This is a genomic window from Lysinibacillus sp. NPDC096382, from assembly GCF_044762845.1.
Taxonomy (GTDB): domain Bacteria; phylum Bacillota; class Bacilli; order Bacillales_A; family Planococcaceae; genus Lysinibacillus.
Genome location: NZ_JBIWFC010000003.1, coordinates 227,914 through 285,584 on the forward strand (window position 1 = coordinate 227,914; position 57,671 = coordinate 285,584).

The 57,671-nt window shown below is 36.9% G+C and carries 60 protein-coding genes, 2 pseudogenes, 1 riboswitch and 1 other annotated feature (2 of these 64 only partly in view); of the genes and pseudogenes, 56 read left to right on the forward strand and 6 right to left on the reverse strand.

Annotated elements, in window-relative coordinates:
• Together ACIQZA_RS07380 and ACIQZA_RS07385 are read left to right on the forward strand one after the other, a co-directional pair.
• A protein-coding gene (locus ACIQZA_RS07380; protein WP_402880867.1) for a peptidoglycan D,D-transpeptidase FtsI family protein crosses the window boundary here: on the forward strand, positions 1-236 show its 3' portion. The gene continues 1,966 nt to the left of window position 1, outside the view; the window shows 236 of its 2,202 coding nt (coding positions 1,967-2,202); its start codon lies beyond the left edge, outside the window; its stop codon occupies positions 234-236.
• 463 nt (positions 237-699) lie between these two features.
• Complete coding sequence (locus tag ACIQZA_RS07385) at positions 700-2,904, forward strand: peptidoglycan D,D-transpeptidase FtsI family protein (protein ID WP_400936319.1); 2,205 nt, start codon at positions 700-702, stop codon at positions 2,902-2,904.
• Between the two features lie 135 nt (positions 2,905-3,039).
• Here ACIQZA_RS07385 and ACIQZA_RS07390 read toward each other — a convergent pair whose 3' ends face one another.
• On the reverse strand, positions 3,040-3,237 hold the full coding sequence (locus ACIQZA_RS07390) for a hypothetical protein (protein ID WP_248716499.1): 198 nt from the start codon (positions 3,235-3,237) through the stop codon (positions 3,040-3,042).
• Positions 3,238-3,588: 351 nt separating this feature from the next.
• Between ACIQZA_RS07390 and ACIQZA_RS07395 the strand changes: the two genes are divergently transcribed.
• The 9 genes from ACIQZA_RS07395 (at position 3,589) to ACIQZA_RS07435 (ending at position 13,085) form a co-directional block, all read left to right on the forward strand.
• Complete coding sequence (locus tag ACIQZA_RS07395; RefSeq protein ID WP_400936502.1) at positions 3,589-4,563, forward strand: PstS family phosphate ABC transporter substrate-binding protein; 975 nt, start codon at positions 3,589-3,591, stop codon at positions 4,561-4,563.
• Positions 4,564-4,627: 64 nt separating this feature from the next.
• Complete coding sequence (gene pstC, locus ACIQZA_RS07400) at positions 4,628-5,575, forward strand: phosphate ABC transporter permease subunit PstC (protein WP_400936317.1); 948 nt, start codon at positions 4,628-4,630, stop codon at positions 5,573-5,575.
• 1 nt (position 5,576) lies between these two features.
• Entirely contained in the window at positions 5,577-6,455 is an 879-nt protein-coding gene (gene pstA / locus ACIQZA_RS07405) for a phosphate ABC transporter permease PstA (protein ID WP_142507268.1), read from the forward strand.
• 12 nt (positions 6,456-6,467) lie between these two features.
• On the forward strand, positions 6,468-7,301 hold the full coding sequence (pstB, locus tag ACIQZA_RS07410; protein WP_142507267.1) for a phosphate ABC transporter ATP-binding protein PstB: 834 nt from the start codon (positions 6,468-6,470) through the stop codon (positions 7,299-7,301).
• A 12-nt stretch (positions 7,302-7,313) separates the two neighbouring features.
• The gene (phoU, locus tag ACIQZA_RS07415) at positions 7,314-7,973 is read left to right on the forward strand and encodes a phosphate signaling complex protein PhoU (RefSeq protein WP_142507266.1); all 660 of its coding nucleotides are present in this window, start codon (positions 7,314-7,316) and stop codon (positions 7,971-7,973) included.
• Between the two features lie 657 nt (positions 7,974-8,630).
• The gene (locus ACIQZA_RS07420) at positions 8,631-9,503 is read left to right on the forward strand and encodes a vWA domain-containing protein (protein ID WP_402880864.1); all 873 of its coding nucleotides are present in this window, start codon (positions 8,631-8,633) and stop codon (positions 9,501-9,503) included.
• A gap of 73 nt (positions 9,504-9,576) precedes the next feature.
• Positions 9,577-10,647, forward strand: a complete 1,071-nt coding sequence (locus ACIQZA_RS07425; protein ID WP_402880863.1) for a mechanosensitive ion channel family protein — start codon at positions 9,577-9,579, stop codon at positions 10,645-10,647.
• 39 nt (positions 10,648-10,686) lie between these two features.
• Positions 10,687-10,952 (forward strand) — a binding site (T-box leader).
• Between the two features lie 178 nt (positions 10,953-11,130).
• Positions 11,131-12,516, forward strand: a complete 1,386-nt coding sequence (gene trpE, locus ACIQZA_RS07430; RefSeq protein ID WP_402880861.1) for an anthranilate synthase component I — start codon at positions 11,131-11,133, stop codon at positions 12,514-12,516.
• On the forward strand, positions 12,513-13,085 hold the full coding sequence (locus ACIQZA_RS07435; RefSeq protein WP_402880859.1) for an aminodeoxychorismate/anthranilate synthase component II: 573 nt from the start codon (positions 12,513-12,515) through the stop codon (positions 13,083-13,085). The genes trpE and ACIQZA_RS07435 overlap by 4 nt, the downstream gene beginning before the upstream one ends.
• An 80-nt stretch (positions 13,086-13,165) precedes the next feature.
• Here ACIQZA_RS07435 and ACIQZA_RS07440 read toward each other — a convergent pair whose 3' ends face one another.
• Both ACIQZA_RS07440 and ACIQZA_RS07445 read right to left on the reverse strand, forming a co-directional pair.
• A complete protein-coding gene (locus ACIQZA_RS07440; RefSeq protein WP_402880858.1) occupies positions 13,166-13,663 on the reverse strand; it encodes a hypothetical protein in 498 nt (165 codons plus the stop codon).
• A gap of 3 nt (positions 13,664-13,666) precedes the next feature.
• Positions 13,667-14,119, reverse strand: coding sequence for a hypothetical protein (locus ACIQZA_RS07445; RefSeq protein WP_402880856.1), 453 nt, complete (start codon positions 14,117-14,119; stop codon positions 13,667-13,669).
• 150 nt (positions 14,120-14,269) lie between these two features.
• On the opposite strand from ACIQZA_RS07445, the gene rpmG reads away from it, so the two are divergent.
• The 5 genes from rpmG to ACIQZA_RS07470 all read left to right on the forward strand — a co-directional run bounded on the left by rpmG (position 14,270) and on the right by ACIQZA_RS07470 (position 17,963).
• Positions 14,270-14,419: a 50S ribosomal protein L33 gene (rpmG, locus tag ACIQZA_RS07450; RefSeq protein ID WP_008408521.1), complete on the forward strand. Its 150-nt coding sequence runs from the start codon at positions 14,270-14,272 to the stop codon at positions 14,417-14,419.
• Between the two features lie 62 nt (positions 14,420-14,481).
• Complete coding sequence (locus ACIQZA_RS07455; RefSeq protein WP_402880854.1) at positions 14,482-15,075, forward strand: 5-formyltetrahydrofolate cyclo-ligase; 594 nt, start codon at positions 14,482-14,484, stop codon at positions 15,073-15,075.
• Positions 15,068-15,277 (forward strand): YqgQ family protein, encoded by a 210-nt coding sequence (locus tag ACIQZA_RS07460; protein WP_142507258.1) that lies wholly within the window; start codon positions 15,068-15,070, stop codon positions 15,275-15,277. The genes ACIQZA_RS07455 and ACIQZA_RS07460 overlap by 8 nt, the downstream gene beginning before the upstream one ends.
• 280 nt (positions 15,278-15,557) lie before the next feature.
• A complete protein-coding gene (locus ACIQZA_RS07465; RefSeq protein ID WP_402880853.1) occupies positions 15,558-17,453 on the forward strand; it encodes an LTA synthase family protein in 1,896 nt (631 codons plus the stop codon).
• A gap of 363 nt (positions 17,454-17,816) precedes the next feature.
• Positions 17,817-17,963: a hypothetical protein gene (locus ACIQZA_RS07470; protein WP_400936297.1), complete on the forward strand. Its 147-nt coding sequence runs from the start codon at positions 17,817-17,819 to the stop codon at positions 17,961-17,963.
• Between the two features lie 3 nt (positions 17,964-17,966).
• Here the strand turns inward: ACIQZA_RS07470 and ACIQZA_RS07475 are convergent, their stop codons facing one another.
• Positions 17,967-18,146: a DUF2759 domain-containing protein gene (locus ACIQZA_RS07475; RefSeq protein WP_142507256.1), complete on the reverse strand. Its 180-nt coding sequence runs from the start codon at positions 18,144-18,146 to the stop codon at positions 17,967-17,969.
• Between the two features lie 168 nt (positions 18,147-18,314).
• On the opposite strand from ACIQZA_RS07475, the gene ACIQZA_RS07480 reads away from it, so the two are divergent.
• Complete coding sequence (locus tag ACIQZA_RS07480; protein ID WP_400936294.1) at positions 18,315-18,959, forward strand: MBL fold metallo-hydrolase; 645 nt, start codon at positions 18,315-18,317, stop codon at positions 18,957-18,959.
• Positions 18,960-19,553: 594 nt separating this feature from the next.
• On the forward strand, positions 19,554-20,204 hold the full coding sequence (locus tag ACIQZA_RS07485) for a YidC/Oxa1 family membrane protein insertase (protein WP_402880851.1): 651 nt from the start codon (positions 19,554-19,556) through the stop codon (positions 20,202-20,204).
• Positions 20,205-20,388: 184 nt separating this feature from the next.
• On the opposite strand, the gene ACIQZA_RS07490 is transcribed toward ACIQZA_RS07485, so the two are convergent.
• Both ACIQZA_RS07490 and ACIQZA_RS07495 read right to left on the reverse strand, forming a co-directional pair.
• Positions 20,389-20,631 (reverse strand): DUF2626 family protein, encoded by a 243-nt coding sequence (locus tag ACIQZA_RS07490; protein ID WP_024361272.1) that lies wholly within the window; start codon positions 20,629-20,631, stop codon positions 20,389-20,391.
• 120 nt (positions 20,632-20,751) lie between these two features.
• A complete protein-coding gene (locus ACIQZA_RS07495) occupies positions 20,752-21,462 on the reverse strand; it encodes a helix-turn-helix transcriptional regulator (protein WP_400936292.1) in 711 nt (236 codons plus the stop codon).
• A 325-nt stretch (positions 21,463-21,787) separates the two neighbouring features.
• Here ACIQZA_RS07495 and comGA point away from each other — a divergent pair, with 325 nt between their 5' ends.
• From comGA to ACIQZA_RS07685, 38 genes and pseudogenes are all read left to right on the forward strand, one after another.
• The gene (comGA, locus tag ACIQZA_RS07500; protein WP_400936290.1) at positions 21,788-22,807 is read left to right on the forward strand and encodes a competence type IV pilus ATPase ComGA; all 1,020 of its coding nucleotides are present in this window, start codon (positions 21,788-21,790) and stop codon (positions 22,805-22,807) included.
• Positions 22,785-23,858 carry a competence type IV pilus assembly protein ComGB gene (gene comGB, locus ACIQZA_RS07505; RefSeq protein ID WP_402880849.1) on the forward strand — a complete coding sequence of 358 codons (1,074 nt, stop codon included), beginning with the start codon at positions 22,785-22,787 and terminating at the stop codon, positions 23,856-23,858. The genes comGA and comGB overlap by 23 nt, the downstream gene beginning before the upstream one ends.
• A 10-nt stretch (positions 23,859-23,868) precedes the next feature.
• Positions 23,869-24,207, forward strand: coding sequence for a competence type IV pilus major pilin ComGC (comGC, locus tag ACIQZA_RS07510; RefSeq protein ID WP_402880847.1), 339 nt, complete (start codon positions 23,869-23,871; stop codon positions 24,205-24,207).
• The gene (gene comGD, locus ACIQZA_RS07515; protein WP_400936286.1) at positions 24,207-24,647 is read left to right on the forward strand and encodes a competence type IV pilus minor pilin ComGD; all 441 of its coding nucleotides are present in this window, start codon (positions 24,207-24,209) and stop codon (positions 24,645-24,647) included. The genes comGC and comGD overlap by 1 nt, the downstream gene beginning before the upstream one ends.
• Positions 24,640-24,957: a hypothetical protein gene (locus ACIQZA_RS07520; protein WP_402880845.1), complete on the forward strand. Its 318-nt coding sequence runs from the start codon at positions 24,640-24,642 to the stop codon at positions 24,955-24,957. Before comGD ends, ACIQZA_RS07520 begins: the two co-directional genes overlap by 8 nt.
• Positions 24,950-25,375, forward strand: coding sequence for a competence type IV pilus minor pilin ComGF (gene comGF, locus ACIQZA_RS07525; RefSeq protein WP_400936283.1), 426 nt, complete (start codon positions 24,950-24,952; stop codon positions 25,373-25,375). The genes ACIQZA_RS07520 and comGF overlap by 8 nt, the downstream gene beginning before the upstream one ends.
• 197 nt (positions 25,376-25,572) lie before the next feature.
• Complete coding sequence (locus ACIQZA_RS07530) at positions 25,573-26,088, forward strand: shikimate kinase (RefSeq protein WP_142507246.1); 516 nt, start codon at positions 25,573-25,575, stop codon at positions 26,086-26,088.
• Positions 26,089-26,232: 144 nt separating this feature from the next.
• Positions 26,233-26,325, forward strand: a riboswitch (glycine riboswitch).
• A gap of 282 nt (positions 26,326-26,607) precedes the next feature.
• On the forward strand, positions 26,608-27,711 hold the full coding sequence (gene gcvT / locus ACIQZA_RS07535) for a glycine cleavage system aminomethyltransferase GcvT (protein WP_402880843.1): 1,104 nt from the start codon (positions 26,608-26,610) through the stop codon (positions 27,709-27,711).
• Positions 27,712-27,735: 24 nt separating this feature from the next.
• Entirely contained in the window at positions 27,736-29,082 is a 1,347-nt protein-coding gene (gcvPA, locus tag ACIQZA_RS07540; RefSeq protein WP_142507244.1) for an aminomethyl-transferring glycine dehydrogenase subunit GcvPA, read from the forward strand.
• Positions 29,075-30,538 (forward strand): aminomethyl-transferring glycine dehydrogenase subunit GcvPB, encoded by a 1,464-nt coding sequence (gene gcvPB, locus ACIQZA_RS07545; protein WP_402880841.1) that lies wholly within the window; start codon positions 29,075-29,077, stop codon positions 30,536-30,538. Before gcvPA ends, gcvPB begins: the two co-directional genes overlap by 8 nt.
• 1,335 nt (positions 30,539-31,873) lie before the next feature.
• Positions 31,874-32,797, forward strand: a complete 924-nt coding sequence (locus ACIQZA_RS07550) for a serine/threonine-protein kinase (RefSeq protein ID WP_402880840.1) — start codon at positions 31,874-31,876, stop codon at positions 32,795-32,797.
• 457 nt (positions 32,798-33,254) lie between these two features.
• Positions 33,255-35,423 (forward strand): transcriptional regulator, encoded by a 2,169-nt coding sequence (locus tag ACIQZA_RS07555; protein WP_402880838.1) that lies wholly within the window; start codon positions 33,255-33,257, stop codon positions 35,421-35,423.
• Between the two features lie 228 nt (positions 35,424-35,651).
• Entirely contained in the window at positions 35,652-36,077 is a 426-nt protein-coding gene (locus ACIQZA_RS07560) for a membrane-associated protease 1 (RefSeq protein ID WP_142507239.1), read from the forward strand.
• 92 nt (positions 36,078-36,169) lie between these two features.
• Positions 36,170-36,604, forward strand: coding sequence for a J domain-containing protein (locus tag ACIQZA_RS07565; protein ID WP_402880836.1), 435 nt, complete (start codon positions 36,170-36,172; stop codon positions 36,602-36,604).
• Between the two features lie 36 nt (positions 36,605-36,640).
• The gene (locus tag ACIQZA_RS07570) at positions 36,641-37,216 is read left to right on the forward strand and encodes an FHA domain-containing protein (RefSeq protein WP_402880834.1); all 576 of its coding nucleotides are present in this window, start codon (positions 36,641-36,643) and stop codon (positions 37,214-37,216) included.
• A 39-nt stretch (positions 37,217-37,255) separates the two neighbouring features.
• Positions 37,256-37,783, forward strand: a complete 528-nt coding sequence (locus tag ACIQZA_RS07575) for an FHA domain-containing protein (protein WP_142507236.1) — start codon at positions 37,256-37,258, stop codon at positions 37,781-37,783.
• A gap of 6 nt (positions 37,784-37,789) precedes the next feature.
• The gene (locus ACIQZA_RS07580; protein WP_402880832.1) at positions 37,790-38,629 is read left to right on the forward strand and encodes a PP2C family protein-serine/threonine phosphatase; all 840 of its coding nucleotides are present in this window, start codon (positions 37,790-37,792) and stop codon (positions 38,627-38,629) included.
• 50 nt (positions 38,630-38,679) lie between these two features.
• Entirely contained in the window at positions 38,680-40,311 is a 1,632-nt protein-coding gene (locus ACIQZA_RS07585) for a serine/threonine protein phosphatase (protein WP_402880830.1), read from the forward strand.
• A gap of 4 nt (positions 40,312-40,315) precedes the next feature.
• Positions 40,316-41,590, forward strand: coding sequence for a normocyte-binding protein (locus ACIQZA_RS07590; RefSeq protein ID WP_402881193.1), 1,275 nt, complete (start codon positions 40,316-40,318; stop codon positions 41,588-41,590).
• Positions 41,581-42,276 (forward strand): iron-dependent peroxidase, encoded by a 696-nt coding sequence (locus ACIQZA_RS07595; RefSeq protein ID WP_402880828.1) that lies wholly within the window; start codon positions 41,581-41,583, stop codon positions 42,274-42,276. Before ACIQZA_RS07590 ends, ACIQZA_RS07595 begins: the two co-directional genes overlap by 10 nt.
• A 22-nt stretch (positions 42,277-42,298) precedes the next feature.
• Positions 42,299-44,947, forward strand: coding sequence for an acetate and sugar kinases/Hsc70/actin family protein (locus ACIQZA_RS07600; RefSeq protein ID WP_248716463.1), 2,649 nt, complete (start codon positions 42,299-42,301; stop codon positions 44,945-44,947).
• Between the two features lie 34 nt (positions 44,948-44,981).
• Entirely contained in the window at positions 44,982-45,755 is a 774-nt protein-coding gene (locus tag ACIQZA_RS07605; RefSeq protein WP_402880826.1) for a DNA and RNA helicase, read from the forward strand.
• Between the two features lie 40 nt (positions 45,756-45,795).
• Positions 45,796-46,494 carry a hypothetical protein gene (locus ACIQZA_RS07610; RefSeq protein ID WP_402880824.1) on the forward strand — a complete coding sequence of 233 codons (699 nt, stop codon included), beginning with the start codon at positions 45,796-45,798 and terminating at the stop codon, positions 46,492-46,494.
• Positions 46,491-47,915 carry a hypothetical protein gene (locus ACIQZA_RS07615; protein WP_402880822.1) on the forward strand — a complete coding sequence of 475 codons (1,425 nt, stop codon included), beginning with the start codon at positions 46,491-46,493 and terminating at the stop codon, positions 47,913-47,915. The genes ACIQZA_RS07610 and ACIQZA_RS07615 overlap by 4 nt, the downstream gene beginning before the upstream one ends.
• A gap of 16 nt (positions 47,916-47,931) precedes the next feature.
• Entirely contained in the window at positions 47,932-49,062 is a 1,131-nt protein-coding gene (locus ACIQZA_RS07620; RefSeq protein ID WP_402880820.1) for a pentapeptide repeat-containing protein, read from the forward strand.
• A gap of 24 nt (positions 49,063-49,086) precedes the next feature.
• Positions 49,087-49,638 carry a serine protease gene (locus ACIQZA_RS07625; RefSeq protein WP_402880818.1) on the forward strand — a complete coding sequence of 184 codons (552 nt, stop codon included), beginning with the start codon at positions 49,087-49,089 and terminating at the stop codon, positions 49,636-49,638.
• Positions 49,639-49,684: 46 nt separating this feature from the next.
• Complete coding sequence (locus ACIQZA_RS07630; RefSeq protein WP_402880816.1) at positions 49,685-49,924, forward strand: hypothetical protein; 240 nt, start codon at positions 49,685-49,687, stop codon at positions 49,922-49,924.
• 79 nt (positions 49,925-50,003) lie between these two features.
• The gene (locus ACIQZA_RS07635) at positions 50,004-50,354 is read left to right on the forward strand and encodes a hypothetical protein (protein WP_402880814.1); all 351 of its coding nucleotides are present in this window, start codon (positions 50,004-50,006) and stop codon (positions 50,352-50,354) included.
• A 139-nt stretch (positions 50,355-50,493) separates the two neighbouring features.
• The gene (locus tag ACIQZA_RS07640) at positions 50,494-50,901 is read left to right on the forward strand and encodes a DUF4280 domain-containing protein (protein WP_402880812.1); all 408 of its coding nucleotides are present in this window, start codon (positions 50,494-50,496) and stop codon (positions 50,899-50,901) included.
• 33 nt (positions 50,902-50,934) lie between these two features.
• Complete coding sequence (locus ACIQZA_RS07645) at positions 50,935-52,467, forward strand: contractile injection system protein, VgrG/Pvc8 family (RefSeq protein WP_400936246.1); 1,533 nt, start codon at positions 50,935-50,937, stop codon at positions 52,465-52,467.
• Complete coding sequence (locus ACIQZA_RS07650; RefSeq protein ID WP_402880810.1) at positions 52,467-53,789, forward strand: pre-toxin TG domain-containing protein; 1,323 nt, start codon at positions 52,467-52,469, stop codon at positions 53,787-53,789. The genes ACIQZA_RS07645 and ACIQZA_RS07650 overlap by 1 nt, the downstream gene beginning before the upstream one ends.
• A 14-nt stretch (positions 53,790-53,803) precedes the next feature.
• Positions 53,804-54,127: a hypothetical protein gene (locus ACIQZA_RS07655; protein WP_402880808.1), complete on the forward strand. Its 324-nt coding sequence runs from the start codon at positions 53,804-53,806 to the stop codon at positions 54,125-54,127.
• Positions 54,128-54,321: 194 nt separating this feature from the next.
• A pseudogene (locus ACIQZA_RS07660) lies at positions 54,322-54,423 on the forward strand (recombinase family protein); the annotation flags it as partial.
• A 72-nt stretch (positions 54,424-54,495) separates the two neighbouring features.
• Positions 54,496-54,644: pseudogene (locus ACIQZA_RS07665) on the forward strand (IS110 family RNA-guided transposase); the annotation flags it as partial.
• A 355-nt stretch (positions 54,645-54,999) separates the two neighbouring features.
• On the forward strand, positions 55,000-55,230 hold the full coding sequence (locus tag ACIQZA_RS07670; RefSeq protein WP_402880806.1) for a hypothetical protein: 231 nt from the start codon (positions 55,000-55,002) through the stop codon (positions 55,228-55,230).
• Between the two features lie 536 nt (positions 55,231-55,766).
• On the forward strand, positions 55,767-56,180 hold the full coding sequence (locus ACIQZA_RS07675; protein WP_402880804.1) for a hypothetical protein: 414 nt from the start codon (positions 55,767-55,769) through the stop codon (positions 56,178-56,180).
• 117 nt (positions 56,181-56,297) lie between these two features.
• Complete coding sequence (locus tag ACIQZA_RS07680; RefSeq protein WP_402880802.1) at positions 56,298-56,744, forward strand: hypothetical protein; 447 nt, start codon at positions 56,298-56,300, stop codon at positions 56,742-56,744.
• Positions 56,744-57,671 carry the 5' portion of a deaminase domain-containing protein gene (locus ACIQZA_RS07685; protein ID WP_402880800.1) on the forward strand. The gene runs 161 nt beyond the window's last position, so the window shows 928 of its 1,089 coding nt (coding positions 1-928); it begins with the start codon at positions 56,744-56,746; its stop codon lies off the right edge, out of view. The genes ACIQZA_RS07680 and ACIQZA_RS07685 overlap by 1 nt, the downstream gene beginning before the upstream one ends.

A 57,671-nucleotide genomic window follows, 5' to 3' on the forward strand; every position in this document is an offset into this window, starting at 1 on the left:
ATGTTGGTTTTGCTCCTTATGAAAATCCTGAAATTGCCTATGCTGTTGTCATTCCATGGGCAACAACTGGTCGTGAGCATTTGCCGAATAATAACATTATCGCTCGCGATGCTTTAGACAAATATTTTGAGTTAAAAGCAAAATATCAAGCTGAAAAAGTGACTGATAGTAATGTAAAACAACCAATTTTACCAGCTATTTCAAAAGACAAAATTGGTGAAGATGAGCAAAAATAAGAGAAATCGCTAGTGCATTTACATGCCTAGCGGTTTTTTTGTATCTTTTGAAAACCCCTTGCTATGCGAGGGGTTCCAAATGGATAATAAAAGTTTAGTAAACGTGTGTCAGTTTAACAAAACTGTCGATTGGTAAAAGGGGATATTTTTGTTCATACAATGTTAACAAAAGCTAATATTTATTTAGAATGTAAACTGAAAAATGGTTATGAAAACTTCTGTATACAGATACCTAATACCTAAAGATACATAGTTAAAATTATCGTTCTTACATGTATCGTTTATGTTTTTACTATATTTTAAATAATTGATAATGGAATAGAAACTTTTCAATTTAAGGTGCCGTCAAATAAATGATGTTTTCAATCATTAATTCTCAAGTGCATGCTTTCCTGTCGTACCTTCGAATGATATACTAAATATCGTGTATTTAAATTGTAATTAGATGAGGAGGGGAATACATATGCGCAAAGCACCGGGAAAAAATCGCGCGACGAGTGTTAAAGCAAAACATCACTCTAATTTAACATTTCGTATGAATGTCCTTTTCTTTGCTATATTTCTCGTATTTTCAATGCTAATTTTTAGACTTGGCTATATGCAAATTGTAAAAGGGGAAGATTATGTACGCGATTTAGAGCGTAAAGAGGAGGTAGCTGTCAATACAAGTGTGCCAAGGGGACGAATGTATGATCGATACGGGCGTATTTTAGTGGATAACCAACCAGAAAACGCTATTACGTATACAAAAATGTCGACGACAAAAACAAAGGACATGGTAGACATAGCCGAAAAGCTGGCACAATTGATTGAGCAGCCAACGAAACGTGTTACATTACGTGACAAACAAGATTTTTGGATGATAAAAAATCATGACGCTGCCTATGCAAAAGTAACAGATAAAGAAAAAAAGAAAATTAGGGCACAGGAAAATGTAACGGAAAGTCAAATCAATGCACAAATAGATAAACTTGTTCGTGAACGAATTACAAACGAAGAATTATTACAATTGACAGATAAGGACTTAGAAGTACTAGCAATCTATCGAGAGATGGCATCAGGATACAATTTATCACCGCAAATTATTAAGAGTGAAAATGTATCTGCCGATGAATTTGCGCGTGTCTCTGAGCGTTTGACTCAATTACCGGGCGTTAACACAACAACTGACTGGAAGCGTTTGAAATTATCTTCACTCGCTATTTTAGGACGCACAACAGTACCAGCAAAAGGGATTCCAAAAGAAAAGCTGAATTATTATTTAGCTCGTGATTATTCACGAAATGACCGCGTTGGTGAAAGTTATATTGAAGCGCAATATGAAGATTTACTGCAAGGGCAAAAATCAGTTGTTAAAAATATTACGAATAAAAAAGGGCAGGTAGTCGATACCATTACAACTTATGAAGGCGAGCCTGGTAAAGATTTAGTCTTAACACTAGATAGCGAGTTAACGGCTGCAACTGAAAAAATTGTTGAGGAAGAGTTGCTAAAATTAAAATCACAGGGGGGTTCCCGTTTACTTGATCGTGCCTTTTTAGTAATGATGGACCCAAATACAGGTGATATTTTATCAATGGTTGGTAAGAAAATCGAAAAAAATCCTGAAACAGGGAAAAATGAAGTCGTCGATTTTTCTTATGGAACCTTCACAACAGCTTATGAGTCTGGATCAGCAGTTAAAGCAGCAACATTACTAACTGGGTATAAATTGGGAGTCATTCAGCCAAGTACTATATTTGGGGATGAACCGATTCAATTACTGAATACTAAAAAGAAATCTTCTATTTTTAACCGTAGTGGCTATATTACAATGGATGGTTTAAGAGCATTGGAGCAATCTTCTAACGTTTATATGTTTAAAACAGCTTTGCTTATTAATGGAACACCATATAGCTATGGGATGCCACTTCGATTAAAAGACGATACATTCCCTAAAATGCGTAATTCTTATGCACAATTCGGGTTAGGTGTAAATACAGGGATTGATTTACCAAATGAATTTAATGGGGTACAAGGTCCGACTGGTCCAACCTATGGGGGTAAAGCACTCGACTTAGCGATTGGGCAGTATGATACGTATACACCGTTACAATTGGCGCAATATATCTCGACAATCGCAAATGGTGGCTATCGCATTCAGCCACATGTTGTGAAAGAGGTACATGAGCCATCAAAAGATGGGCAATCGCTAGGCCAATTAGTAACAGAAATAGGACCAACAATTTTAAATCATATTGAGAATTCATCAGATGAAATTAACTATGTAAAACAAGGGCTACGACGTGTTTATACGGGCGCAAATGGTACAGCAAAAAGACAATTTGCAAATGCACCGTATACAGCAGCGGGGAAAACGGGGACAGCAGAGGTAGTTTATTATGGACCATTACGTGATTATTATGGTACAAGTACGATTAACTTAACACATGTTGGCTTTGCACCGTTTGATAATCCTGAAATTGCCTACGCAGTTGTTATTCCATGGGCAACGACCTACACGACTCAGCATTTATCAAATAATAATGAGATAGCTCGTCGTGCTGTCGATAAATATTTTGAGTTAAAAGCAAAATATAACACTGAAAAAGTGACTGATAGTAATGTAAAACAACCAATTTTACCGGCTATTTCAAAAGACAAGATTGGTGAAGATGAGCAAAAATAAGAGAAACCGCTAGTGCATTTACATGCCTAGCGGTTTTTTTACAGTTTTAGAGTATTATTGACTACCCGCGAAAAAAACACGGTATGAAAGACCACCATTTTCATACCGTGTTTTATTTATTTTTATATAAAAGGCTTATTGTACAGATAATTGTTGAATAGCTAATTCAAATTGTTGTTTCGGCTTTAATCCATAAAGCTCTATATTATTACAGAAATAAGTCTCTACCATAAAATCAACAGCTTCCTGTAGAGTATATTCACGATGTTCCATAATAAGTGTTAAATACGTTTTAAAGTAATCGGTATTTTGTACTTTTGTATGTTTAATCACAAAGTCAAACTCCTCTTAGATTATTTCCTGACACAATTGCTTATTATAGCATCTTTCCAAAAGGAAGCAAGTTTATCTGATGATTAAAGGAAAACGGCTATCTGACCTGCATCGGTAAAAACGCCATGGCGTGGGGCATTATCGAAATGGCCTAGGCACAATTCAAAATCTGGACGCATTGTTAACTTGGCAACAGCTACAATTGTAAATGCATATTTACAATCATTTACAAAGCATTACATTCCTTTACGTCTCTTTTACGAACTGTTTATACGACTTCAACATTTAGTCATTATAGTAAAGATTGTAAGACAAATAACTATAAAAATGTTAGTGACGGAGGCAAATGAGATGAAAAAGTGGAAGTACTTAACGATGACAGCGGTAATGGGGTCAGCATTAATGCTTGGGGCGTGTGGTAATGACTCTGCACAAAATGGTAACAATGCAGAAACAAACGCACCAGCGAGCTCAGGACAAGACGCTGCAGACAAAAAACTGCAAGGGGCTGTAGCTGGGGATGGTTCATCAACAGTCGCACCAATTATTGAAGCAGTTGTTGAAGAATATGCAGGGACTCAACCGAATGTCAAAGTATCGGTAGGTGTTTCTGGTACTGGTGGTGGCTTTGAAAAATTCATCGCAGGTGAGACAGACTTTTCAAATGCATCTCGTCATGTAAAGGATGAAGAGAAAGCAAAACTAGAGAAAGCAGGAATTGCTTTTACAGAGCTTCCTTTAGCATATGATGGCATATCAATTGTCGTGAATCCTGAAAATGATTGGGCGAAGGATTTAACTGTTGAGCAATTAAAGAAAATCTGGGTGGAAGATGGTAAAGCTAAAAAATGGTCTGATATAGATCCATCTTGGCCAGATGAAAAGATCGTGTACTATTCACCAGGCACTGATTCAGGAACGTACGATTACTTTGATGAAACGATTTTAGACGGTGCTGATCTAGCAAAATCAGCAACATTATCAGAGGATGATAACATGCTAGTTCAAGGTGTAGCGGGTGACAAAAACGCAATCGGCTTCTTTGGCTACGCTTATTACCTAGAAAATAAAGATAAATTAGGGCTTATAAAAGTAAATGGCGTCGAGCCAACAAATAAAACAATTGAATCTGGTGAATACGCACCGCTTTCACGACCACTATTTGTATATGTGAAAAATAGTGCTATGAAAGAAAGCGAAGCGGCATATGACTTTATCAGATATACACTTGAACACGCAGGAGATATGGCAGAAGCAGTAGGTTATGTCAGTCTACCAGAAGATAAATATAGTGAGGCTTTAAAAACTTTAGAAGGCTTAAAATAAGTAGACATGCATAGAGGGAAAGAGATGTATGCTCTTTCCCTCTCTTATTTGAAAGGAGCACCCAATGGTTTCTCAAAAAGAAAACAAGACATCATCTGTGCAGCAATTAATTGCAAATTCGCGCAATAAAAAAACAAAGAAAATAGTGGAAAAAGCAATGCCAGCCCTATTATTTTCTGCGGCACTTATCTCTATATTGACGACATTTGGCATTGTTTTCACCCTTATTTTTGAAACGTTTGAATTCTTTAAACGTGTTTCGATTACGGATTTCCTATTTGGTACACAGTGGCTACCGTTTTCAGGGAAGGAACCATTATTTGGGGTTTTACCTTTAATAGCTGGAACATTGAAAGTCACACTTATTGCAGTTGTTGTAGCAGTACCATTTGGCATTGCTTCTGCAATCTATTTAAGTGAATATGCAAGCGAAAAAGTAAGACGTACGGTTAAGCCTATTTTAGAGGTGTTAGCAGGTGTACCAACGATTGTTTATGGCTTTTTTGCATTAACATTTGTAACGCCGATGTTACAGCAAATCATTCCAGGGCTGAAACTTTTTAATGCACTTAGTCCGGGGATTGTTGTAGGCATTATGATTCTACCAATGATAACGTCACTTTCTGAGGATGCGATGTCATCTGTCCCGAACAGTATGCGTGAAGGAGCGCTAGCTCTTGGAGCAACAAAGTTTGAAGTAGCTATAAAAGTAGTATTACCAGCTGCATTATCAGGCATTATTGCTTCAGTTGTCCTCGCTATTTCCCGGGCAATTGGTGAAACGATGATCGTATCACTTGCGGGTGGATCTACACCTAAATTCGATTTAGATGTGACAGACTCGATTCAAACGATGACTGCGTATATAGTACAAGTTGCAACAGGTGATGCTGGCTATGGTACGACAATTTATTATTCGATTTATTCAGTAGGATTCACATTATTTATCTTTACTTTAGTGATGAATTTACTTGCTCAATATATTTCGAAACGTTTTAGGGAGGTTTACTAGCATGCGCTATATTGATGACACGGTCGTCATGAAACGAATGACAAAGCGTATTACATTCAATAAAGTTTGGAAGTTCTTCTTCTTCTTAGCAACGACCTTTGCATTAGTGACACTAGCTATTTTGCTTTATCGTATAGTAACACAAGGTGTCGACTATTTATCAATTGATTTTTTAACAAATTTTGCTTCGCGTTTTGCAGACAAAGCGGGCATTAAGGCAGCTTTAATTGGTTCACTTTGGCTGATGGCAGTTGTTGCGCCAGTGTCGATTATTATAGGTGTAGGAACTGCGATCTATTTAGAGGAATATGCAAAGAAAAATAGACTAAACGACTTTATTCGTATGAATATTTCCAACTTAGCAGGTGTACCGTCCATTGTTTTTGGTTTACTTGGGTTAACGATTTTTGTTCGAATGTTGGGACTAGGGAAAAGTGTGTTAGCAGCCGGTTTAACAATGAGTTTATTAATTTTACCAGTGATTATTGTTGCGGCGCAGGAGGCTATTCGTGCAGTACCGAATGAACAGCGCGAAGCTTCTTACGGTATGGGCGCGACAAAATGGCAAACGATATTGCATGTTGTGCTACCAGCAGCTATTCCTGGAATTTTAACAGGAAGTATATTAGCAATGTCTCGTGCGATTGGTGAAACAGCACCGCTTGTTGTTATTGGAATCCCTGTTATTTTACAGTTTTTACCTAATGGTTTGTTAAGCCAATTCACAGCTTTACCAATGCAAATTTACGATTGGGCAAAACGTCCGCAAGAGGCATTTCAATATGTAGCGGCAGCGGGTATTTTAGTTCTTATGACAGTGCTTTTACTGATGAACTCTATTGCCATCTTTATTCGAAATAAATTCCAAAAACGTTATTAATGAGGTGACCTTATGGTACTGGAAATAAAAGAGGAAAATTCAATTGTAAAATCGATTCATACGGCGATAAAGCCATCGACTGATGTTGCTAAAAAAGTAGTATATGATACACGGAATTTAAATTTATGGTACGGTGATCATCATGGTTTAAAAGACATCAATTTAAGCATCTACGAAAATGAAGTAACAGCTATAATTGGCCCTTCAGGCTGTGGTAAATCTACTTATTTAAAAACTCTAAATAGAATGGTAGAGCTTGTACCGAGTGTTCGAACATCAGGTGAAATAGTATATCGTGAGCGCAATATTTTAGATAAAAGCTATACTGTTGAGGAATTACGCACTCGTGTAGGTATGGTATTCCAAAAGCCAAACCCATTCCCGAAGTCAATTTACGATAATATTGCATATGGCCCACGTATCCACGGCATAAAAAACAAAAAAATTCTTGATGAAATCGTTGAAAAATCATTACGCGGTGCGGCAATATGGGATGAAGTAAAAGATCGCTTAAATCAAAATGCATATGGTTTATCAGGTGGTCAGCAACAACGAATTTGTATGGCGCGTTGTTTAGCGATTGAACCAGATGTTATTTTAATGGATGAGCCAACATCTGCACTTGATCCGATTTCTACATTAAAAGTTGAGGAACTTGTACAAGAGCTGAAAAAAGATTATTCAATTATTATCGTGACACATAATATGCAACAAGCGGCACGAATTTCTGATCGAACAGCATTTTTCCTAAATGGAGAGGTCGTTGAGTACGATAAAACAGACGTTATCTTCCAAACACCAGCAGATCAACGTACTGAAGATTATATTTCAGGTCGTTTCGGTTAAGGAGGAGATTAGATGGTAGTGCGTGAACGTTTCGAACAGGAATTAAAAGAAGTCCAAGAACAATTTATCGAGATAGCCAATAGTAGCATCAACGCTCTTAAAATAGCATTTGAAGCATTATTAAAGCAAGATTTAGAGACATCTTTGAAGATTCTTGAGGACGATTTAATCATCAATCGTCTTGAAGAAGAAATCAATGACCGTGTTATTTTAATGATTGCTAAGCAGCAGCCTGTAGCTACTGATTTACGTCGTCTCATGGTGCTAATCAAAGCAGCATCTGATATGGAGAGAGTAGGGGACTATGCAGTGAATATTGCAAAAGAGACGATTCGTATTGGCAAAGAGCCGCTTATCTTTCCTACAACAAATTTGCAAACGATGTGTAATAAGACTGTAGAAATGCTAGAAAGTATTATTAAAGCTTTTACAGAAGAAGATACTGTTCATGCCAAGGAAATTGCTGAACTAGATGATTACGTCGATGATTTATATGGAGCAACAATCACGCTATTGCTACGCGCCGGAGCTGAAAATCCAGCACATATTTCTCAAATCACACATTTAACCTTTGTTTGCCGATATTTAGAGCGCTCAGCTGATCATGCAACAAATATTGCAGAACACTTATTTTATTTAGTCAAAGGTAAACATTATGAATTAAATAATTAGTAACAGAAGAGCCAATTATAGGCTCTTTTTAGTTTGTCGACATAAGAATAAAGTGTATCAATAAACAAAGGTTGATTTTCACTCCGAGTTGGCGCTTTCCGCTGGCTTGGCCTCAATCTCCTCGTCACTTCGTTCCTGTGGGGCTTTCAGCTCAAGCTCATGCCACTCTCCGTGAAAAATCAACAGTTCCAATCGACAGTATGAGTAAATATAAAACTTTATTCATTAGGAGTAACGTTTGTTTTGCAGTCTGATAAGAGCCAATTATAGGCTCGTTTTTTCATAGTGTTGAAAAACAAACGCTTAAGGATTTGTAAATATGGCATAGGGTGATTCCGTGCTACTAATTCTCCTGTGAGTCAGTGTCGAACCCTTTGTTAACACTCCACTTTTGCACATGTCTTTTGATGCTTCATTTTCGCACATAAAAAGACCCTGGAACGAGCGTAGCGAGTGAAGCGCCCCAGGAAAGCGCTTAGTCGGAACGTAAATCAACCCCTCGCCTTGCTGAAAAGCCGTATTGTAATAATACTAAGTAACAGCAACATTTTATTAAAAATAGCGTCAAAATATTGCAAGCGTTATTGTATTGTCAAAAAATTATTTTGGTTATACTATAGACATTATCCGAAAAATTGTGCTGAGGAGGTGCTGCTTGTGAAAGACGCTGTAGAATCACTCTTAGAGAAATTTGATCTGGAATTCACGTCAGAACAATGTGACTTTTTTCGTTTTCTATATGAAAACTTACATCTTGAGGAATTAAGTAACATCGAACAACATTTTTTTATAGATTTTTTTTACAAGAGTGAAACATTGCGAAATATGGCAGCATTTGCACTTGGATTGGCAGATATCATGCATGAAATTTATGAAAATATACCAGCTGTTGAGCAAGCCGAACGATTGGCCAATGGAAAAGAGCAGCGCTTGTATTATGAGCGAAAGTGGCAGATAGCTAGGCGTCGAAAGCTTCATCGTCAAACAATAAAAAAAGGAAATATTCTATATGTTCCGTTTGATGAATATAAAAAAGAAACAGGTCCAATTATTATCTGCCTTGAGCAAACAACTGGTATGGCGGCATATTCTGAGCTTTGTAAAAGCATAATTTTACCGTTATTTATGAGCGCGCATCGTGAACGTCGAGATTTATATATCGTTCCATATGACTGTCAAGTTCATGTACATTTTCGATTTGAAGACGGGCATTTAAATTTATCCGATTTTAAGGATTTTATTGATTATAGGGCAAAGGGAGAAGCGGAGGTACTGCCTGTGCTCCATTTTGTAAAGGGCTTGCTCCAAGAAAATCAACATTGTACAGAAGCAGATATTATTATTTTTACAGAAGGTACTCCTATTGATGGGCAGCATCTTGTTGGGAAGCAAGCAAAGGCTGTACTTGAGGAAATGAAGCGTAAGTACCATGCTGAATTTTCGGTCATCGTTATGCATGAACATAATTTTAATGAGCAGCAATTTTGGTTTGCTAATAAGGCTTTTTTTGCGGATGATGCAATTCAATAAAAACGGAGCTGATCGTCATTGTTGATCGGCTCCTTTTCTGTGAATATACATAGTAGTTAGAGGAGAATGAAATTTGAATTCATTGAAATGGTTATTACCTAATATTTCAACCCCAACGTGGATGGAAATTATTATTGCCGTTGCACTTTGTGTAATTGGTTGGCTTTTTCAACAGTTTGTTATAAAGAAAATTATTAATCGTACTGTTACATTTTTGAGAAATCGTCAGCGTTACTTTCAGGGAACAGTACTCGCACAATTTAATAAAGCAATTCGCTATGCTTTTATGTCTGTCGTTATTGTACTCAGCTTATCAATTTTATTAGACATCTTTTTATTTACACATGTAGCAACTAAAAACTTTGTATGGTCTATTATGGTCTTTTTTGCGTTCAAAGGCGTATACGATGTTTTAAATTATTATACAAAGCAGCCACTACCGTTGAATAACGATGAGGAACCAAATGTTCTGTTACCTTTTTTTCTTCGTATAGGAAAAGTGCTCATTATGATATTGGCAATGTTTACGATTGCTTCTTTCTGGGATTTTAATTTGAATGGCTTTTTTACCGGGATTGGCTTAACTGGTGTCGCGATTGCTTTTGGTATTCGAGATACACTAGCACATGTTTTTGGTGGGATGTCAGTCGCATTAGATAACCCATTTCAAATTGGCGATTGGATAGCAACGGAGGACCAAAAAATTGAAGGAACTATCGAAGATATTAATCTTCGGAGTACTTTAATTCAAACGGGGGATAAAGGTCTAGTTTATGTACCTAACTCTTATTTGGTAAATCGACCAATCTATAATTTATCGAGACGAGAAAAACGAAAATGTGAGCAATTTTTATTTGTAGCTGCTGAAAATGAAGAGGAAAAACTACGAAGTGCTTTAAGTACCATTCAAAAGGAAATTTATTTGCATGCTCAAACAGAAAAAGAAATGATTCATGTATTTATAGATGAGTTTTATCCAACCTCGTATCGCGTCCTTGTACGTTTCTATGTAACAACAAATGATACGGCGGAGATGCTAAACGTGCGACAAGATATTTTATTTGCTATACGTCAAATCTTTCAAGAACTAAATATTATACTAGCAAATCCAGCTGAAGATGAATGGCTTCGTAATAAAAAATAAATTGAATTGTTAGTTTTTTTATTTTACAATGAATACATGTTATCAGCTTTGATGAAGAGTAGTAACTATTATTATTTGTTATAGAGAGCTAGTGCATGGTGGAAACTAGTACAAATAAATAGTGAATGGACTTCGGAGCTCTAATCCTGAATAAAGTATGGATTAGCGTCTGCCTACGTTACAGGGTATAGAGTGGGTCTTTTAACTCTTTCAGCGAGTATTGAAACGTCAGCTGAATATAATTATGCTGGGGCATAATTGATGAAGACCAATGAAGGTGGCACCACGGCTTTTCCGTCCTTTTGTGATGGGAAGGCCTTTTTATATGTTTTGGCGGAATGACTAGTGTTTTACACAGTTTCAAATTCCGGACGCAATGTTTATAGAAGCGAAAGCTAACGAAGCGGTAGCGTCCATTACGCCGAAGCATAATTGATCATTTTTGGTGTAGAAGAGCAGAGCAAAGAAGAGGAGAGAAAGAGTATGACAGTTGAGCTTAGAAAGTTTGCCATGAAGGTATTACAGGGTGATATGATGACGCCAATTTCCGTTTATCAATCACTTGAAGGGGAGCATAAGATGCTTTTCGAATCGTCTGCCAAGCATGAAGAAAGTGGGCGTTACTCATTTATTGCCGTCAACCCAATTGCAGAACTGATTGGAGATAAGAATGGTTATTCTTTTTCCAAAGGTGGAGAAACAGAAAAATCGAGTGCCAATGTATTAGTAAAATTACAGCGAGTTATGCCATTTCATAAGGCGCAGTACCCGTTTGCCTTCTTCGGGGGAGCAATCGGTTTCTTTGGTTACGAAACAGCATTTTATACAGAGAAAATAGGCGAATACTTACAGGATGATTTAGAAATGCCGGATGTCCATATCTTTTTCTATGATACATTCATTGTTTTTGATCATTTAAAGCAAGAGATTACACTAGCAGCAATCGATTTATTTGATGAAGGGCGTTCTCTTGAAGCGATGGAATTGGCTATTTCTATGATGAAGGAGCAGCTTTATGCTGGAACAACATTTGACGACACGACGTTTGGAAAGCTAGATTTCAGACCAATGATCGCCAAGGAAAATTTTGTAGCACTGGTTGAACGTGCAAAACAGCATATTCGTAAGGGTGATATTTTTCAGATTGTTTTATCACAACGCTTCACTTCACCATATACAGGTAATCCTTTTGCTTTATATCGTCAATTACGTACTTCTAACCCTTCACCATATATGTTCTATATGGATTTCGGTACGTATACCATTTTAGGAACATCTCCCGAAAGTCTCGTTAAGGTGAATGATCGAAAGGTAACGACCAATCCTATTGCTGGTACGAAGCCAAGGGGTAAAACAGTGGTGCAGGATAACGCGATTGCGGAAGGTCTCTTAAATGATGAAAAAGAAATCGCTGAACATCGTATGCTGGTAGATTTAGGGCGAAATGATCTTGGACGTATTACCAAAGTGGGTTCAGTGAAGTTGATGAAATATATGAATGTTGAGCGATATAAACATGTTATGCATATTGTATCAGAGGTTATCGGAGAATTACATGATGATGTACATGTTTTGGATGTTCTTCGAGCTTGCTTACCTGCTGGTACAGTATCAGGTGCGCCGAAAATCCGCGCTATGCAACTTATCAATGAGCTCGAGCCTGTGAAGCGTGGTGTCTATGCAGGTGCAGTAGGCTATATTTCTGCTACAGGTGATATGGATTTAGCTCTAGCTATTCGAACAATGATCATAAAGGATCATCGTGCCCATGTGCAGGCAGGTGCTGGTATTGTTTACGATTCAGTGCCGTTGTCTGAATACGAGGAAACGTTAAATAAAGCTCGAGCGTTATTGGAGGTGAAAAAATGATTTTACTGATCGATAACTATGATTCATTCACATATAATTTATTTCAGCAAATACGAATGCTTGGGAAAAATGTAAAAGTAGTACGGAATGATGAAATAACAATTGAAGACATTCAGAAAATACAACCTGAAGCCATTATTTTATCGCCCGGTCCAGGTACGCCAATTGATGCAGGAATAACAGTGGATGTTATCAAAGAGCTTTATACGAAGTTTCCGATTTTGGGCATTTGTCTTGGACACCAATCGATAGGGCAAGCATTTGGAGGAAACATTGTTCAAGCTAAAACTATAATGCATGGAAAATTATCGACTATTCAATATGAAAAAACAGGTTTATTTGCTCAGTTAGACGGTAAAATCGAAGTAATGCGATATCATTCTCTCGTCATTGAGCAAAGCACGTTACATGAGGATTTTAATATTTTAGCAAAGTCCAGTGATGATAGTGAAATTATGGCAATTCAACATAAGGAGTACCCACTCTTTGGGCTGCAATTTCATCCAGAATCCATTGGGACAAAAGAGGGCAGTATCATGATGCGAGCTTTCATCGAACATATTTCATAAACGAAACAAAAGAGGCTGTCATCGAAAATCAGTAGTTGTGATTTTTGATGACAGCCATCTTTACTAATGGAATCGTACTATTATTGCTTTTTCCCTGTAATTAATTTTGCAATTTCCTCTAAAGACATCGAAGAATTGACTTCGTAAGAGCCAATTTGTAAGCTTCGCGCGTATTTAGGGTTAGCAAGTAGCAGTTCCATTTCAACACTATTGTCGATAATGCCACCATCTTCAAGCTTTTGCGCCACGATATATGGTGTAATACCACTGTAAATTTGGAGTGACATAGTTGTATCTTTTGCCGGTGCATCTGCCGATTTATGATTTTCTTTAGTCGTTGTTTTAGGAGTATCTGTCTTCTGATTAGTTTCCTTTGAAGCTTGCTTAGCTTGTTCCTTTAATAATGCAATTTCTTTATTTGCCTGGTCGAGCTTTTTTTGTAACTCCTCAACATTTTCTGTATTTGGGGAAGCTTTAGTTGGAAGACCGATATTGAGATCGAAACGCGCCGCTAAAGCTAGCAAAGCTCCGACAAGAAAAAGCGCAATACCAAATGCACGGATAGCGGACATTTTCATGAATTACCGACCTCCGTTTGCAATTACTTGGCGGACTTGCTCTTCAGTTAAATTTGAACGAATACTGATATCTGCTACAGAAAGACCCTGCTTATTTAGTTCAAGCACCTGACTTACAATGATTTGATGTATAGGTTTCGTTTTTGGAGCAGCTTGTCCTGTTTTCGATGCTTGAGCAGCCTGTTGAACAGCTTGCATAACTTGTTGAACCTTTGGGTTTGGTATCGCGTTATTTTGCACTGACGGTGACTTAACCTGGAACTCTGGCTCTAATAACAGTTCTTCCTCAACAACTTTCAGACGACGTTTTAAATTATTTGTTTCTTGAAAAATAGAGATGGATAGCTCCTCTACATCTTGTTCGATCTTTTTCGCGCTATTTTTGAAAAAGAACGAAGTAATAATTAGGAGAATCCCTGCAATCATAAGTATGATGGATAAATCCAATAGTTTCACCTCATTAAGTATGTAATTATAAGGTATTTTACCATATGCAAACTTAATATGAAATGAAGCTAGATTTTTTTTTATTTTATGTTATAATAGGTTAGTCGTATAAATCATGCTCAAAATTTAAATTCTTGATATAGAGTGGGAGGGTTAATAATGCGCGTAAACATTACTTTAGCTTGCACAGATTGCGGCGAACGTAACTACATTTCTAAAAAGAACAAGCGTAACAATCCAGAGCGTCTTGAACTTAAAAAATATTGCTCTCGCGAGAAGAAATACACTCTTCACCGTGAAACTAAGTAATCGCTCATTAAGCCAAAACCACTTGTGGTTTTGGCTTTCTACATTTTAGGAGGTAGCTTAGCATGGATAAAACAACTTTGCGGAACGAGGTAAAGGAAGCACTTGCAAAAATTAGCGAAGTAGCTTACCACGATCAATCAAATGCTGTAGTTAAAAAAGTGCTACAGGAACCATATATAATAGAAGCAACTACAATTGGCATTACTATTTCCAATAAGCCAGAAGTCGACACAATTCAATTAATTGAAGAACTATGGCAACTTGGTAAAAAAGTCGCTGTGCCTAAATGCAACTCAAAAACAAGAGAAATGTTATTTTACGCCATTGACTCGTTTGCCCAGCTAGAAACTGTGTATATGCATTTGCGTGAGCCAATTCCAGAGAAGTGTGAGTTTGTTGACGCAAATGAAATGGACGTCATACTTGTTCCAGGAGTTGTTTTTGATAAGTTCGGCTATCGTATAGGCTATGGCGGTGGTTATTATGATCGCTATGTATTAAACTATACAAAGGGTAAGCTCATGTCTTTGTTATTTAATGAGCAGCTATATGAACGTGTACCTACAGAAGCACACGATTGCCCAGTAGATATCATTGTGACACCGACAAAACGTCTTGACTGTGTAACACAACGAGGAGCGAACGAAAATGGATAAAATGTTAGATATTTATGAATTATTAAAAACATATGGTACTTATATTTACACACGAGATCCCATTGGTGATTTGATGTTAATGGAGGATGAAATTCGTGAGTTGTATAAAGCGAATGTACTAGATATTAAAGATTACCAAATGGCATTATTACTAATTCGACAAGAAACAACAAAGCTTCGCATGAAAGAAAAAAATAAGTAATGTTTTAAATATAATTCATTTGTGGTATTGTAAAGATAATGTAACATGTATGTAATATTCTTAAAAAACAGTGGTTTTCCACTGTTTTTATGATTTACGAAACTTTTTACAAACGAAAACGTATATATTACTATCCGGCCCATTTACGAACAAGGGGCACAGTTTTTCCCAAAATATATCTATTGATTATCTGTAAAAAATGGATTAAGATATATTTTGTTTCAGTAACAAATTGTTAAAAATATTATTTTTTTGTAAGAAAGTAGGGAGGATGTTAGGGATGAAATCAATAAAGTGGCCTAAACATTCATTTATGATACTAGCAATTGTAGCAACTTGGATAAAAACGGTCATTGTTTATCACACAAGCTTTGAGATGAAAATCGAAAATGCGATGCAACAATTTATTTTGTCTATTAATCCATTAAGCTTCGTGCTATTTGCTTATGGTATATCGTTATTCTTTAAATCGCCAAAAGTTAAAAGTCGTTATATAATAACTATCAGTGTTATTTTGTCGATCGTCTTATACGGGAATGTTGCGTTCTATCGCTTCTACAACGACTTTATTACGTTACCGGTATTATTCCAAACAAATAATTTTGGTGATTTAGGAACTTCAGTAGCAGCGATTGTTAGCCCTTGGGATTTATTATATTTCGTTGACGTACTTATTCTTATTTTAGCTAATAAATATTTGCCTATGATGAAAGATGCAGTAAAGGTAAACGTAGAATTCCGTCGCGCGTACTTCGTATTAGCGATTGCTGTGTCGTTCTTAAACTTAGGATTAGCTGAAACAGAGCGTCCACAATTGTTAACACGTAGCTTTGATCGTGAATTACTTGTAAAAAACATCGGTACTTATAACTACCATTTATATGACATTTATATTCAATCAAAATCTTCTGCTCAACGTGCATTAGCGGATGGCAGTGAATTAGTAGAAGTGAACAACTATATTCGTTCTAATCAAGCAGCAGTCAACCCTGAAATGTTTGGTAAATACAAGGGTCGTAATTTGATTGTTGTATCAATGGAGTCTTTACAGAACTTTGTGATTAATAACCAAATGGATGGTCATGAAATTACACCATTCTTAAACTCTTTAACAAAAGATAAAGATACGTATTATTTCAGTAATTTCTATCACCAAACTGGATTAGGGAAAACTTCTGACTCAGAGTTTATTGTAGAAAACTCATTGTTCGGCTTAGGTCGTGGTGCGGTATTCTTCACACATGGTGGAAATACGTATAACTCAATGGCTGAGCGTCTTGGTGATAATGGCTACTTTACAAATGTCATGCATCCGAATAATAAATCATTCTGGAACCGTGACATAATGTATCAATCATTACACATTAATAAATTCTATGACATAGATTCATATAAGATTGGTGAAGGGCAAGCTGTTAACTGGGGTATGAAAGATATCCCATTCGTAGAGCAATCTGCAGCATTAATGAAAGATATGCCACAGCCGTTTTATTCTCGACTAATTACTTTAACGAACCATTATCCATTCACATTGGATCCAGAAGACGTAATGATTCCTGAATACACTTCAAACTCAGGTACATTAAATCGTTATTTCCAAACAGTTCGTTATATGGATGAAGCACTTAAAGACTTCTTCCAAAGTTTAAAAGATCAAGGTGTATATGATAACTCTATTATTGTAATGTATGGTGACCATTACGGTATTTCAGAAAACCACAACAAAGCGATGGCTCAATATTTAGGAAAAGATAGCATTACACCATTTGATAATGCAATGCTACAAGAAGTACCTTTATTTATCCATATTCCTGAATCAGGTGATGGTAAAGAAATGACAGAGATTGCTGGACAAATGGATTTACGTCCAACAATTCTACACCTTCTTGGCGTTGAAACTTCAAAAGATATGCAACTTGGTGCAGACCTATTCTCACCAGAACATGAAGACTTCATTGTTTTCCGCGATGGTCGTTTTGTAACAGATAAATATTTATATGCTGGTGAAGCTTGTTATGACAAAGCAACTGGTGAAGAAATTGATGGTGAGCCATGTCAGCCATACGCTGATCGAGCTACGAAAGAACTTGAAAATTCGGATGCCATCATTAACGGTGATTTACTCCGCTTCTATGACCAAAAGACAGGTAATTTGAAGCAAGGTGCAGCCAAGTAACAACAATTGAGATCTCATTTAATGAGATCTCTTTTTTTGCTTTATATCAAATGCTGAGGTGAGGCATAATGGTCAATTTTTATTAGCAGAAGTGATGAGGTATTTACATCCATATTATAGGTGTTGCAACAAGTGGTAACCCATTACCATAGCGTGAGGTTGATTTCCGTTCCGACTGGGTGTTTTCCTGCGTCCGTTGAGACGTCTTCCTTTAGGGTCTCTGGTTATGCAAAAGCGCAGTAGCGGTAGCGACACGCTAGTGGTTACGAAGACGTTATCACAGGACTTGATGCACAATCTTTGTTGATGAGCGCAAATGGTAAAACCCTTTTTGTACATAAATAGGGGAATGTAACTATTTTTATGTATACTATCAAATTGAAATATAACGTTCAGGCAGCCGAAATAAACAACTTGGAGGAAAGTGGTTATTATCGTTTAAGGGAGGCTGAAGTAAAAACGATAGAAAAAGAGCAGCCTCGAATGGAGGCTGCTCTTTTTTCTGTCTAAATTTTAGTGTAATTTTGGTGGGTATCCGCTATTAATAAGAGTCATAATTACGAACCAACCGAATACTGCAGCACTTAATAAGTTGAAAACAACACTTAAAAGATTCTTTTCTTTAAGTGCTTGGAATGTACCAACTACAGCTAAAATAGCAACTAGACCAAAAATAACCATTAATAAGTTCATTAGAAATTGACACTCCTTTCGACATCAGAAAATGAATGTCGTAAACAATATTCCTCCTTAATTGTAAACGTTCTACCTGTTTTTGTCGAGAACTAATATAGACTAAACTATGAACATTTATCGTCAAATTGTGGCAAAGGCTGTATAATTGAAATAGAGGTGATAACAATGATAAACGTACGAAGTTATTCTCTTGGACCTGTCCAAACGAATTGTTATATCGTATCGAATAAAAATAAGGAATGCTTAATATTTGACCCAGGAGAAGAAGCAGATCGAATCATCAAGGCTATTCGCAGTAACAATCTTAAACCACTAGCCATCTTTTTAACACATGCACATTTCGACCATATCGGTGCAGTGGACGCTGTCCGCGAGGCTTTTAATGTTCCAGTATGGATTCATGAAAAAGAAGTAAACTGGTTAGGAGATCCAACAAAAAATGGTTCTAGTAAATACGCAGCATTACCAGAGTATATTGTCGGTGCCCCAGCTGAAGAAAATATTATTAAAAAAGAACAGCTATTTGAAATAAGTGATTTTTATTTTAAAGCAACTTTTACACCAGGACATTCACCAGGTAGTATTTCATATATATTTGAAAATGATGGCTTCGCTATTGTTGGTGATACACTATTTGAACAAGGTGTAGGTCGTACAGATTTACTTGGAGGCTCGACAAAAGTATTACTTACATCCATTCATGATAAGCTATTGACACTTCCTGAGGATACTATTATCTATCCTGGTCATGGGAACTATACAACGGTCGGTGCAGAAATGGAGACAAATCCTTTCTTGAATGGTTTTTAAGGTTTGGCGATAATTAAAAATGGTTCATCACCATAGCGAGGGTTGATTTCCCGTTCCGGCTGGGGCTTAGTTGCTGACGCTACGCTTTCGCACAGAGCAAAGCTTCCTAGGGGGCGTCCGATGAGCCGCTTCACTCGCGTTGCTCGATCCAGGGTCTCATCTGTTCTCAAGGAGTCGCCCAGCCTCTACTCCAATCAACTTATATATGGCATAAAACTACATCCTAAGACATTTGGTGATGGACTTAGAAAATTTATACAGTTATACTCATTTATGATAAAATAAAAATAGGTGATGTAAATGGAATTATTATTGCTATTATCGCTTATTACTGATTTTAGTTATTTAGTACAACATAGTCCATTTATTAAAATATACATTTATACTATTTTTGATAAAATTGCTGTCATTGACGCGAATCTTGACGTATCAATTGATTTAACTGTCAATGTCAATTTCGAAAGTAGAATTTATCCTTCTCACATGTTTCTTAATAAATGGTTGAGAAAAGTAATTTACAGTAAATCAGATAATGACGAAGAATTAGTGTCCCTTTTATAAGAAAAATTATTATAAAAGGGGAGAAATTAATTAATGTTTGAATTTATAACACAACCACTGACAAATTTGCTAGATACTTTCTTTAATTTTACGGGGAGCTATGTAATTGCCTTAGTAATTTTAACAGTGCTAATACGCTTAATTTTGATGTATCCAAATTATAAATCTTTTAAATCCCAACTAACGGTTACACAAAAGTCGCTAGGTAATAAGGAAAAATTAAGAGAGCTACAATCAAACTTAAGCAAGGCTAAAACAGACGAAGAACGTAAAGAATATCAGTTGCAAATCTCTCAAATAATGATGGAAAACTTTTCAGGTATGAAAACAGGTTGTTTAACAGCGTTGATTCAATTTCCAATTTTAAGCGGACTGTATTATACCATTACAAAAAGTAATGCTATCCAGCATGAGAATTTCTTCTGGTTTAATCTAGGGTCTGCAGATATTTTTATGACAATTATCGTAGGTTTAACGATGATGATTCAAATTTATATGTCAGTTAAGCTATCTGATAATAGCCATCCGCAAATGAAAATAATGATTTTTATGATGCCGTTGATAATTGTCATTTCTTCAATTTTCATGCCATCAGCCATCCCATTTTATTGGACTATTTCATCTTTGTGGGTGATTTTACAGAGCTTTGTGTTTAATAAATTAAAGCCTAAATTAACTTTATAAATGGAAAAAATCCCCCTAGTATTTTGTAGGATAGATAGAAAAACCATAATCTATCCTATTTAATGCAAAGGGGGATTTTACTATGTTTTCATAAATGATTCATCTATAATTTCTGCATCTGATGAATAAATTTACATAAAAAAAGCATGTCTCATACTCAATGAGACACGCGTTTTTCTTTGTATTAATGACCGCCACCAGGTACGTGAATAAATGTTGTATAGTACGTGAAGCCAGCAAAGAATACAGTTAAATATGCTCCGAAAATGTACATGTACATACGTTCTGAAAGGTTTAAGAAGCCTAATAATAAGAATAAACCTGTATTACCTACGAATAATAGCGATACTTCGTTCATACCACCAAGGTAGAACATGACTGCAAAAATACCTGTCCAGAATGCCATAACTTTATACATATTATCCATGAAGATTTCCCCTCCTTTTGCCCACGACACAATAATCTCATACTCATTATAAATGATATGAAAGGTATCTGTAAACTGGAACTTCTTCTTCTTTGTGACAAACAATTGGATATTTAAAAATTAACTATCAATTTCTGTCACGTTTATTTCATACTTACATAAATCACAATTATGTATCATGCTATCAATTTGTACAAATTCATTGCTTGCATATAACGCATCAACCTGTCCCTTTAAATAGGATTCATGTAAAGAACAAACAATTTCTGAATGACTAGAAAGCTGCTCATGGAATGGACAATTAAAAATGGAGAAAGTCACACTTTTACCATGCTCTGTTTGTTGTACATGAGGAGTATAGCCAATTAATGCTGCATTGTCAGTTAATAGTTGGAGCTTTTGTTCGAAGGAAAGGGTATTATTTAGTTGTAACTCAGCATTTACATAATTTTTCATTTGTTGGTAGCCGTCTTGGTAGCTTATTTCCTGGCATTTTTCTAATGCAGATGGTCCAAATTCTTGAATTAATTGGATTGTCCATTTTAATAATCGATCTTCATCACGTCTCGGGAACGTTAATGATACACCTTTATCTGAGGCCTTATAAACACGCCCGGGTCTACCACCTTTCCCAGTTTTGGCAAAATCAGCTGTAATTATATTTATTTCTGAGAGTTTTGTTAAATGTAGCCGCGCAACATTTGGATGGATGCCAAATTTATCAGCGATATTTTGGACCGTTACAGTTTTCTTCTCTTGCAGTATGTACTCATAAATAGAATATCTAGTTTCATCGGCCAATGTACTAGTAATTTTTAATGGATTGATCATTTGCTTCACCTCTATGTATTTTTTGAATTTTTAGCTGTTCTACCAAGTGTAGGAAAAAAATCATGTTAATTCTATTATATTGCATTATTGAAAAAGATACAGTTCCTTTAGTCATAAATATTAACTTTTTCATAAGATTATGTTCATAGTTAGTGGAAATTTGTATGTTATCCACATTTTTATAGCAAAAAACATGTTTGACAGGAAAATTTATATCAAATTTTTATTTTAAGAAAAGGGCTTTTCACTTAACAGCTTCCTATCTATACTAGGGAATAACGAATAGAGCGGTCATATTCGAGTGAACCAGAAGAGGGGTGCGAATATGCAAAATTTTGAAACGGTTGTTGAGCAAAAATGTGAGCAACTTTTATTAAAGGCCTATCATTTCGGTGCATCAGATTTATTATTAGTTCCAGAACGTGAACAATATCGTATATATTTTCGAAAATATGATAAGCTGCTCCAAGCTGGTGAATTACCGAACGAGCTTGCAGAGCGAATGATTTCCTATTATAAATTTTTAGCGGCATTAGATATTAGCGAGCGACGCAAACCCCAAAGCGGCTCCTTCCAAAAAGCTATGGAACAAGATCAATATGCCTTTCGTGTTTCTACACTTCCCTCAGTATTTTTAAAAGAAAGCTTAATTGTCCGATTGTTTCTACAAAATCATGCATTCCCACTTACTTCCTTATCCTATTCCAAATATGTAGCAGAAATGTTAATGGAACTAGTGAAACATCAACAAGGACTTTTATGTTTCACAGGTGCAACGGGCTCTGGTAAATCAACATCCTTATATTCTTTAATCCATTACTGTTCGACAGAACTAAATCGACATGTCATTTCATTGGAGGACCCTGTAGAAAATAACCAAGCTAACCTTTTGCAGATTCAAGTAAACGAACGAGCTGGCGTTACATACGCTACAGGACTAAAGGCTATTTTACGCCACTCACCTGACGTCATTATGATAGGTGAAATACGTGATAAAGAGACTGCGAAAATCGCAATCGAGGCAGCTTTAACAGGTCATTTAGTGGTTTCGACAATTCATGCGAAAGATTCGATAAACTGCCTTTATCGATTTATTGACTTAGGCGTTTCAGTGGAAGAACTTCGTCAAACTGTGGTGGGTATTGTTGCTCAAACACTTTTCCAATCACCAATAGTTCAGGAAGAACGCCGTGCATTGTTTGAAATATTAAGCGATGTTCATCTTCAAATGGCTATCAAAGCAATTATGCAAAAAACTAGCTTTGAGTTACCGCATGATTTAACACTTACAGGGCAAAAAGAACTGATGGAGAATCAAATCTATGCGAATACAAAAGTTTTTTGAAGGAATTCGATTAGATTACAAAAAGGCGACAAAATGGCGAGTAAGGGAGCAAGCTCATTTTTTTAGCCGATTAAGCGTGTTAATGCAGGAAGGTTATTTATTCCCACAAGCTATATCTATTCTATTACCCCATCATATTGAAGCGCATGAAGAAATACAAAAGCTAGTCAATGAAAAACTGAGGCAGGGTGCCGGTGTTTTAGGAGTTTTTGAAGCGTTGCAAATTCCAAAGCAGCATTTAGTAGCTATTACAGTTGCCGAAAACAATGGACATATGATTGAGACCTTAAAAGGTGTGGCAAAGCAAATGGCTTTAAGTGAATCGACGAAGAGAAAATTAATGAAGTTACTCTTATATCCAGTAGTGCTCATTATATTTTTGATGCTGTTGTTTTTAGTGTTTCGCATCATATTCTTTCCTAATATAGAAAAAATGGTGACAAGTCGAACTACTGGTACAGAGGAGACAAGCATTGCTTTGTCAAAAGTATTATTGCATTTTCCTGATGCTTTAATTGTCGTAGGAATAGCAGTAATTTGTAGTATTTTCTTTTTTCACCTTTATCTCAAACGCCGTCCGATTGCTCACCGGCTAAATATTATCCTGAAAACGCCATTGATTCGGATATATATACGAATGTCTTTGACGAGACAATTTGCTGCTTATTTAGGAAGTCTACTCCAAAGTGGATTTTCTTTACAGGCAAGTCTACAAATTTTAGAGCAACAGCAACTTCAACCGTTTCTACAATATCTGGCACGATGTATAAAGGAGCGTGTTGTTTTTGGTGATACGCTGACACAAGCTGTTCATTTGATGACGGTTTGGCAGATGGATTTCTCAACATTTGTTGAACATGGAGAGCAAAGTGGCTATCTAGGAAAAGAGCTAGTACTGTACAGCGAATTATTGACAGAAAAGCAAGAGCAACTATTGCATAAAATCCTTGCGTTTGTGCAACCTACCTTCTTTATCATTATTGCAATGTGCATAGTTGCTGCATATGTAAGTTTATTATTACCAATATATCATATGATTGAACTAGTATAGGAGGATAATAATGAAACGGATAAAGCAGCAAGCTGGATTTACGTTGATAGAAATGCTCATCGTTTTGCTAATTATTTCCATATTAATTTTAATAACAATCCCTAATGTTACGAAACATTTTGCCACCGTCGATGAGAAGGGCTGTAAAGCGTATATCTCTATGGTGCAGGGGCAGGTAGAGGCGTATCGCGTAGATTTTATGGCTTATCCAACAATTGAAAATCTGGTAGAAAAAGGCTATTTAAAGAAGGATGAAACGACCTGTCCTAATAAAGAAGAGATAATGATCACTAATGATGGAGAGGTACGATTGGCGAAGATTTCTTCTAATAATGGCTCTAGTAACTGATGGATACTATAAAAAGTGAGCGTGGTGTTACATTTGTTGAAATGCTCATTGTATTGTTTATCGTTATGTGTTTGTCGGCGATTGTCATAAAGTACTCGGTTAAAGCAGAGGAAACTAGAGAGATTGAGCGATTTTTCACACAAATTCAATTAGATATACAATATATACAAACGTATAGTATGCACAAAAGAGAATACATTTCGATAAAATTTGAGAGCTCATCAAAAAGATATATCATTAAAAAGGATTTTTATACAGAATTATTTGAACGACCTTTCCCAAAAGGGGTTGAGGTCGTACTTTCTTCAGGTTCAATTAACACGATTATATACAATTACAATGGAAACGTCATGACCCCAGGGACTGTTTATTTTAAAACGCCTCAGGGTACTAAAAAGGTTGTGATTACGTTAGGACGAGGGAGATCGAGAGTTGAATGAATCTGGCTATTCATTTGTAGAAACGATTTTATCAATAGTCATTGTTATGTTATTATGCACGACATTAATACCGATCAGCTACATGATGAAGTCGACTCTTTATAACAAGAAGTTAGAAGTTATCGCAGCTGAAACCGCCTATGAAGGCTTAAAGCGTTATCGCTATTTACAGCAAACTGAAGGCACTAATACCGTTGAAAATGTAAATTTCCAATGGTCTATGAATGGACAGGGAATTTGTGTAAGTTTTCAAAATACACGGGAATTACGTAAAAAATGTATACAACTGACAGGTGAAGTCGATGAATGAACGTGGCTATACATTATTAGAAGCCTTATTTCAATTAGTTGTTTTTGTGCTTATTGCACACCTTGTTGTGTTCATTATGCTTTGGTTTGTAGAAATGAAAACAACAGTACTATCTGATGAACAATCGAAGTGGGAGGTTTTTGTTTATGATTTGAATATGTATTTAAATGATATTTCTTCATTTACGATTCGACAAGACCAAAAGAGAATAACCTTCCAGAAAGGAGATACTATTCATAATATTGATTGTTATAGCAATTTAATTCGTGAACAAGTAAATGGTGGTCATGTACCAATGCTAATTGATATTAACAAATGTCAGTTCCAATTTGAAAAAAATATGTTAACAGTAGCTGTAGAACTTCCAAGTGGTATCAAAAAGGAGCGAACTTTCTATGTTCCAGTTATTGAAAAGTGACAGAGGGGCTATATTTTTAATCGCAATTGCATTATTATTTTTTGTAACTACTTTTGTTCTTACGTATTGTATGTCTTATGAGATTCAGTTTCGAACATATAATGACCTAGAAAAGCTGAATATTCGAGCTACGATAAATTTATTAGGACAAATTTTGTCAGACAGTGTAGAATCGTAGTTATAAGAAGGTGATTCGAATGCGAAAAATATATTTAGTTGGTTTTATGGGCTCCGGCAAAAGTGCGTTAGGAAGACGTTTAAGCTATTTGTTAAAGATGCCTTATTATGATATGGATCATGAGATCGTTCGGCAGCAGGGAATGACAATTCCACAGATATTTGAAAAATATGGAGAAGTACGTTTTCGAGAAATAGAAACAGAATTTTTGAAAAATTTCCGAGACGAAGCTTGTATTATTTCAACAGGTGGTGGAGTTGCAATCAATGCTGAAAATCGAAAAATAATGAGACGCAGTGGGCTCGTGTTTTTTTTAGATGCGACATTCGAAGATATATACAAACGAATACAGCATGATCCGAACAGACCAATTGTACAGAGTTCAACGAAAGAGGAGCTAGAGAAGCTGTATCATTACAGAAGAAGATTCTATCGTGAAACTGGACATATACAAGTGTTAACAGAGGGCAGAACACTCCGCCAAATTCTTGAGTATTTAGTATTCCAAGTTAAAAGGTTAAAAGGCGAACGTTGATTAAAATAAATGAATCAAACGTTCGTGTTTTGATATAAATTAAAAAATGATTGCCTTTTCAATGCAATTAATGTTAGGATATAGACAAATAAGTAACTAAATGTTCATTGAATACTAAATAGTACCAAGATGAATCTTGGGCGGATGATTGTGCGGGGAGAGCACGTGTAGACGTCACCGAAGGAGCAAATAACAAAATGTTATGAATCTCTCAGGTAAAAGGACTCGTACAAGACGCAACTCTGGAGAGAGCTGTAGTACTACAGCCACCAAAGGGGAAAGCCGGCTGTTTGGCATTGTAGGTATGCGAGCCAGTCTGGTGTAACTTTCAGGTTTAAGGACAGAGAATCCCGAAAAGGGGTTCGTCTGTCTTTTTTTATGTCTAAATGTTTTGCCTAATGTTGTTAGTTTCTATTCCTTAATTGAATGAACAAACAGGGGAAGCATGATTGCACTTATAAAAAGCAGACGAACTACTACCAGTAAAAAATGTAACTACCATTTAAGGGGGCAAAAATAATGACGAATGAATTAAAGCGTACACCTCTATTTGAAGAATATGCAAAGTATGGTGGTAAAACAATCGACTTTGGCGGATGGGAATTACCAGTACAATTCTCTTCTATTAAAGAAGAGCATGATGCAGTTCGTAATCGTGCTGGCTTATTTGATGTATCACATATGGGTGAAATTTTAGTAACTGGACCTAATTCACTAGATTTTTTACAAAATCTTTTGACAAATGATATTTCAAAAATTGCAGTAGGTCAAGCGCAATATAATGCAATGTGCTATGAAGATGGTGGCGTTGTTGATGATTTATTAACGTATAAATTAGCAGACAATCATTATTTATTGTGCGTAAATGCGGCAAATATTGAAAAAGATTATGATTGGATGATGGAAAACCAACATCAATATGATGTAACGATCGACAATCAATCAGATGCTTATGCACAAATTGCCCTTCAAGGTCCATTAGCAGAAGAAGTTCTTCAAACATTAACAGACACTGATTTAAAAACGATTAAATACTTCCGTTTCCAAGCAGACGTTGAAGTTGCTGGTCATAAAGCATTAGTATCCCGTAGCGGTTACACGGGGGAAGATGGTTTTGAATTATACGGCTCTCCAGAAGATATTAAAGCTTTATGGAACGAAATTTTAGAGGCTGGAAAAGACAAAGGCGTTATACCAGCAGGTCTAGGATGCCGTGATACACTTCGTTTCGAAGCAGGTCTTCCATTATACGGTCAAGAGCTATCAACAACAATTTCACCTCTAGAGGCTGGTATTGGTTTTGCTGTGAAGTTAAATAAAGAGGGCTTTAATGGCCATGATGCATTAGCGGCACAAAAAGAAAATGGACTGTCACGTAAAATTGTTGGCATTGAAATGATTGATAAAGGAATTCCTCGTCATGGCTACAAAGTGTTTAAGGATGGTCAGGAAATCGGTGAAGTGACAACAGGTACACAGCTTCCTTCTTCTAAACGTAATGTTGGTCACGCATTAATTGACAGCCAATTCGCAACTATCGGAACTGAATTGGAAATCGAAATTCGTGGTAAGCACTTAAAAGTAGTAACAGTTGAAACACCGTTTTACAAGCGTTCAAAATAATATTGAAAAGAGGGACCTACATTTATGAAACATCGTTATTTACCAATGACGGAGCAAGATAAACAAGAAATGTTAGACGTAATCGGTGTATCCTCAGTTGATGAGTTATTTGGGGATATTCCAGAAAAAGTACGTTTTAAAGGCCTATATGATATTAAAGAAGCAAAATCTGAATCAGCTTTATTAAAAGAATTAACGGCAATGGCTGCGAAAAATAAAGATACAAATGCTAACGTATCGTTTTTAGGTGCTGGCGTATACAACCACTATAAACCGGTTATCGTGGATCATGTTATTTCTCGTTCAGAGTTTTACACAGCGTATACTCCATATCAACCTGAAATTTCACAAGGGGAATTACAAGCAATTTTTGAATTCCAAACGATGATTGCAGAGCTTACAGGTATGGATCTTGCAAACTCTTCTATGTACGATGGAGGAACAGCATTAGCGGAAGCAGGTATGCTTGCAGCTGGACATACGCGCCGTAAGAAAATTTTAGTATCGGAAACGGTTCACCCTGAGTATCGTGATGTCGTTGCTACATATGCATACGGTCAATCCATTGAAATTGTTACTGTTCCACAAAAAGATGGTGTGACAGATGTAGAAGCTTTAAAGGAATTAATGGATGACAATACGGCAGCTGTTATTGCACAATATCCAAACTTCTTTGGTCAAATAGAGGACTTACAAGTAATTGGCGATATTGCACATGAGGCAAAAAGTTTATTTGTTGTATCTTCAAACCCACTTGCACTAGGAATTTTAACACCACCTGGTAAACTTGGGGCTGATATTTGTGTAGGGGACGCACAGGTCTTCGGTATTTCTGAAGCATTCGGTGGTCCACACTGTGGTTTCTTTGCAGTAACAACGAAGCTAATGCGTAAAGTTCCTGGTCGTCTTGTTGGTGAAACAGTAGACGGTGAAGGACGTCGTGGTTATGTTTTAACATTACAAGCACGCGAACAACATATTCGTCGTGATAAAGCAACATCTAATATTTGTTCGAACCAAGCGCTTCTTGCACTTGCCGCTTCTGTAGCAATGACTGCTCTTGGCAAGCAAGGTGTTCGTGAAATGGCTATGCAAAATATTGCGAAAACTCGCTATGCTAAAAATGCCTTTGAAGCTGCAGGCTTCACAGTAGCATTCCAAGGTGCACACTTTAACGAAATCGTTGTAAAGACAAATAAATGTGTGAAAGAAATTAATAAAGGCTTAATTGAAAAAGGTATCATCGGTGGTTATCCTTTAGGTCAAACATATGACTCTCTTAAAAATCACGTGCTAATCGCTGTAACAGAATTACGCACGAAAGAAGAAATTGATGCACTTGTTGCGGAAATGGGGGCTCTTAATGCATAACGAAAATCAATCACTCATTTTTGAAATTTCCAAAGAAGGTCGCGTAGGTTACAGCTTAGAAGCACTTGATGTACCAGAGGCTGATCTCGCAGATTTACTGCCAGCAAACTTAGTACGCGCAGAAGCAGCGGAATTACCAGAAGTATCTGAGCTTGATATTATGCGTCACTATACAGCACTTTCTCGTCGAAACCACGGTGTGGACTCTGGCTTCTACCCTCTTGGTTCTTGTACGATGAAATATAATCCTAAAATTAACGAGGCAGTTGCCCGAATTTCTGGTTTTGCAAATGTTCACCCATTACAGGATGAGTCAACAGTTCAAGGTGCGATGGAGCTTCTTTACGATCTACAAACCTCATTAGTTGAAATTACAGGTATGGATGAAGTGACATTACAACCAGCGGCGGGTGCACATGGTGAATGGACAGCATTAATGATGATCCGTGCCTTCCATGAAGCAAACGATGAAGGTCATCGTAATAAAGTTATCGTTCCTGACTCTGCTCACGGTACAAATCCAGCGTCGGCAACTGTTGCAGGCTTTGAAACTATCACTGTTAAATCAGATGAAAATGGTTTAGTAGATATTGAAGATTTACGCAAAGTAGTTGGTTCTGATACAGCTGCATTAATGCTAACAAATCCAAATACACTTGGTCTATTTGAAGAAAACATTATCGAAATGGCAGAACTGATCCACTCTGTTGGCGGTAAAGTATACTATGACGGTGCAAACTTAAATGCAGTTATGAGTAAGGCACGTCCTGGTGATATGGGCTTTGACTGCGTACACTTAAATTTACACAAAACATTTACAGGTCCTCACGGTGGCGGTGGCCCAGGTTCAGGTCCAGTAGGTGTAAAAGCAGATTTAATTCCATTCCTTCCAAAACCAGTTTTAGTAAGAACAGCGGAAGGAACATATCACTTAGATTACGACCGTCCACAATCAATCGGTCGTGTTAAACCTTACTACGGTAACTTTGGTATCAACGTACGTGCATACACTTATATCCGTACAATGGGTCCAGATGGCTTAAAAGCTGTAACAGAATACGCTGTACTAAACGCAAACTACATGATGCGTCGCTTAGAGCCATTCTACGATCTACCATATAACCGTCATTGTAAACATGAATTTGTATTATCAGGTCGTCGTCAAAAGAAACTTGGCGTTCGTACTTTAGATATCGCAAAACGTCTGTTAGACTTTGGCTACCATCCGCCAACAACTTACTTCCCGTTAAATGTGGAAGAGGCGTTAATGATCGAGCCAACAGAAACAGAATCAAAAGAAACATTAGATGCATTCTGCGATATAATGATCCAAATTGCAAAAGAAACAGAAGAAAATCCATCTATCGTACAAGAAGCACCACATACAACAGTCGTTTCTCGCTTAGACGAAACACGCGCTGCTCGTACACCTGTGCTTCGCTACCAAAAAGCATAATTAACTGCCTTAAGGCGTCCAATGAGTATTTAAGTACTTGTTGGACGTTTTTTCTATTCTTTTTTTGATAGTAAAGTGACGGGTAGGAGACAGAGCGATGGAAAGAAGTGCCGAAGAGAGGAAAAGAAAGTCGAGAGCGACGGGAAGCTGGACCAATGTGACGGAAAGAAATTAGAGCGACGGAAAGAAGAGCCGAAGAGACGGAAAGAAAGTCGAGAGCGACGGAAAGAAGGGCCAAGACGACGGAAAGAAATTAGAGTGACGGAAAGAATGGTCCAAGTGACGGAAAGAAAGTCGAGAGCGACGGAAAGAAGGGCCAAAGCGACGGAAAGAAATTAGAGCAACGGAAAGAAGAGCCGAAGAGACGGAAAGAATGATCCAAGCGACGGAAAGAAAATCGAGAGTGACGGAAAGAAGAGCCAATGTGACGGAAAGAAGTTAGAGCGACGGAAAGAATGGTCCAAGTGACGGAAAGAAAGTCGAGAGCGACGGAAAGAAGGTCCAAAGCGACGGAAAGAAATTAGAGCAACGGAAAGAAGAGCCGAAGAGACGGAAAGAATGGTCCAAGCGACGGAAAGAAAGTCGAGAGCGACGGAAAGAAATTAGAGTGACGGAAAGAAGGGCCGAAGAGACGGAAAGAATGGTCCAAGCGACGGAAAGAAAATCGAGAGCAACGGATAGAACCATCAAAAAGATGGATAGAACCAGCAAAGTGGCAGGAAAAAAGAACGCAACGGCTTCACATTGTGCCTACCCCCACTATTCGATGTAAATCTACTAAAAGATAACTATTTAATAAAAGGGTGTATATTGATATACTTACATTAATTTGTATTTTAGTTAAAATAACGGATTGTCATCAAACGTTGTGGATGCCTTCGTGACCAACTTCGTGCTGTTGCGCTGCTGCGTCGCAATCGCGCAGAAAAACCCTGTAGCCACAGCCGCGTCGCAATCGCACAGAAAAACCCTGTAGCCACAGCCGCGTCGCAATCGCGCAGAAAAACCCTGTAGCCACAGCCACGCCGCAATCGCACAGAAAAACCCTGAAGCCGAAGCCGCGTCGCAATCGCGCAGAAAAACCCTGTAGCCACTGCCGCGTCGCTATAGCGCGGATAAAACCTTTGCGGGTCGCTACGTTAGCACTACGCTTTCGTGCAAAAAACATCTGTTGGTCCGAGACCTTGCAGTGAAGCGAAGTGGTATATCGGAAGCCCCTAGTCGGAACAGAAATCAACCACACGTTATGATGATAAGGCTAAAACAATATATTTCGTATTAAAAATGTAATAAATTGTTCATAATTCAAATGTTGAAAGGGATGATTGAACGAAAATGCAAGCGACTGAAGTTGAATTGGGCTTACCGGCAAATAGCGTTTTGAACGATACATATAAAATAAAAGAAGTTATTGCTAGTAGTAAATTGTCCTTTGTTTATAGTGCAGAAAATACTTATGAAGGGAATCAGGTAATTATTAAGGAGTTCTTCCCGAATGACATTGCTTTACGGGATTTGGATAATAAAACAGTCGTTAATCGTTTGCCTTCAACAAAGGAGAAATTCGGGAGTTTAAAAGCTATTTTTCTAAATGAAGCGTTAATTATGCAGCAAATAAATCATCGTAATTTGGTCAAATATATTGACCACTTTGAAGAAAATGAATCGATTTATATCATTATGGAATATTATGAAGGAATGTTATTGGATCAATATTTAAAGGATTATCCCATTAATGATAGAGTTCATTTATACACTAATATTTTTCTCCCTCTTATTGATGCTTTAAGCTATTTACATAAAAAAGGGATACTCCATCGTGACATTAAACCAAATAATATTTTGATCGATTCTGAAGGTAATCCATATTTACTAGATTTTGGTTCAGCGACTTTTTATAAAACAGGCGACAATTATCAAATATTTACTAGTTCAGGATTTTCTCCTCTTGAGCAATATTCGACTATATCTGAGCAAGGTGTATATACAGATATTTATAGTTTAGCAGCAACATTTTACTATTCTCTGACAAATGTTATTCCACCTAATATATCGCAGCGGTTGATAGAGGATAATATTAAGAATGTAAGAAAATACAATAATAAGGTGAGTACTCTTTTATCTCAAACTATAATGTGGGGGCTGGCCGTGCAAGCGAGGAAGCGATGTTCTTCATTAAAATATATGAAGTTAGTCATTACTATTGAAGATATTGTCAATAGGATAATGAACCATTTTAGGGAAAATAATTCAAATTGACCAATGATTTGGGTGATTTGATTCTATGTTATCATTTTACAGTTAAAGGTAGGTGCTTACGAAGCAGTTTATGGAGTATAAAAAATACGCTATAAGCTGTTTTTTAGTAAAAAAAAACGAATACATACACTGTCTTCGTTAAAATATCATAAATTTCTCAATGCTTATTTTTTACCATACACCCAATTAAATACATTTATTTTACATAATATTCAAATGTAAATATTGACAATAAAATTAGATATTGTATAGTTACTTTGTGATACATAATGTCATCAGTGATGTAGAAGTCGGAGGTAAGAATACAATTCTAGTTTTACTAACTGTAAATTCTTTATCTTTAGTTACCATTTTGTGACTAAAAAGTTAATTTTTATTTGATGCTTACTGATGATTATGCTTACTCGAAATTCGTTACAAAAAGGAGGGATGGCTGTATAATCATACGGCCGACTGAATGGAGATTATTAGTCAAACAAACAGAACCATGCTCTTTGAGGAAATTAATCCTGAAAAAATGGATTTAATTACGCTTGTTGGAGATGTAAAAGGGATTGACAGCCTAAGTGATGAAAAAATCAAAGAAATGAATGAATACCTTCTTGTCAAAAGCTTCGATGAATTTTTAGACAAGTTTTCTCCAACGGTTTACTCATTCTACAATGCTGCGAACCAAAAGGTTATGTATGCATTAAAAAAACCTGAAGGAATTCAAGATGACTGTATTTCTGAAATAGCCATTGACCAAAATAATGATTTTTTAAAAATGCTATTTACACTTATCGATACGAAAAGAAGTCAGGGCATTGCGAACGTTGATTTTAAGTTTGAAAATTTGCTCGATATGATCTCTCCTAAAAAGGTTATGGACGATATTCGACAAGTCCGAAAAGAAATCCATTACCTATATGGTGAATATGACAAATTAGATGAAGACGATCCAAAAAAATTGGATACAGGGGACAAGCTAAACTTGATGTTTGAAGTGGCGAGTCGAAATTACAACAATGTCATGGCGATGCTTCCTTTAGCAATTGAAGATATTAAAACAAGGCTGTTGTTAGGTGTTAATCAAGATGAAGATGAATCTGAAAAATTACAAATTGGGACACTATCTATCGGTGATAATGGTGAATTAAAAATCATTGAGGCACCTCAAAATAATAGCTCAGAACTAATGGTTATTGAAGAAAATAGTAACTATGGTTTGAGCACAGTTTTTGAAGAGGATTATGAGGCGATTACAGAATCACCATCCTCCTATGTTAAAGATTTAGTCGTAAGAACTTTCTCTCCTTTGCCAGCTGTGAAGGCAGAATTTGATGTAGAGACAGAAGTACAAAATTACAATACATACTTAGAATTCTATAAGGATGCTAAGGATGAATTTGTAAAAACAGTGAAGCCATTAGTGGAAAAGCTATTGGGCGTAAAAATGTACTTTGATCAGTATACAACTAAAAACAAAGGTATGCAGCCTTCGTTACTTGTAACGAACACAAAGTTAGATATGCTCGTTAAAAGTAATAACGTACCACGATTACGCACGTATTTAAACACAGTTAACGCCAAAAATGACTTTACAGATACGGTCTGGTATGGAATTGTTCCTGCTCTGGAACTAGAGGCATCTGGAAAAATGAAAGTAAGCAGAGCTAGATTTAAAGGGAACGATAAAGTGGCTAAGCAAGAAGGCAATACAATGGAGTCGTTATCTATTCTTTTAGATACTGTGAAAGATTATAAAGTACAGATCTTCTTCAACTTCATGGCGGAAGAAGAAACGACATTCAGTGGAATTGCTACTGCAGGTATTGATCGCCTAATCGATAAATGCTCAGTGCTTGTTCGAAAAGATTATAGTGAGTTTGCGATACCATGTTTACCGAACTTCACGATTATTCCTAAAGATAAATCAGGTGTAATCATTGATACAAGAATGCAGACAACAGAAAATGGAGCACGATTATCTAAAGAGAAAGAGGATATTTTAAAGCTTTGGATAGAGGGCGTCTATGTTGGTGCTAGCTATGTAGCAGCAGGTATCGTTTCCGCTTATCAATGTCCAGAATATTTGAAAGACTCATTCAGAAATGTTCAAAGAAATTATCCTGGTGTACGCTTCGATATCGAAGCGGGTGATAACTCACTTAAAACCGTTACAACAATGGCAAAAGAAATCTCAGGATTTACTAATAACATAAAAGATGCTATTAACAGCAGAAGCTTTGGCTTTGTATTCTCTTCTGAAAATGCGCAGCTGCAAGATAAAGATATTAAACGTATTACTGTGTATAAAGCTAGAAGTCTAGCGATGGAAGAAGATGGATTTGATTCAATCTACAAAACACAAGTTAGTACGTATATTGAGAGAATTTTACGATTCCAATCAGGTGACTTTAAGCACGAAAATATCGTTCGATTCTTTAGTAATAATCCAAGTAGCCAAAAAAGCAAATGGCTTCAAGAGAAAGGCTTTGTAAACTCCATTATTCACGATGGAGATGATATCGGCTACATTATCGATGAAAAAACAAGCACATGTCAGATTGACCTAGTGTTTAACGGTAATGTGAAGAATCTTGAAGTCATGATTACAAAGGCAAGTAGTGCTGTTAAGGCCTAACAAGTTTACACAGACAATCAAAAACTTTTTAAGTAGTATGTTTAAGATTTACTCATAAATCTTTTAACATAAATAAGAATCTTCCATAAATTTGCAGGGGGAAAGCATTACATATTTCTCCATGCTTCATGTACTTGCATTAAGCATGTAGGAATGCATACAGCTAGTTATAAATTTCACCTAAAGCAGTTTTTGAGAAGATTCAACAAATAATAGGAGGTACTAAAAATGGGTTTTGTATTAAAAGTAGAAGGATCAGAAGCAATTGAACTAGGGTTAGATAGCATTATGACTGTTCAGTATGAAACAGATACTCCAAATGACTCTAACGCACGTTCTACAGATGTAGGAGCAACTTTAAAAGTGAGAGGTAAAATCCTTACTGCAACTGATGGTGACAATTCTGATGATACGATGAAATTAGGATTATGGTCATTAGTACCAGCTGAAAAATCTGACTGTTACCGTAAAGTAACATTAGAAGTAATTTCTGCTGATCAAGTAGTAAGAAAAATTAATTTCCCAAATGCTTTTGTCGTTGACTATTCAGAAAAATATGGTGACACAGAAGGTATTGGTGAATTTTTCTTATTCATTAAGCAAAAGAAAGACAAAACAGACTTGGCGAAAATCGAAGGCGGCTACGCTGTCTAAGATTGTTGCTTGATAGACACTCAAAATTATCTAAGGGACTTTCATAGTTCCTTAGATAATTTTGAATAATCCTAATACTGGGGATGAAAAACATGAAAACGCATTATGAAACGTTAGGTGTCAGTAGAGATGCTACACCCGAACAAATAAAACTCGCTTATCGGAAACTATCAAAAAAACATCATCCGGACGTGAGCGGTGGAAACAAAGAATCTGAAAAGATTTTTTTAGCAGTGACAGAGGCATACAAAGTACTAAAGGATCAAGCTTCAAGAGAAGCATATGATGCTCGACTAGATGGAGCTAGTCAAAGTTGGGACAAGGGACAGACATCTGAAAAACAGTCTTCACGCCAACAGTCTACTGAAAAAAAGCCAGATTTTAATATGAACAATATTGAAAAGAATTTTGAGCATTTTTTTGGCTTTAATCCTAAAACAAAGGAAACGGGAGCAACTCTTAATAAGAATGCAAAGAAGAATCCTCTAGATACAACAGATTTATTTGAACGTTTTTTTAACAAGTAAAACGAAGCCATAGCTAGTATGAAGGAGTGTGATACCATGTATGGTCAAAATTCAATGGATACATACACTGAAAAAGCAAAGAAACAAATGATTATAAAAGTTATGGATATCATTATTGTCATAATCGCCTTCTTTTTCATTCTTTACGTATTTGTCATGAATCAGGATTTTATGTTGAAAACAATTATTGGACTTATGTTGGTCATACTAGCAATTGTTTATGGCTCTGTTCAGTATGAAGCAAGAGATAAAAAAGATGATGTGACAAACAAGAAAATTCGAAAATTAGTTCTCCTCAATGATCGAGGAGCTGAAATAGATGAATGGGAGATAGATGACCAAACATCATTACTTATTGGGAAAAGTTCAGCTGACAATAAGGCAGATATCGATTTAAGCGGTACAGAATATGAATCGCTTATCAACTATGAACATGCCGTATTAAACAATGTTTCTGGCGTATGGTACATAGAGGATATTGATTCAGTAAATGGTGTTGGTATAAAAAAAGCTCATAAGCGCGTTAAAAATAGAATACAACACGAAAGCCCTTACCCAATCGGTAATGGAGACATGATATACATAGCAAATACGCGAATTTTAGTGAAATAGAGACAAGTAAATTCGTAACATAGACGGGGGATAGCGAAAATGAGTTTGATTAGATGTACGAATGGTCACATGTTTAGTTCAAGAAGACATAGAAATGTTTGTCCATATTGCAATGTAATGGTGGAACAGGAGCAAAGACCAAGCGGCCAACAAGTAGCTGTAGCTGAGGTAGATGATAAAACTATGCCATATCTCGGAGAAATGGATGGCATTGATCCGGTAACGGGATGGTTAGTTTGTATTGAAGGGCCTCAAATGGGTCGAGACTATCGGATTTTATCGGAAAAAAACTTTATTGGTAGAGCAGAGGATATGCACATTCGCATTGTTGGAGATAATTCAATCTCTCAGCGTAACCATGCAGTCATTGTTTATGATCCTAAAAAAAGAAACTTTTATCTACTTCCAGGAGATGCATCAGGCTTAGCTTATCTTAATAATGAAGCGGTTTATACGCCAACAGAGCTCGCTGCATACGATGTTATTCAGTTAGGCAGAAGTATGTTTCTTTTTATTCCCTTATGTGGTGTTCATTTTGAATGGGAAAACAACAACAGTGAGGAATGATGACAAATGGATCCGAAACTACTGCCTTACATAATTTCGCTTATTTTTATCGTTGTACTTGTTGCCTTATTAATCATCCGAAACATGCTTGCGCAACAAAATGAAAAAAACAAAATAGAAATTGGAAATGGACAAACGATTGGCAGACGTGATGAGCAAGATGATTATTTCTCTACAGCTGAAACGAATGATGGGACAATTGCTGTCCTAGCAGATGGAATCAGTGGTTTAGCCAACGGTAGGATGGCAAGCACAGTTGCTGTCAATACATTTATAGAAGAATTCAAAAAGCTTAGCGGTCTAAATATGCTAGAAAAATTTTTTAAGGAGGCTGCTTTTGCAAGTAATCATATGATTGTCGAAAATTTAAATGGCTCGAATGGTGGTACAACATTAGTAGCAGCCGTTATTGATGATAACGGATTTCTTCACTGGGGAGCCGTTGGAGATAGTGTCATAACCATTTTTCGAAATGGAGAATTTACGGCAATCAATCAAAAACATATTTTTGAATCAGTGTTAACTGAGCGATATATATCTGGTGAAATATCTCAGCTTGAGGTGCAGGAAAATCCTTTGAAAAAGAGACTTATCAATTATTTAGGGTATGAAGGCTTTAAAAATATGGATATAGGAAAAAGTCCGATTCAGCTAAATAGAGGGGACAAGGTATGTTTATTTAGTGATGGAGTCTATGACACTTTAACAGAGGTTGAAATGGAGAAAATTCTTTCTCAGCAAGCGACTCCCTATGATATTGCTCAAGACATTATTAAAGCCGTTGAACAAAAACGCTTAAAAAATCAAGATAATGCAACCATCGTTATTCTAGAAAAAACATGGTAATCATTTTACTTGTCGTCTTTAAATGAGTCAGTAAATAAGGAGGAGTAATCATGAGAAAGGAAAATAGCAACTTTAAAACAAGCTTTTTATCCGAAGCGGGCTCATTTTTGCAAAATAAAGATTACTTTGCCTATACAGAGCTGGACGATATAGCCTGCTGGGTAGCTATAAAAGGATTAGATTCTGATCAGGAAATAAGTAGTGCAGAGCTTGCTGTGAAGGCAATTTTAGAAAAATTTATGGAAAAGCCATCCATGTCTAGAAGAAGCATTAAAAAATATTTGAAAAATGCGCAAGACATACTTCAAGCTCAAAGCTTAAGGGTAAGATTGAAGGCTAGTATTGTTATGGTCGTCTCAGATTACTCCAAGATGATTGTGGCAGTTGCCGGAAATTCGAGACTGTATCATTTCCGGAATGGTACTTTATCGTATAAAAGCACGGATCAAAGCTTAGCGCAAGAGATCGTGAATAATAGGAATCGTTCGCTCGATATTAGCCAGCATGAGGAAAGAACCAATTTATTAAATTATCTTGGTAAACCAAAAGATTTTCAGCCTTTTGTTTCTAAGAAAATGAAATTAATGGATGACGATGTACTAGTGCTTTGTACAGCTGGCTTTTGGGAAGATGTCAATGAAATTGAAATGGCAGATGCGTTGGAAGAAGCAAAAGAGCCTGAACAATACATTGATTTATTAGAAGAGATACTGTTAAGTAGGCAAAAGAAAGTTGTCAATAATTACACAATCGCAGCTATATTTGCTAACAAGGTTTATCAGGAAACAAATAAGAAAAAAATGAAATACATCAAAATGATTGCAGCTGCATTAGTGTTAGCTTTAGTCGTAGGTGGAGGCACCATTTTTTATCAGGTGAAGCAAGCTAAAAAAATGGCTGAATTAACCGTAGAGATGAAAGATCATGAAAAGAGCGGAAACCAGTATTTTCAAGATGGAACTTATGATAAGGCACTGTTGGAATATAGTGAGGGCAGAAATGCGGCCAAAAAATTGAAGGATCCAATACATAGAAATTTACTAGCTAAAAAATTAAGAGTTACCGATTTGATTATCAACGGAGATAAAGCAGCGGAAGAAGGTAAATTTAACGATGCGCTTGAGCAATATGAAAAGGCTAAAAAAGAAGGAAAGCTTATTAAAGACTTTGGGAAAGGAGTAGTTGAACAAAGAATCGCCAATATGGATACTATTGTACAAATTGCTGAAGCTGTGAAAGATGGAGATTTCCGATTTGAGGCAGAGGACTACAATGGGGCTCTTGAAACGTATCAAAAGGCAAGAAAAAAAGCCTTGACAATTGCCTATACGGGCGAACCTGAAATAAAGACAAAAATAGAAGATACAGAGGCTAAAATTGCTGAATTGAAAAAGGCCCAAAAGGAATTAAAGGCAGAAAGCTTAGAAAAAAGCGGAGATCAGAGCTATGCACGCCAAGAGTTTGGGAAAGCGATTGAATATTATACACTTGCACAGGAAATTTATCAGGAGACAGAGCTGCTGTCGAAGGTTTTAGGTCTTGAGCGAAAGGTTATGAATGCCAATGATAAATTGAATCCTCCTCCTCAACCGCAAACTGCTGATAATGCAGCGCCACCTACGAATGAAGGGACAGCTGCCAGTGAGCCATCTAATGCTGAAGTGATGAAAGAGGGAAAATAAATTGATGAAAGAGCTCATGATTGAACGGTTACGCAAAATAGAGGATTTAGAGCAACGTCAACTGCTAAAGGATATTGTCAGTGGCGTTTTTGTAAATTTAATCGATTATCAGGATGACATGAACAACAGGCTCGAGGAGCGCATATTCAACGAAATGGATGATGTTGAGGATAGGTTTGATATTTATGTGACGCTAAGTTCTAAGGAGGATGTTGACCCTATTCATGAATGCTTATTCCCGATGCGGCCAGCTGATTTAGAAAGTAAATCCATCAATATAAAAAAAATACTTGAAGCGTTTAAAAACAAGGAATCTGCAGAACTGTTCACATTATTTCTAGAATGTGATTCCATGCAAATTCAACAGTTACTTGCTGAGCAGCGACTCTTTAGTGGAAAGCTAGTAACGACAGAAGGACAAGTAGAGATAAAGGTCAGCCTTACCCAAAATACGGACTATTTACAAGAGATGAACAAGCTATATCCGCTTTTCCAAATAAATGGCCTACCATGGAAAACGATTAATCATCCATTCATTTATAAATTTTTTAATGTCAATTTAGAAGATTGCCCACCTTTAAATGAGGATGCTGAAATTACTGAAATAATCGTTGATTTAGAAGAGTATGAGGACAAAAAACGCTTAAATATGGTTCCACTATGGAATATTGAACGTCATGAGGTCAAAAATGTCGGTTTTCCCATCCCTGCAAGCGATAAGGTGAATTATGAGCATGTCCTTTCCATACGTAAAATCGGCAACGAGCATGGCTATCTTGTAGAGGCCGATGAGGATAATGTTCGTTACGTTAAACGTTCAGACAACGAATTAACAATTGTCTCACCCCGCGATAAGTCGGGGGTCTGGCAGCTAATAAAAATTGCAAAAATGGCAGATGAGAAAATTGGGAAATTACATTACGAGCTTGTATCAAATAGAAGAATTGAGCATTTTATACACAAATTTGCTAACAAGTATACGGCTACTGTTAAAACGAAGGGCGAAATTACGCGTATGATTAATTCCTTCGAGGCTGCTAACAGCTTTGAGCTTGTAGATATCGAAATAGTGGACGCCTATTCTGGAACAAGCTTTACTCATTCTGCGAACACTTTCTTAACGGAAATGATAGGAGAAAATAATCATAAAAAAACGATGCTACTAAAGTTTAAGGCGAATGAGGAGAGAAACTTTATTGCAAACGATATTTTAAGCTTCCTCGTTTCAGAAGTGCAACGCCATTTCTTCGAATATGAATGTGTAGGTGTTTGGCTATGAACTATATTTGGGATTTGCTTATTAAAGCTGAGGATGAAGGCCTTTCTAACAAGGATATATATTTTCATCTTGCCGAAGCCTATTCACCTTATATGGAACTTAGTCCACAACTATTAAATGCACAGTATGTTGAACAGCATGTTGAAGTAAATCCGTATTATCGTTATTACGGAATTTTTAATGGTCTCTTCCATCCAGATAATTTTTCAGATTTAGAGTTTAGAAATTATCTTTTAGATACCGTATTGCATTTTTTAGCTGAAATTGATCGTATGCAAGGCATGAATAAAAGAGAGTTCTATATTCGTTTTATTTTAAGAGAAATCGAAGCGAATGTATTTGGAAAATTGGTACGCGACAATATGCATGCCTTTACGAAAAAGGAGCAAGAAATAGTTGCACTAAATATGCTAAGGCTTTATCAGACAGGTGAGGAAATTTACTTATTAAAGGATACGCTGAAAAGGCTCTTTAAAAATTGCATGATTTATGTGAAATCGGAGGAGCAGGATGAGCTGCTTGTATACATCCGTCAAAAGCAGACAGAACAGAATGAGGGAAAGGTCCGGCTTGTACAAGAAATTTTCCTGCCAATAGGTTTTCATATGGAGGTTTATTGGCAATATCACTTCGGCATTATTGATGCAGAGGAAACTATGAAGCTAGATCGAATAGCTCTTTACTAAATAGGGCAGAGGAGGTATTCCAATGACAACTAAATATTCATATAAGCTGTATGCCAATAAGCGTAATACAGACAAGAAATATATGACCTATACACGAGTAGAATTAATGGAAATGACAACCTTCCAGCTTAGAAATATTTGCTATAAGGAAAAGCTTGTGACAGGGCTTATTAATACACTGACAAGAGATGAGTTAATCGACAAGATTTTAAGATATCGTGGCTCTGAAGAAAACCCTCTTATTAGGGAAAAAAAGGATGGTGGCTTTGAACGAGTAGAAGCGGCCATGCAAGAGTATTTAAAAACACCGATGTCTGACAATGGTGACATTAAAATTCCTGCCAAAATGAGCTTATATAGTGGGATGAAGATCGATAAACCCGATCAGTATTTCGTTGAAACAGGCGGTTTTCTTGTTGAATCCAATGTACTACTAGTCAATGAGCAGCTAGATCTTTGCGGCATTCTTAATATCCTTAAAGACGACGAAGTCCCAAATCAATATTATTTCGCAGCTGATCAAGCAATTGGTATTCGGAAGACAAATAATAAAAACTACAGCTTTATTTTTTTAAGAAAGCAAGATTCCGAATATATCTTTAAGACTTACTATCAGGAAACCCCACTTCCGCCAACAAATCTTCATTACTATAAGGTGCCAATACCAGATTTAGAAATAAAACAGCTGGAAACAACTAATGCTATTCTTGCTATTGATTTCGGAACAACAAATACAACGGCCGGTGTCTATTTAGAGAGTGATTATGTATCCTCTCCTTGTAGTCATGATTTATTAAATAACAGAATTCAGCTAAATAGCATTAATTTTGTACAATTTCCAGATCCACTTCATCAAAACGAATGGATTGAAGTAGTGCCGACAGTCATGACTGTAGCAGATTGCTCCAATGCAGATCAAGTAGGCTATCACTTTGGTTATGAAGCATTAAAAATGATGAAAAAAAATAGCTATACATCATTGGCTACGAAATTCCAAGGTATTAAACGCTGGGTTAGTAATTATGCCAAGCTGGAAGAGGTGATGGATGCTAACGGGAATACGGCACTTGTTCCACGGAGCCAAATTATAAGAGAGTTTATGCTTTATGTTATTCGAATGGCAGAGCATCAATTTAAATGTCGCTTCAAGCATTTACATATTTCCAGTCCTGTTAAGCTGAAAACACAATTTTTAGATATGTTTCGTGCGATTTTGCCTGAATATCAAATTGAAACGGAGCATGCTCTCGATGAAGGAATGTCGGTTCTTTATAATACGATTGCCAATCAAATAGAGAATAATAGTTTTCTCGATGGCAAGGAATATAAAGCACTCGTGATCGATTGTGGAGGCGGAACAACAGACCTTTCTTCCTGTAAGTTTCGGATAGAGGACGGACATATTTCTTACAAAATTGATATTCATACTACCTATGAAAATGGAGATACGAATTTTGGAGGCAACAATATTACGTATCGTATTTTCCAATTTATGAAAATCGTCTTTGCCAATTATTATAGTCGAGGAAAGAATGATTATGATATCGATGCATTAATCGATATTCCAGGTAAGGATATTTATCGATTTGTAGACGATCATGGTGTGGAAGCAGTGTACGAGCAATTCGAAAAAGCCTTTGTAGATGCCGAAAATATTATCCCTACACGCTTTAAAGAATATGAAAATCGCACGCGTGATGAATACCTACGTGTCCGCAATAATTATTATTTCTTATGGGAAATGGCAGAAGAGATGAAGAAGGAGTTTTTCCGCAAAACGGGTATATTAAGAAGTCGTTTTTATGCGGATAGCGATATGCAGCATGATAGTGATTTAAATGTCACAGCAGTAGACCGCTGGTGCCTGTCGTTGGTGGAAAATAATCAATTTAAAGAAGTTTATGACTTCCCAAATGTCTTTTTCAATATTAAAGAAATCAATCATCTCATAAAGGCGGATATTTATGATATCGTGCGAGAGTTTTTAGAGGAATTTTATGAGAATGGCATACTGAGTGACTATTCCATCATTAAATTAACGGGACAATCCTGTAAAATAGACGCATTTCGCGAGGCTTTAAAGGAATTTGTCCCAGGACGCAGCATTGAATTTAGACAAAAGGCAGAAAACATTGGGAAAGTTCCAGAGTTAAAGCTTGCTTGTTTAAGGGGAGCACTTCGTTATTTAAATGCCAAGAAAATCGGCATGATCGAAACAGAAGTGACGAATCATGCGCCAGTTGTCCCTTATGCTGTCAGTGCCTTTACACATAATCGTCAGGAAAAATTACTCATTAGTAGCTTAGAAAGACTGAATCAAATTCACGGTACGATTTCTCGCCCATGGGGTGTAAAAGAAGTTGAGTTTTTCCTAACGGGTAGTGACAATCACACATCGTATAAATACACGTACTTTAATCGTCAGGAGGAATATGTGCCTGTTCTTTATGAGAATATCGCGATGCATTATCAAGATAAAATTCCGCAGGACGAGACGGACTCCATCACGAATGGAGAAGTGAAGTTCTTCGTCTTTGCAGGCGAGGATCATTGGGGCTTCCATGTAGTTCCTGTAGCAAGGAAAGACGAGCAGCTGTTTATCGGTAGCAAGGAATTCTTTGCCTTTGAGACCGATTTGTCTGAGCTAGATTTCTTTGATGGATTAAAGTAAACAGTGAAAAACAAGAAAAGAGGTGGGTGACAGCTTGTTTGCCAATCAATATCCACATTTTCAAAAAGGCCGAATTTTAAAGCGAGAAATGCTAGAAAATTTACGAGATTACCCAAGAGAATTTTTAGATTTATATTTCCAAGATTATTCGAATGGCATTATTTCCGGTGCCAGAATTATTGTAGCAGATACAGGCCTCATCATTACAAAAGGCATTATCAAGCATAATGGAAAGCTCTATATGTTGCATAGTAGCTATGAGCTTCCTTATGAAGCAACAGGAAGTGAAACGATTTTAAAAGTACGATTTGCTGAAGAAGTGAATGAATTAGATTTTAGAAACCTTACGACAGAGATTGTGCTAGATGATTCGCTAGAGCTTGCACATAATGAGCTAGAGTTATCGCGCTTTAAATTAAAATCGGGTGCCAAACTGCGTTCAGAGTATATTGATTTTCTTGATTTTGCTACAGAATACAATACGGTCAATTATCTTCACTGTCAGTATGCAGGTTTTCAAAAAAGCACATATCATCCAATCATTTTGCACTATTTTGCACGAGAGCTGTTAAAAAATCGGCCAGCGAATCCGTATGATATAGCCTTTGCTTTAGAGTGCTTAAATCAAGAGCGCATTCAACGAGATGCAATCGATTTCTATATTTGCAATCGGCTAGAGCTTGATTACCAAACATTTTCTAATAGTCAAATTCATAAATACTTGAACCGTATTTTATTAGAATCAAAGCGCGGTGGTCGTATGACAGGGCACAGTCAAGGGCGACCTAAGCGCATGATTGTTGACTAGCTGATGGTCTGTTGATGAAAAAACGTTCAAGAAATGGAAGGTGAATGGGTTGAAATTTTTAGATGAACAAATTATCGCCCTTAGAAATGAAATGCGAGAGCAGGAACAACATGAATTAGCTCAAAAGCAAGCTGCTTTAAAAGCGGAACAAACACCGCCTGAGGAGCCTATACAAGAGGGACAGTCTGAGCTTGAAGCAATTGACCTTTACAAGGATTTTGTCAATATAGACGAGCAGGAAGTGCCGGTCTTTGATCAGCGTGTGATGGATGGAAAAATTTCGTTCCGAATGCCGAAGCTCTTTTCAATCATGCCAGCTGAGTTAGCCTCATTAAAATACCCGTCAGAGCGAAGACCAAATATTATTTATACGGATGAATCGTCTACTATTAATTTAGCCTTCAACAAGACATCACATTCTTTACCTGATGAGGGTGTAGCTGAGTTTCAGGAAAATATGATTGACGTTCTAGAGCAAGCTCAGCCTGCAGCACAATGGTTTGATACAGATGTGATCAAAATAGATGACAAAACAGTTGGCTTTATCGAGGTCATGACACCTGCCATTGATGGTGAGATTTTTAATTTAATGTTCTTTGTATCGATTGATGGGAAAGCGCTTATTGGTACGTTCAATTGTACGGAGGAGGATACTGAGACTTGGCGTCCTATCGCTAGAGCAATGATGGAAACAATGCAATTCGCTTCTAACGGAAGGGGAGGGGGCGTATTACGATGAGTGGATTAGTAACTGCCTATCATAATATACAAATATTGCCATTCAAGCTGGTGAGCATTCAAGAGCTTACACTCACAAAGAAAATGAATGAGCACGCAACTTTACACTTCACGGGCATTGTACCTGAGGAAGTTCGAGATCAGTACGTGGAAATGACAGAGGTATATTCATCCATCGAAGTGAATCAACTCGATCATTTAGGTGCACCTACCCCTTTATTTAAGGGGGTTATATTAGGCGTCAAGATACATGCGGTTAGAGGGATATACTATATGGAAGTCGAAGCTGCCTCCAACACCTATTTCCTCGATATTCAGAAGAAAAATCGCTCCTATCAAGATAAAGAGCTAACCTATTCGTCTCTATTCAAGCTCATGAGTCCATATTATCCTGGTCTCGATGTCATCGATGAGGCTACTAAGGGTGGGAAATTAGGCAAGTTTACCTTGCAATACCGAGAAACCGATTGGGAATTTTTAAAACGTCTTGCCTCCCGCTATAACACTGAACTAGTTCCTGCTGCTACTTTTGATAAGCCAAAGTTCCATTTTGGTGTCCCTTCTGGTCATGCAAAAGGAAAGCTAGAAGACTATCATTATACGACAAGAAAAAAACTAGCAGACTATCTTCTCTATACATATAACGGCAATCAAGGTATGGGAGAGCATGACTTTTTATACTATGAAGTGGAAACCGATAAGGTACTTGCTATAGGAGACTACGTAACATTTCATGAGCAAACACTCTATGTTTGTGAGGCCTCTACGTCGATGAAGGATGGCTTACTTAAGCATTGTTATACACTTTCAACGAAGAATGGTATGAACAAGAGTGAAATATTCAACGATGAAATTTCTGGTGTCTCTATTGAAGGTAAAGTGTTGGAAGTTGCCAAGGATCATATTAAAGTCCATCTAACTATTGATGAAAAACAGGATAAAGGTAAAGCGCATTGGTTCCTTTATGCAACGCCTTATACAGCTGAGGGGCATAGTGGCTGGTATTGTATGCCTGAAATGAACGACTTTGTTCATGTGTATTTCCCTTCGTATCGAGAAGAAGAGGGAATTGCTAGCAGCTCGATTCGAAAAAATTTAAACAGCACCGCGACTAATAAGCTAGATGACCCTTCGACGAAATATTATAGAACAGCCTTTGGCAAAGAAATTAAGATGAGCCCAACAGAAATTGTCATTACAGCGAAAGATAACGATATTTTTATTCGTTTAAATGAAGCGAGTGGTATCGAAATTTTTAGTAAAAAGGAAATCAAGCTTATATCCGAGGCAGACATTTCAATCAATGCAAGCAAGAAAATTCTGTTGTCTGCAGAGGAAGAAATTTCGTTAAAATGCAAAGAAAGTAAAATAACGATGGATGGCAGTGTGCAAATTTTCGGGAAAGAAGTAAAGGCCAATTAGAAAGAAGGAGACACATATGCAAGCAGAAGGAGTTTTACAGCATTTTTATGAAACAGAAGTAGAGAAAAGACGGTTGACCCATCTCTTGGGATTAGAGGATTTTTTCCAAGCCTCCAAGGATGTGCTTGCTGAGGAATTTAGAACATCCTTTCAAAGCATTTGTCAGCAGCTACAGCAGCAACAATCCCTTCAACAGAAAGGACCAATTGGACATATTACGTATTCCATGCTGCGCACAGAGCTACTGGAGGGACGCCATCACTATCTAGTAGAGGGGACAGATGAGGATTGGTTCTTTGACGTCCGACCTATTTTAACGACCTATGATGCAAGCTGGGCTCTAAGTTTTTTAGAGCAATTCGTTGAAGAATTATATGTATACAGCAAAACATTCATGGGAGCAATTACCCAAGCGGATATTGAGCACATCAAGCTAAAGGAAGCGACTCATTTCCATCAATATGTTATTAGCCTTGCTAGATATGCATTGCCTGACATTATTAGATGTCCAGAATATTTAGCACTTGATCGGGATGATGCTGTAGAAATTCGTATAGGTGAATTTATGGACGTCAATGAAGTTGTCTATAGTGAGGACTTCTCCTCGAAGGATATTGAAGAAATCAAAGCTTGGCTGGCTCAAAAATTAGAGGATGAATATCCGTATGAAGTATTTAGCAAATTAAATCTAGCTGGTGGCAACTATGAAAACTTAGATATTCGATATGCCTTTTTCCAGAAAACGAATTTAGCACATAGCCAAATGCGTAATTGCTTACTCATTGGCGCCAATCTTAGGAATAGTAAACTAATGGACGTTGATTTAAGCTTCAGTACGATTCATGAGGCTGATTTTAGCAATAGTCAATTGCAAGGTGCTAACTTCCAACAGACTCAGGGAGCAAGCGGACTAACTGATCGACAGAAGTGGGAAATGCCAGGCTATCTCCCAGTGAACTTTACTGGTGCTAATTTAGAGGGTGCTGATTTTGAGCTAGCTAATTTACGAGGTGCTTGCTTTATCGGGGCTAACGTCAAGGATGCTCATTTTGAAGGAGCTAATTTAGAAAAAGCTGTGTTCTCGAAGGAAGCACGGGAGCATCTGAAACTAGATCCATTCCAAATAGCGAGTGTCATTTGGAAATAGATGTCGTGAAAAAGGAGACCCAAGATGAACTATTTTATTCTATCTCAGGATGAGCGTATTTCGAATGCTGTAGAACCAGTTGGACTATCAAAAATTATTAAAAAAGAACTATTAACAGTGGAAAGAATGGAGGAGCTAGAGGAGCTAGATCGTCAATTTCCTGTATTAGATAAAAGTGAAAATGACTATATCGATTTTATCGAAAAGCCAATTGCTCTTTTAGCTGATCCCGTAAAGCAGCTAGTAGAAAAATATGAGCCACGCCTACCGTTTAAACCAGTTGTTCTCGTGGATATGCCGAAATTAAAACAGACGTTATATTGGCTTTCCATTCCTCCAAAAGTGGCCTGTCTTTCAGCACAAACCGAATTTCATCTAGATGGAACGCTAAAAAAGCTCGTTATTGATGAGACTTTAGCCGCACCATACACTTTCTTTCAAATTGAAGGGATAAAAGAGGATTATATCATTGTCAATATTGAGCTCGCAGAAAGTATATTGCGCCGTTCGTTTCGAGGTATTCGATTACGCAAAGTGCAAACGGAAGGTAAATGGAACGAGCTCCTTCAAGCCTAGAAAACTAGTAATACATAGAGTAGGAGAACATTAACATGAAAAAAAGGTGTGCAACGGCAGCTTTCGCAGCATTAGTCTAGCGGGTTGTGGGTCAGGCGAAGCTGAAAAAGATGAGAAAAAAGAGCCAGTAGCTGAACAGAGTAGTGCAGTTAAAGTTGATATGAGTAAAGAGAATTTGGCTAAAAGCTTTAAAGAAGGCACATTCAAGGCAGATGTCATGGCAATGGGTCTTACAAAAGACTTAAACGAGAAAGTGGAAAAAATTACAGCAAGCCGGGCTAGCTAAAGGTGAGAAGTTTCCCTATGATGAAAAATTAGGCCTTACAGAAGACGAATATAAGTTTTTCCTAGAGCTTGATCAGCATATGAGGCTTGGAAAAATTGGTGAAAGCGACATTACCATTACAAAAGAGAATGATCAGTTAACGATACAAAATCCAACAGCTACAATCGTTAAGAATTTTAAAATTAGTACAGATGGAAAAACACTACATAGCGAATTAGGTGACCTAACATATAAAAATAAGATTGAAGCGTCTGACGAGCAAAAAGTTACAGGCAGGTGGAACGGTCTTACCTATCGTATGGGAGGAAAAGATACAATGCAGGTTTTACAAATTTCAATTGGTCAGCTAGAGGAAAGCAAAAAGAAAATTATCTATACAAAGTCATTTGGCGAAAGTCAAGAAATGCAAGAGGAAATAATAATTTTCTAAAGTCATAAAGTTTTAAATTGATGTTTAGGCATTCGCGCTTCGCGATAAAGGATTCTTAAAAGCGAAAATAGTAAAGTCTTTGTTTCGTTTTCGAATGTGCAAAGTGAATGTACTTTTCTTATAGAAAGGGTGATTTCCAATGGCAGATGCAATGCAGACAAAAGGCGATGAGCAGCGCAGTTATGTAGTTGCTGGCGCCCAATTATCATGCTCACAGGGCGACCAAACAAGCATTTTAAAAATGCCAGTAAGCCATGGCGTTTATACAAAAAACAAGGCACAGATGAACACAATGGATTATAAACCCAATGTCAACATCCAGCCCTTTGGTTTATGTCAAACATTATCAAATCCTACAGTGGCAGCAGCAACAGCGGCTAATAATGGTGTTTTGAAACCGATGCCCTGTACTCCAGTGGTCACGATGCCATGGATTAACGGAAAGTCTGATCAGTTGATTGAGCGTTTTCCCGCACTTACCAATCAATCTACGAATATGTGCCTATATTGCGGGACGATAAAGGTAGAAGATGATGGTCAAGAATAAGCCATCATCCCATGAGGAAAGAAGGGTATTCATGTGAACACGTATGAGGAAGTTATTGGATACGGAGAGCTTGAGCTCGTATCCCCCTATGAGGTTCAAACGTTGCATGATCTCAGCTTGACCCAAACAGTGAATGACCATGCAAGGTTATCAATTACGGGATTTATCCTGGAGGAGAAGAAAGATCGCTGTATGCAGATTGCCAGCAGTTCAGATCAAATAGAGCTCTATGAAAAGCGCAATGGACAGCGTGTACGGCCGCTTTTTAAAGGGCAAGTATCCGAAGTGGCAGTTCGTATGGTGAGAGGCGTGTACCAAATTGAGCTAGAAGCGGTGTCATCTACATTTACCTTGGATTGTAAACGCAAAGCTCGCTCTTTCCAGCATGACAAGATGACGTATAATACTATGCTCAAGCAAGTACTTGCTAACTATCCAGGTGCAGATGTTATTGATACTGCATCGAAATCTACTCCTCTAAAGCAATTTATATTACAATATAGAGAGACTGACTGGCAATTTCTAAAGCGCATGGCCTCTCATTTTCGAACAGTACTCGTACCAGCAGTAGATGCCGATAGACCTAAGCTATGGTTCGGTCTGCCGGAAGGTCGATTAGAAAAACTGTCGGCTACTAGCTATACAATCACCAAGGATCGCTCCAAGTATTTACATACGCTGCAAAATGACATTGAGCGACCAATAGAGGAGCGGGATACAGTATCCTATGTAATCGAGTCCAAAAAAACATTAGCGCTCGGTGACCGTGTCCAGATCCAAAACAAGAAGCTAGTTGTGGCCAAATTCATAGCACGCATGCAACAAGGTGTCCTTACATATGAATATTATTTACTGTCTGAGTCAGGCATTCATCGAGAAAGACTAAACATTCCTTCCCTGTCAGGCATAGCAATTGAGGGTAAGGTAGTAGAGGTCAAGAAGGATCAAGTCCGCTTACACCTATCCATTGATGAGGCACAAAAAAAGGAAGAAGCCACCTGGTTCTCACTTGCTACGCCGTATACAGCAGAAGGACATAGCGGCTTTTACAGCCCACCAGAGGAAGGCGATAGCGTTCACCTTACATTCCCGACGCATCGGGAGGAAGCAGCCGTTGTTCGTCACAGTGTACGAAAGAGCGGCGACTCCAACCCAAAAACAGCCGATCCGAGAATATCCTACTGGGGCACACCAAAAGGCAAGGACATCAAGCTAGACCCACAATCGATGACGTTTACCGCACAGGAAGGCGCTGTTTTCCTAAAGCTTGATCAGGGAAGCGGAGTAGAAGTACATAGTAAGCATCCGCTTACACTAAAAGCCAATGATACAATCACCTTTGCAGGGAAAAGCATTTCCATGAGTGCTACAGAATCCATGCATTTAACCTGTGGCTCCAGCAGTCTCGTTCTTGACGGCAACACCGATATGCAAGGGCAGATTGTGACAATGGAAGGATCGAACAAAGCACCTGTGTCCATGTCCAATGCACCAGAAGACGGAGCAGACCTTGAATCTGCCCTAGACGTCATGGGCAGTATCCCTGTTGGTGGGGGTGGCGCTTAATGGCGAAGAAGGGGAAAAGTAAGAGTATAGGTTTTTTTGGAGCGATAGGCAGCCTCCTTGGCTGTATTCCCGCTGTTAGGAATGTTAAAAAAGCAATAGGAAAGGCCTTCAAAAAGAAAATCAAAAAGGCGAAAAATAAATTAAAATTAAAGAATCTCTTCAAAAAGCTTAAGAAGAACTTTAAGAAGAAGAGAGGAAAGGTTTTTACAAAGGCCAGGAAGCTTAAAAATAAATTATCCAAGAGAAAATTGTCCAAGATGTTTAAAAAGGCTGTGAAAAAAGCAGTACTTGCACAGAAAAAAGCTGATAAAAGGGCTACTACAAAGGGCGGAAAGGCGTCAAAAGCTGCTGTCAAACAAGTCAAAAAGTATGAAAAAGCTCAAAATCTTAAACTAATTTCTATGGGGTTGAATTGTGTTCCTATTTTTGGAAATATCAAAGCCTTATATGAAATGGGCACGGGTAAAGACTTAATTACTGGGCAAACTAAACAAACTGGGAAAAAAATCATAGATGAAGCAGAACTGGAGAAATACTTAAAAGACCGACAGTACGTATCAAACGGAAATAGAAATTCAGTGAATGCCGGAGAGCCGATAACAACCTTAGAAGATTTACAAGCAGTAGTGGGTGGAGGGCATTATACATTACCCCAAAGCAAACCTACTATAGTAGAACGTTTTATACTCACCTTGTTGTTTGAAGATATTGTTACTCTTGTTGACCCTAAATCCACAACTGGTGAAAGGATACTAGCAGGACTATCTATGTTGCCTACATCTAAGCCATTTAAAATAGTTGATGCAGGATATGATACATATAAATATTCTAAAAAAACAACGAAAATAATAGAAGATAGTAAAAAAACGTATACAAGTAATAACAAAAAAAATGATGTTCCAAATAATAATAATATACCAAATAGTAATTCTAAGAAAGAAGATAAGGCTCCAATAGTTGAAGTCACTGAGAAGGATGTCAAAGAACTTGGAGAATATATAAAGAATATCGATAAGGGTACTAGTAAAGTTATAAAGTCCTTAGATCAGTTATCACCAAAAGAATTAAATAAAATGTCTTTAGATGATTTACAGAAATCATTACCAGACGGGTGGACATTTAATGCGAACGGTCCAAATGGAACTGATTTTGTTCATGTAAAAGATATTAATGGAAATTATCGAGTTAGAATTGATCCACCAGATAGAGTAACTAAGTATGACCACATGCATACTTATGATAAATCAGGAAATTCTCTTGATATTAATGGGAATATTGTAGATAGTGACAGTCCAGCTGCACATATACCTTATAATAGATAAAAGGAATGGTTATAATGCATAAATTTGAAGAAGAACTCGTCAATAAAGGTATAATTGACTCACCTTTAACTAAATTCATGATTAGTGATTGGTATAATGAAGTGACAATAGAATATGAAAAAAGTACATCTATAATAAAATGTACTTTTATAAATTGTTTTGAGACAAATTTTAAACACGATATATCTTATTCAAAGGATGAAAATAATTACAAATATTTTGTTCAAGACATTGAAATAAATGAAAAGGATAATTTTTATTATACTCATATTTCAGCTTGGCCTTTTGAAGGAAAAATTGTAAGTAAAGAAATAAAAATTGAATGTTTCGATAAATGAATTCAATAAATTGAACCTTGATTGTGAACTGCGCCCCAATTGTTAGACACAGCTAACAATTGGAGGTGCAGTTTTTGTATGGTTAAAAAGTAATCTGATATTTGATTCGGAAACTCATGAAGGCTGGACCATCAAGGAGTACTATGTAAACAGTGGTTTAGGAAGAAAAGTGTGAGAATTAGGCGAGATGACATTTTACATGCAACGGCTTATTGGAGTTATTAGATCAATACCAACGGCTTGAAATTGAGCTGAAACTAACGAAGGGAAGAAAAAAAGCAAAGGAAGGTGGGTATTTTACAACTTAGTCATAAAGTAAGTACAAGTGGCAAAAGGAAGTAAATTGCCAAGAATCCATATTCCATGCATACTATCAACAGAAACTAAAAGAAGGCAAAACAAAGGACAAGCATTAGTTTGTATAATGAGACGGCTTGTAAACATTATATACGGCATGATGAAGTACAAAACAGCCTATGAATTGCCGATAATAAAAGAGAAAGAAGTAGTTTATTGAGATTTAACATAGATTGTTTTTTTATTAGCAGATTTAAAGATTACAACATAGGGTACGGGTAAAGGTGATGACTTTGCAAAAGAACCATTTGTACCTGATGAATATTGGCATAGGAAAGCACCCGATAATGCAACGCCAGGTTCAAAAATAGAGCATTACAGAGATTATAAGGAAAGAGAGGGAAATCCACTGTAATTTATGATGACTTCGGTAGACAACAATATCGGGTAGATCATCGGACTATAGTGTGCCACTAGACAATTCCGTTCCACATTTACATGAATATAAATTTGACGACCCTGGATACTCTGAAAAGAATTTAATTCAGGTATAATTTTTTTGAGGAGAAAGAGAAATGATAAATGAGTGGTATGAAGGAACGGAGTTAGAAAATAAAATTCCTAATTTCAAATCAACTGATGTTAAATTTATTACTGATTTCCATTATTTTATTGGATACAATTCTTATTATGATCAAGTTTCATTTTTAGAAATTAGCTTTTTATTAGAAGTCGATTGTAGGAAGTTTATTTTGAAAATGAAGTTTAATGATGTTAACTTTAGATTTATTAGGATTTGGAAATAGTTATAATCAAATAACGGGCTTTAGAATTAATAATTTGAAAGATAAAGGTTTTGAATTACCAAAAAAATATTTAGTAGAAGATTATGAGAATAACATTATTAAGTTTTTCTGTGCAAGCTTTGAAGTGTTGTCATTAGTAGAAACTTCTTAATTATAAGATACTTATATACTAGCTGTAATTTATAATGAGAGTTTACAGAGGCAGTACTATCATGGTGTTTTATTTTACATCTGGGCTAGGAAGAAAACGTGAGAACTGGCGAAATGAAATTTTTAAGTTAAGATATGATATGGAATAACTACAAACTATCGAGAATGACAAAGCTCGTGGCGATAAACAAGGATATAAATAGTTTAACTCATGATGTACCGCTACCATCATCTATTAAATCAAGAGAATACTTGCCAGATGGTACTGAAATAAACCTGATATGGCTAGAGTGATAGTGAAAGAGGATGGTTGAATTAGGTCTGCTTTTCCATTTAGCAGTGCTCATCCTTCAGGAATAGGAAAATAATACAAAGGAGAAATAACTATGGAGAACCTATACCCGGAGTATGTTACTAAGAGTGCTATTGAAGGTCTTGTAAAGAAAGTGAAACTACCCACTTCTGATGAATTTACCCAAGATTGGGAGTATGAGGTGTCGGATTCTTCAAGAATAACCGAATTCATATACGCCTATGAAAATATCGAATTAAACAAAGAAGAAAAATTCGCTTTAATGATTATTATTATTGCATCATTCAATGATGCAATAGTAGAAGGAAAGGCTGAGGAGAAATCGGCTAGCTTGATTAGATATCATCTTCTTCAAGACATTAGTATTCACAAGAATACTATTTATTATTGGTCGATGTTGGATGAGGATGATCTGGAAAATTGTCATGCTGTTACGTCTTTAATAAGAGAGGTTGCATATGTCGCCGAATTAGATGGTCAAGACTAGAGTTGTTAGAGGGGAAATAAATATGTGCGGAATAAGTTGAAATTGAACAAATGATAAAGTGGTGGTAGTTGGAAGGTCTGACTGCCATCATTTCTATTTCACCGACAGGAAGTAGCTTTGTCCGCTACAGTGAACGAAAGGGAGACTCCTAACAAAAAAAAAGCCGATCCTAAAACGTCCTACTGGGGCACATCAAAAGGCAAGGACATCAAGCTAGACCCACAATCGGTGACGTTTACCGCACAAGAAGGCGCCGTTTTTCTAAAGTTGGATCAGGGAAGCGGAGTAGAAATACATAGTAAGCATCCGCTTACGTTAAAAGCCAATGATATCACCTTTGCAGAGAAAAGCATTTCGATGAGCGCAACAGAATCCATGCAAATAACCTGCGGTACTAGTAGTCTTGTCTTAGATGGCAACACCGATATGCAAGGACAGGTCGTGAAAATGGAAGGCTTCATCAAAGCGCCTGTGTCCGTATCCAATAAATCGGAAGACGGAGCTGACCTTGGCTCTGCATTAGACGTCATGGGCATGATCCCTGTTGGTGGGGGTGGTGCTTAATGGCGAAGAAGGGCAAGGGGAAAGGTGGTAAAGGCAAGAGTAAAGGTATATTTGGAGCAATCAGCAATTTCCTTGGAAGTATCCCTGTTGTTAAGAAAGTTGTAAAAGTAAGTAAAAAATTGTGGAAGGGAATCAAGAAATTAGGGGGAAAACTAGGGAAATTTATAAAAAAGTTTAGGAAAAAATTGGGTAAGCTTTATACAAAGGCACGAAAAAAAGTAAGAAAGCTCAAAAAGTGGGCTATCCGATTGGTGAAACGTACTTGGAAGACGGGAGTGCTTTGGTTAAAAAACACTGTTCAGAAGGGAAAACGATGGGTACAACAGAAGTCAAAACAAGTGTACCAGAAAGCAAATCAGGTATACCAGAAAGTAAATCAGGTATACCAGAAGACAGAACAGTTAGTAAAAGAACAAGTAAAAAAAACAGTTGAAGAATTGAAACAAGAAATGAAAGGAGAGTATGAGTATTTAAAGAGAGATTTTGAGTATTCAAAGAAAGATCTTGAGTTTTTAAAGAAAGATTTTATGTTAGCGAAGGACGATATTGTAATATGGCTAAAGAATAATGGAAGATCTTTCAATGAGAGATGGGAAGCATCAAAAGAAAATTTCAAAAAATCTACTGAAAATTACAAAGAATCCATTGGAAATTTCAAAGAATCCTTTGAAAATTTCAAAGAGGGTACAGGGCAATCAAAATTTCCAACCAAACAAATTGATCCTAAAGTAGATCAACATATTATTGATAAAGTAGCGGAAGCTAGAGGCCAATTAGGTAGAAGATATAAGGAAAAAGGTAACTTTGCTTATGCAGAAGTGAATATTTCAGGAGTTAGTAAGAAAGATTTTTATGCCCATAGTAGAATTCAAGATCGCGAAAAAAATATACCTGGTGCTGAAGAGTTTTCATTTAAACCAGATAATC

What these genes read in the sequence shown, in the direction of transcription:
- ACIQZA_RS07480 (WP_400936294.1), top strand. Translation starts at nt 18,315, where the DNA reads ATGATAAACGTACGAAGTTATTCTCTTGGACCTGTCCAAACGAATTGT.
- gcvPA (WP_142507244.1), top strand. Translation starts at nt 27,736, where the DNA reads ATGAAACATCGTTATTTACCAATGACGGAGCAAGATAAACAAGAAATG.
- comGB (WP_402880849.1), top strand. Translation starts at nt 22,785, where the DNA reads ATGCGAATACAAAAGTTTTTTGAAGGAATTCGATTAGATTACAAAAAG.
- ACIQZA_RS07490 (WP_024361272.1), bottom strand. Translation starts at nt 20,631, where the DNA reads ATGGATAATATGTATAAAGTTATGGCATTCTGGACAGGTATTTTTGCA.
- gcvT (WP_402880843.1), top strand. Translation starts at nt 26,608, where the DNA reads ATGACGAATGAATTAAAGCGTACACCTCTATTTGAAGAATATGCAAAG.
- ACIQZA_RS07530 (WP_142507246.1), top strand. Translation starts at nt 25,573, where the DNA reads ATGCGAAAAATATATTTAGTTGGTTTTATGGGCTCCGGCAAAAGTGCG.
- ACIQZA_RS07475 (WP_142507256.1), bottom strand. Translation starts at nt 18,146, where the DNA reads ATGAACTTATTAATGGTTATTTTTGGTCTAGTTGCTATTTTAGCTGTA.
- ACIQZA_RS07655 (WP_402880808.1), top strand. Translation starts at nt 53,804, where the DNA reads ATGCATAAATTTGAAGAAGAACTCGTCAATAAAGGTATAATTGACTCA.
- pstB (WP_142507267.1), top strand. Translation starts at nt 6,468, where the DNA reads ATGGTACTGGAAATAAAAGAGGAAAATTCAATTGTAAAATCGATTCAT.
- ACIQZA_RS07675 (WP_402880804.1), top strand. Translation starts at nt 55,767, where the DNA reads ATGGAGAACCTATACCCGGAGTATGTTACTAAGAGTGCTATTGAAGGT.
- ACIQZA_RS07485 (WP_402880851.1), top strand. Translation starts at nt 19,554, where the DNA reads ATGTTTGAATTTATAACACAACCACTGACAAATTTGCTAGATACTTTC.
- ACIQZA_RS07590 (WP_402881193.1), top strand. Translation starts at nt 40,316, where the DNA reads ATGAAAGAGCTCATGATTGAACGGTTACGCAAAATAGAGGATTTAGAG.
- ACIQZA_RS07435 (WP_402880859.1), top strand. Translation starts at nt 12,513, where the DNA reads ATGATTTTACTGATCGATAACTATGATTCATTCACATATAATTTATTT.
- ACIQZA_RS07470 (WP_400936297.1), top strand. Translation starts at nt 17,817, where the DNA reads ATGTATACTATCAAATTGAAATATAACGTTCAGGCAGCCGAAATAAAC.
- ACIQZA_RS07560 (WP_142507239.1), top strand. Translation starts at nt 35,652, where the DNA reads ATGGGTTTTGTATTAAAAGTAGAAGGATCAGAAGCAATTGAACTAGGG.
- trpE (WP_402880861.1), top strand. Translation starts at nt 11,131, where the DNA reads ATGACAGTTGAGCTTAGAAAGTTTGCCATGAAGGTATTACAGGGTGAT.
- phoU (WP_142507266.1), top strand. Translation starts at nt 7,314, where the DNA reads ATGGTAGTGCGTGAACGTTTCGAACAGGAATTAAAAGAAGTCCAAGAA.
- ACIQZA_RS07620 (WP_402880820.1), top strand. Translation starts at nt 47,932, where the DNA reads ATGCAAGCAGAAGGAGTTTTACAGCATTTTTATGAAACAGAAGTAGAG.
- ACIQZA_RS07455 (WP_402880854.1), top strand. Translation starts at nt 14,482, where the DNA reads ATGGATAAAACAACTTTGCGGAACGAGGTAAAGGAAGCACTTGCAAAA.
- ACIQZA_RS07615 (WP_402880822.1), top strand. Translation starts at nt 46,491, where the DNA reads ATGAGTGGATTAGTAACTGCCTATCATAATATACAAATATTGCCATTC.
- ACIQZA_RS07385 (WP_400936319.1), top strand. Translation starts at nt 700, where the DNA reads ATGCGCAAAGCACCGGGAAAAAATCGCGCGACGAGTGTTAAAGCAAAA.
- ACIQZA_RS07395 (WP_400936502.1), top strand. Translation starts at nt 3,589, where the DNA reads ATGAAAAAGTGGAAGTACTTAACGATGACAGCGGTAATGGGGTCAGCA.
- gcvPB (WP_402880841.1), top strand. Translation starts at nt 29,075, where the DNA reads ATGCATAACGAAAATCAATCACTCATTTTTGAAATTTCCAAAGAAGGT.
- ACIQZA_RS07440 (WP_402880858.1), bottom strand. Translation starts at nt 13,663, where the DNA reads ATGAAAATGTCCGCTATCCGTGCATTTGGTATTGCGCTTTTTCTTGTC.
- ACIQZA_RS07635 (WP_402880814.1), top strand. Translation starts at nt 50,004, where the DNA reads ATGAGGCTTGGAAAAATTGGTGAAAGCGACATTACCATTACAAAAGAG.
- ACIQZA_RS07580 (WP_402880832.1), top strand. Translation starts at nt 37,790, where the DNA reads ATGGATCCGAAACTACTGCCTTACATAATTTCGCTTATTTTTATCGTT.
- ACIQZA_RS07650 (WP_402880810.1), top strand. Translation starts at nt 52,467, where the DNA reads ATGGCGAAGAAGGGGAAAAGTAAGAGTATAGGTTTTTTTGGAGCGATA.
- ACIQZA_RS07565 (WP_402880836.1), top strand. Translation starts at nt 36,170, where the DNA reads ATGAAAACGCATTATGAAACGTTAGGTGTCAGTAGAGATGCTACACCC.
- ACIQZA_RS07575 (WP_142507236.1), top strand. Translation starts at nt 37,256, where the DNA reads ATGAGTTTGATTAGATGTACGAATGGTCACATGTTTAGTTCAAGAAGA.
- comGC (WP_402880847.1), top strand. Translation starts at nt 23,869, where the DNA reads ATGAAACGGATAAAGCAGCAAGCTGGATTTACGTTGATAGAAATGCTC.
- pstC (WP_400936317.1), top strand. Translation starts at nt 4,628, where the DNA reads ATGGTTTCTCAAAAAGAAAACAAGACATCATCTGTGCAGCAATTAATT.
- ACIQZA_RS07670 (WP_402880806.1), top strand. Translation starts at nt 55,000, where the DNA reads ATGATAAATGAGTGGTATGAAGGAACGGAGTTAGAAAATAAAATTCCT.
- comGF (WP_400936283.1), top strand. Translation starts at nt 24,950, where the DNA reads ATGAATGAACGTGGCTATACATTATTAGAAGCCTTATTTCAATTAGTT.
- ACIQZA_RS07555 (WP_402880838.1), top strand. Translation starts at nt 33,255, where the DNA reads ATGGAGATTATTAGTCAAACAAACAGAACCATGCTCTTTGAGGAAATT.
- ACIQZA_RS07570 (WP_402880834.1), top strand. Translation starts at nt 36,641, where the DNA reads ATGTATGGTCAAAATTCAATGGATACATACACTGAAAAAGCAAAGAAA.
- comGD (WP_400936286.1), top strand. Translation starts at nt 24,207, where the DNA reads ATGGATACTATAAAAAGTGAGCGTGGTGTTACATTTGTTGAAATGCTC.
- ACIQZA_RS07640 (WP_402880812.1), top strand. Translation starts at nt 50,494, where the DNA reads ATGGCAGATGCAATGCAGACAAAAGGCGATGAGCAGCGCAGTTATGTA.
- ACIQZA_RS07600 (WP_248716463.1), top strand. Translation starts at nt 42,299, where the DNA reads ATGACAACTAAATATTCATATAAGCTGTATGCCAATAAGCGTAATACA.
- ACIQZA_RS07460 (WP_142507258.1), top strand. Translation starts at nt 15,068, where the DNA reads ATGGATAAAATGTTAGATATTTATGAATTATTAAAAACATATGGTACT.
- ACIQZA_RS07550 (WP_402880840.1), top strand. Translation starts at nt 31,874, where the DNA reads ATGCAAGCGACTGAAGTTGAATTGGGCTTACCGGCAAATAGCGTTTTG.
- ACIQZA_RS07495 (WP_400936292.1), bottom strand. Translation starts at nt 21,462, where the DNA reads ATGATCAATCCATTAAAAATTACTAGTACATTGGCCGATGAAACTAGA.
- pstA (WP_142507268.1), top strand. Translation starts at nt 5,577, where the DNA reads ATGCGCTATATTGATGACACGGTCGTCATGAAACGAATGACAAAGCGT.
- ACIQZA_RS07585 (WP_402880830.1), top strand. Translation starts at nt 38,680, where the DNA reads ATGAGAAAGGAAAATAGCAACTTTAAAACAAGCTTTTTATCCGAAGCG.
- ACIQZA_RS07625 (WP_402880818.1), top strand. Translation starts at nt 49,087, where the DNA reads ATGAACTATTTTATTCTATCTCAGGATGAGCGTATTTCGAATGCTGTA.
- ACIQZA_RS07465 (WP_402880853.1), top strand. Translation starts at nt 15,558, where the DNA reads ATGAAATCAATAAAGTGGCCTAAACATTCATTTATGATACTAGCAATT.
- comGA (WP_400936290.1), top strand. Translation starts at nt 21,788, where the DNA reads ATGCAAAATTTTGAAACGGTTGTTGAGCAAAAATGTGAGCAACTTTTA.
- rpmG (WP_008408521.1), top strand. Translation starts at nt 14,270, where the DNA reads ATGCGCGTAAACATTACTTTAGCTTGCACAGATTGCGGCGAACGTAAC.